Origin of the sequence: Breoghania sp. (assembly GCF_030066895.1) — a bacterium.
Classification (GTDB): Bacteria; Pseudomonadota; Alphaproteobacteria; order Rhizobiales; family Stappiaceae; genus Breoghania.
This window is the reverse complement of the sequence record NZ_JASJAV010000001.1, coordinates 170431-226753: the sequence shown is the minus strand read 5'-3', so window position 1 is coordinate 226753 and position 56323 is coordinate 170431. Positions and strand designations below refer to the sequence as shown.

The 56323-nt window shown below is 62.0% G+C and carries 50 protein-coding genes, 1 tRNA gene and 6 pseudogenes (2 of these 57 running past the window's edge); 34 read left to right on the top strand and 23 right to left on the bottom strand.

Features of this window, described 5'->3' with window-relative positions:
• The 4 genes in view from fabZ to lpxB are tightly spaced (at most 32 nt apart) and all read left to right on the top strand, a layout consistent with a single transcriptional unit that may run on beyond the window.
• Positions 1-128 carry the final stretch of a 3-hydroxyacyl-ACP dehydratase FabZ gene (gene fabZ, locus QNJ43_RS01200; protein WP_300466708.1) on the top strand. 343 nt of this gene lie to the left of the window's left edge, so only the last 128 of its 471 coding nucleotides appear in the window; the start codon falls outside the window, past its left edge; the stop codon is at positions 126-128.
• A 7-nt stretch (positions 129-135) separates the two neighbouring features.
• A complete protein-coding gene (gene lpxA, locus QNJ43_RS01195) occupies positions 136-936 on the top strand; it encodes an acyl-ACP--UDP-N-acetylglucosamine O-acyltransferase (protein WP_300466707.1) in 801 nt (266 codons plus the stop codon).
• Between the two features lie 32 nt (positions 937-968).
• Positions 969-1865 carry a UDP-2,3-diacylglucosamine diphosphatase LpxI gene (lpxI, locus tag QNJ43_RS01190; RefSeq protein WP_300466706.1) on the top strand — a complete coding sequence of 299 codons (897 nt, stop codon included), beginning with the start codon at positions 969-971 and terminating at the stop codon, positions 1863-1865.
• Positions 1858-3036, top strand: coding sequence for a lipid-A-disaccharide synthase (gene lpxB, locus QNJ43_RS01185; protein WP_300466705.1), 1179 nt, complete (start codon positions 1858-1860; stop codon positions 3034-3036). Before lpxI ends, lpxB begins: the two co-directional genes overlap by 8 nt.
• An 83-nt stretch (positions 3037-3119) precedes the next feature.
• Here the strand turns inward: lpxB and gltA are convergent, their stop codons facing one another.
• Both gltA and gltX read right to left on the bottom strand, forming a co-directional pair.
• Positions 3120-4412, bottom strand: coding sequence for a citrate synthase (gltA, locus tag QNJ43_RS01180; protein WP_300466703.1), 1293 nt, complete (start codon positions 4410-4412; stop codon positions 3120-3122).
• A 233-nt stretch (positions 4413-4645) separates the two neighbouring features.
• Positions 4646-6079: a glutamate--tRNA ligase gene (gene gltX / locus QNJ43_RS01175; RefSeq protein WP_300466701.1), complete on the bottom strand. Its 1434-nt coding sequence runs from the start codon at positions 6077-6079 to the stop codon at positions 4646-4648.
• A 435-nt stretch (positions 6080-6514) separates the two neighbouring features.
• Here gltX and QNJ43_RS01170 point away from each other — a divergent pair, with 435 nt between their 5' ends.
• Positions 6515-7789: a ComEC/Rec2 family competence protein gene (locus tag QNJ43_RS01170; protein WP_300466699.1), complete on the top strand. Its 1275-nt coding sequence runs from the start codon at positions 6515-6517 to the stop codon at positions 7787-7789.
• Positions 7783-8235 (top strand): ComEC/Rec2 family competence protein, encoded by a 453-nt coding sequence (locus QNJ43_RS01165; RefSeq protein ID WP_300466697.1) that lies wholly within the window; start codon positions 7783-7785, stop codon positions 8233-8235. Before QNJ43_RS01170 ends, QNJ43_RS01165 begins: the two co-directional genes overlap by 7 nt.
• Before the next feature lie 338 nt (positions 8236-8573).
• On the opposite strand, the gene QNJ43_RS01160 is transcribed toward QNJ43_RS01165, so the two are convergent.
• From QNJ43_RS01160 to QNJ43_RS01120, 9 genes and pseudogenes are all read right to left on the bottom strand, one after another.
• Positions 8574-8813, bottom strand: a complete 240-nt coding sequence (locus QNJ43_RS01160; protein ID WP_300466695.1) for a hypothetical protein — start codon at positions 8811-8813, stop codon at positions 8574-8576.
• A 414-nt stretch (positions 8814-9227) separates the two neighbouring features.
• Entirely contained in the window at positions 9228-9950 is a 723-nt protein-coding gene (gene lexA / locus QNJ43_RS01155) for a transcriptional repressor LexA (RefSeq protein WP_300466693.1), read from the bottom strand.
• 349 nt (positions 9951-10299) lie between these two features.
• A complete protein-coding gene (locus QNJ43_RS01150) occupies positions 10300-11115 on the bottom strand; it encodes a ferredoxin--NADP reductase (RefSeq protein WP_300466691.1) in 816 nt (271 codons plus the stop codon).
• Positions 11116-11514: 399 nt separating this feature from the next.
• Positions 11515-12018, bottom strand: a complete 504-nt coding sequence (locus tag QNJ43_RS01145; protein ID WP_300466689.1) for a molybdopterin-binding protein — start codon at positions 12016-12018, stop codon at positions 11515-11517.
• Positions 12008-12244 carry a hypothetical protein gene (locus tag QNJ43_RS01140; protein ID WP_300466687.1) on the bottom strand — a complete coding sequence of 79 codons (237 nt, stop codon included), beginning with the start codon at positions 12242-12244 and terminating at the stop codon, positions 12008-12010. The genes QNJ43_RS01145 and QNJ43_RS01140 overlap by 11 nt, the downstream gene beginning before the upstream one ends.
• Positions 12245-12456: 212 nt before the next feature.
• Positions 12457-12936: pseudogene (gene moaC / locus QNJ43_RS01135) on the bottom strand (cyclic pyranopterin monophosphate synthase MoaC); the annotation flags it as partial.
• A 5-nt stretch (positions 12937-12941) separates the two neighbouring features.
• Positions 12942-13754: an indole-3-glycerol phosphate synthase TrpC gene (gene trpC / locus QNJ43_RS01130; protein WP_300466685.1), complete on the bottom strand. Its 813-nt coding sequence runs from the start codon at positions 13752-13754 to the stop codon at positions 12942-12944.
• A 30-nt stretch (positions 13755-13784) separates the two neighbouring features.
• Positions 13785-14798, bottom strand: a complete 1014-nt coding sequence (trpD, locus tag QNJ43_RS01125) for an anthranilate phosphoribosyltransferase (RefSeq protein ID WP_300466683.1) — start codon at positions 14796-14798, stop codon at positions 13785-13787.
• A 27-nt stretch (positions 14799-14825) separates the two neighbouring features.
• Positions 14826-16718, bottom strand: coding sequence for a peptidylprolyl isomerase (locus tag QNJ43_RS01120; RefSeq protein ID WP_300466681.1), 1893 nt, complete (start codon positions 16716-16718; stop codon positions 14826-14828).
• A 174-nt stretch (positions 16719-16892) separates the two neighbouring features.
• Between QNJ43_RS01120 and tpiA the strand changes: the two genes are divergently transcribed.
• From tpiA to QNJ43_RS01080, 8 genes are all read left to right on the top strand, one after another.
• Positions 16893-17657, top strand: coding sequence for a triose-phosphate isomerase (gene tpiA, locus QNJ43_RS01115; RefSeq protein WP_300466679.1), 765 nt, complete (start codon positions 16893-16895; stop codon positions 17655-17657).
• A 164-nt stretch (positions 17658-17821) separates the two neighbouring features.
• Positions 17822-18316 carry a preprotein translocase subunit SecG gene (gene secG / locus QNJ43_RS01110; RefSeq protein ID WP_300466678.1) on the top strand — a complete coding sequence of 165 codons (495 nt, stop codon included), beginning with the start codon at positions 17822-17824 and terminating at the stop codon, positions 18314-18316.
• 192 nt (positions 18317-18508) lie between these two features.
• Complete coding sequence (locus QNJ43_RS01105; RefSeq protein ID WP_300466677.1) at positions 18509-20137, top strand: CTP synthase; 1629 nt, start codon at positions 18509-18511, stop codon at positions 20135-20137.
• Between the two features lie 173 nt (positions 20138-20310).
• Positions 20311-20730: a hypothetical protein gene (locus QNJ43_RS01100; protein WP_300466676.1), complete on the top strand. Its 420-nt coding sequence runs from the start codon at positions 20311-20313 to the stop codon at positions 20728-20730.
• 31 nt (positions 20731-20761) lie between these two features.
• A complete protein-coding gene (locus QNJ43_RS01095; protein ID WP_300466675.1) occupies positions 20762-21646 on the top strand; it encodes a VOC family protein in 885 nt (294 codons plus the stop codon).
• A 97-nt stretch (positions 21647-21743) separates the two neighbouring features.
• Positions 21744-21819: transfer RNA gene (locus QNJ43_RS01090), tRNA-Lys, on the top strand.
• 737 nt (positions 21820-22556) lie between these two features.
• A complete protein-coding gene (locus QNJ43_RS01085; RefSeq protein WP_300466674.1) occupies positions 22557-22787 on the top strand; it encodes a hypothetical protein in 231 nt (76 codons plus the stop codon).
• Between the two features lie 218 nt (positions 22788-23005).
• On the top strand, positions 23006-23611 hold the full coding sequence (locus QNJ43_RS01080; protein ID WP_300466673.1) for a 3-keto-5-aminohexanoate cleavage protein: 606 nt from the start codon (positions 23006-23008) through the stop codon (positions 23609-23611).
• Positions 23612-23862: 251 nt separating this feature from the next.
• Here QNJ43_RS01080 and QNJ43_RS01075 read toward each other — a convergent pair whose 3' ends face one another.
• On the bottom strand, positions 23863-24216 hold the full coding sequence (locus QNJ43_RS01075; protein WP_300466672.1) for a metalloregulator ArsR/SmtB family transcription factor: 354 nt from the start codon (positions 24214-24216) through the stop codon (positions 23863-23865).
• Positions 24217-24600: 384 nt separating this feature from the next.
• On the opposite strand from QNJ43_RS01075, the gene QNJ43_RS01070 reads away from it, so the two are divergent.
• Positions 24601-25347 carry a cytochrome c biogenesis protein CcdA gene (locus tag QNJ43_RS01070; RefSeq protein WP_300466671.1) on the top strand — a complete coding sequence of 249 codons (747 nt, stop codon included), beginning with the start codon at positions 24601-24603 and terminating at the stop codon, positions 25345-25347.
• Between the two features lie 18 nt (positions 25348-25365).
• Here the strand turns inward: QNJ43_RS01070 and QNJ43_RS01065 are convergent, their stop codons facing one another.
• Positions 25366-25569 carry a hypothetical protein gene (locus QNJ43_RS01065; protein WP_300466670.1) on the bottom strand — a complete coding sequence of 68 codons (204 nt, stop codon included), beginning with the start codon at positions 25567-25569 and terminating at the stop codon, positions 25366-25368.
• 34 nt (positions 25570-25603) lie between these two features.
• Positions 25604-26203: a hypothetical protein gene (locus QNJ43_RS01060; protein ID WP_300466669.1), complete on the bottom strand. Its 600-nt coding sequence runs from the start codon at positions 26201-26203 to the stop codon at positions 25604-25606.
• A 220-nt stretch (positions 26204-26423) separates the two neighbouring features.
• Between QNJ43_RS01060 and glmU the strand changes: the two genes are divergently transcribed.
• The 3 genes from glmU to QNJ43_RS01045 all read left to right on the top strand — a co-directional run bounded on the left by glmU (position 26424) and on the right by QNJ43_RS01045 (position 30649).
• Positions 26424-27776, top strand: coding sequence for a bifunctional UDP-N-acetylglucosamine diphosphorylase/glucosamine-1-phosphate N-acetyltransferase GlmU (glmU, locus tag QNJ43_RS01055; RefSeq protein ID WP_300466668.1), 1353 nt, complete (start codon positions 26424-26426; stop codon positions 27774-27776).
• A 151-nt stretch (positions 27777-27927) separates the two neighbouring features.
• The gene (gene glmS, locus QNJ43_RS01050; RefSeq protein ID WP_300466667.1) at positions 27928-29754 is read left to right on the top strand and encodes a glutamine--fructose-6-phosphate transaminase (isomerizing); all 1827 of its coding nucleotides are present in this window, start codon (positions 27928-27930) and stop codon (positions 29752-29754) included.
• Positions 29755-29959: 205 nt separating this feature from the next.
• Positions 29960-30649, top strand: a complete 690-nt coding sequence (locus QNJ43_RS01045) for a DUF502 domain-containing protein (protein ID WP_300466666.1) — start codon at positions 29960-29962, stop codon at positions 30647-30649.
• A 260-nt stretch (positions 30650-30909) separates the two neighbouring features.
• On the opposite strand, the gene recG is transcribed toward QNJ43_RS01045, so the two are convergent.
• Complete coding sequence (recG, locus tag QNJ43_RS01040) at positions 30910-33009, bottom strand: ATP-dependent DNA helicase RecG (protein ID WP_300466664.1); 2100 nt, start codon at positions 33007-33009, stop codon at positions 30910-30912.
• A 229-nt stretch (positions 33010-33238) separates the two neighbouring features.
• Here recG and QNJ43_RS01035 point away from each other — a divergent pair, with 229 nt between their 5' ends.
• Positions 33239-33532 (top strand): succinate dehydrogenase assembly factor 2, encoded by a 294-nt coding sequence (locus tag QNJ43_RS01035; RefSeq protein WP_300466662.1) that lies wholly within the window; start codon positions 33239-33241, stop codon positions 33530-33532.
• A 28-nt stretch (positions 33533-33560) separates the two neighbouring features.
• Positions 33561-37064, top strand: a complete 3504-nt coding sequence (mfd, locus tag QNJ43_RS01030) for a transcription-repair coupling factor (protein ID WP_300466660.1) — start codon at positions 33561-33563, stop codon at positions 37062-37064.
• Positions 37065-37178: 114 nt separating this feature from the next.
• On the opposite strand, the pseudogene QNJ43_RS01025 reads toward mfd, so the two are convergent.
• Positions 37179-38208, bottom strand: a pseudogene (locus tag QNJ43_RS01025) (ATP-binding cassette domain-containing protein).
• Positions 38209-38419: 211 nt separating this feature from the next.
• Here QNJ43_RS01025 and QNJ43_RS01020 point away from each other — a divergent pair.
• Positions 38420-38986 (top strand): cyclase family protein, encoded by a 567-nt coding sequence (locus QNJ43_RS01020; protein WP_346432799.1) that lies wholly within the window; start codon positions 38420-38422, stop codon positions 38984-38986.
• A gap of 27 nt (positions 38987-39013) precedes the next feature.
• Positions 39014-39238 carry a hypothetical protein gene (locus QNJ43_RS26550; protein ID WP_346432798.1) on the top strand — a complete coding sequence of 75 codons (225 nt, stop codon included), beginning with the start codon at positions 39014-39016 and terminating at the stop codon, positions 39236-39238.
• A gap of 47 nt (positions 39239-39285) precedes the next feature.
• Here QNJ43_RS26550 and moaA read toward each other — a convergent pair.
• A pseudogene (gene moaA, locus QNJ43_RS01015) lies at positions 39286-40318 on the bottom strand (GTP 3',8-cyclase MoaA).
• A gap of 188 nt (positions 40319-40506) precedes the next feature.
• Between moaA and QNJ43_RS01010 the strand changes: the two are divergent.
• Positions 40507-40920 (top strand): DUF971 domain-containing protein, encoded by a 414-nt coding sequence (locus tag QNJ43_RS01010; protein WP_300466658.1) that lies wholly within the window; start codon positions 40507-40509, stop codon positions 40918-40920.
• Between the two features lie 7 nt (positions 40921-40927).
• Here the strand turns inward: QNJ43_RS01010 and QNJ43_RS01005 are convergent, their stop codons facing one another.
• Positions 40928-41437, bottom strand: a complete 510-nt coding sequence (locus QNJ43_RS01005) for a DinB family protein (protein ID WP_300466656.1) — start codon at positions 41435-41437, stop codon at positions 40928-40930.
• Between the two features lie 81 nt (positions 41438-41518).
• Between QNJ43_RS01005 and QNJ43_RS01000 the strand changes: the two are divergent.
• From QNJ43_RS01000 to QNJ43_RS00975, 6 genes and pseudogenes are all read left to right on the top strand, one after another.
• Positions 41519-42210, top strand: a pseudogene (locus QNJ43_RS01000) (glutathione S-transferase family protein).
• 150 nt (positions 42211-42360) lie between these two features.
• Complete coding sequence (ndk, locus tag QNJ43_RS00995) at positions 42361-42783, top strand: nucleoside-diphosphate kinase (protein WP_300467266.1); 423 nt, start codon at positions 42361-42363, stop codon at positions 42781-42783.
• A 155-nt stretch (positions 42784-42938) separates the two neighbouring features.
• A pseudogene (locus tag QNJ43_RS00990) lies at positions 42939-45031 on the top strand (molybdopterin oxidoreductase family protein).
• A 111-nt stretch (positions 45032-45142) separates the two neighbouring features.
• Positions 45143-45856: a glycosyltransferase gene (locus QNJ43_RS00985; protein ID WP_300466654.1), complete on the top strand. Its 714-nt coding sequence runs from the start codon at positions 45143-45145 to the stop codon at positions 45854-45856.
• Between the two features lie 73 nt (positions 45857-45929).
• Entirely contained in the window at positions 45930-46403 is a 474-nt protein-coding gene (locus QNJ43_RS00980) for a glycosyltransferase (RefSeq protein WP_300466652.1), read from the top strand.
• A 228-nt stretch (positions 46404-46631) separates the two neighbouring features.
• The gene (locus tag QNJ43_RS00975) at positions 46632-47048 is read left to right on the top strand and encodes a GNAT family N-acetyltransferase (RefSeq protein WP_300466650.1); all 417 of its coding nucleotides are present in this window, start codon (positions 46632-46634) and stop codon (positions 47046-47048) included.
• A 143-nt stretch (positions 47049-47191) separates the two neighbouring features.
• Here QNJ43_RS00975 and purN read toward each other — a convergent pair.
• Both purN and purM read right to left on the bottom strand, forming a co-directional pair.
• Positions 47192-47848: pseudogene (gene purN / locus QNJ43_RS00970) on the bottom strand (phosphoribosylglycinamide formyltransferase).
• A complete protein-coding gene (gene purM, locus QNJ43_RS00965; RefSeq protein ID WP_300466648.1) occupies positions 47845-48918 on the bottom strand; it encodes a phosphoribosylformylglycinamidine cyclo-ligase in 1074 nt (357 codons plus the stop codon). Before purM ends, purN begins: the two are co-directional and overlap by 4 nt.
• Positions 48919-49174: 256 nt before the next feature.
• Here purM and QNJ43_RS00960 point away from each other — a divergent pair, with 256 nt between their 5' ends.
• The 3 genes from QNJ43_RS00960 to QNJ43_RS00950 all read left to right on the top strand — a co-directional run bounded on the left by QNJ43_RS00960 (position 49175) and on the right by QNJ43_RS00950 (position 51600).
• Entirely contained in the window at positions 49175-49765 is a 591-nt protein-coding gene (locus QNJ43_RS00960; RefSeq protein ID WP_300466646.1) for a CDP-alcohol phosphatidyltransferase family protein, read from the top strand.
• Positions 49762-50841: an AI-2E family transporter gene (locus QNJ43_RS00955; protein ID WP_300466644.1), complete on the top strand. Its 1080-nt coding sequence runs from the start codon at positions 49762-49764 to the stop codon at positions 50839-50841. The genes QNJ43_RS00960 and QNJ43_RS00955 overlap by 4 nt, the downstream gene beginning before the upstream one ends.
• Positions 50842-50922: 81 nt before the next feature.
• Positions 50923-51600: a DnaA/Hda family protein gene (locus QNJ43_RS00950; protein WP_300466642.1), complete on the top strand. Its 678-nt coding sequence runs from the start codon at positions 50923-50925 to the stop codon at positions 51598-51600.
• 167 nt (positions 51601-51767) lie between these two features.
• Here the strand turns inward: QNJ43_RS00950 and QNJ43_RS00945 are convergent, their stop codons facing one another.
• The 3 genes from QNJ43_RS00945 to erpA form a co-directional block, all read right to left on the bottom strand.
• Positions 51768-52478 (bottom strand): enoyl-CoA hydratase-related protein, encoded by a 711-nt coding sequence (locus QNJ43_RS00945; protein ID WP_300466640.1) that lies wholly within the window; start codon positions 52476-52478, stop codon positions 51768-51770.
• Positions 52479-52669: 191 nt separating this feature from the next.
• The gene (xth, locus tag QNJ43_RS00940) at positions 52670-53455 is read right to left on the bottom strand and encodes an exodeoxyribonuclease III (RefSeq protein WP_300466638.1); all 786 of its coding nucleotides are present in this window, start codon (positions 53453-53455) and stop codon (positions 52670-52672) included.
• 90 nt (positions 53456-53545) lie between these two features.
• A complete protein-coding gene (gene erpA, locus QNJ43_RS00935) occupies positions 53546-53905 on the bottom strand; it encodes an iron-sulfur cluster insertion protein ErpA (protein ID WP_300466636.1) in 360 nt (119 codons plus the stop codon).
• A gap of 262 nt (positions 53906-54167) precedes the next feature.
• On the opposite strand from erpA, the gene QNJ43_RS00930 reads away from it, so the two are divergent.
• Together QNJ43_RS00930 and argS are read left to right on the top strand one after the other, a co-directional pair.
• Positions 54168-55400 (top strand): deoxyguanosinetriphosphate triphosphohydrolase, encoded by a 1233-nt coding sequence (locus QNJ43_RS00930; protein WP_300467265.1) that lies wholly within the window; start codon positions 54168-54170, stop codon positions 55398-55400.
• 86 nt (positions 55401-55486) lie between these two features.
• Positions 55487-56323 carry the beginning of an arginine--tRNA ligase gene (gene argS, locus QNJ43_RS00925; RefSeq protein ID WP_300466634.1) on the top strand. 930 nt of this gene lie beyond the right edge of the window, so only the first 837 of its 1767 coding nucleotides appear in the window; it begins with the start codon at positions 55487-55489; the stop codon falls past the right edge of the window.

The following is a 56323-nucleotide window of genomic DNA, read 5'->3' as shown; positions in this document are numbered from 1 at the left end:
ATCGCGTGGAAATCCATGTCCAGAAGGTCCGCAACCGCGGCAATATCTGGAAGTTCGCCTGTGTTGCGAAAGTCGACGGCGGCAAGGTCGCCGAGGCTGAGGTCAGCGCCATGCTGGTAAACGAGTGAGCCTGAAATGAACAAGATCCACCCTTCCGCGATTGTCGAAGATGGTGCGGAAATCGGGGAGGGCGTCAGTGTTGGGCCGTTTTGCCATGTTGGACCCCAAGTGGTTCTCGGGGACGGCGGTGAACTGAAGTCGCATGTCGTTATTGCGGGAGATACCTGCATCGGCGCGCGAACGGTCATCTTTCCCTTCGCGTCCATCGGGCATCAGGCTCAGGATCTGAAGTATCGCGGCGAAAAGGTGACGCTCGACGTCGGCAGCGATTGCATCATCCGCGAAGGCGTGACGATGAATGCCGGTACTGAGGGCGGTGGCGGCCGCACTGTTGTCGGCGATCGTTGTGCGTTTCTCGCCAACTCCCATGTGGGCCATGACTGCCTGCTGGGGTCCGATATCGTCCTGTCGAACAACGTGATGATCGCCGGCCATGTCTCCATGGGCGACTTCGTGATCATGGGCGGCGGTTCGGCTGTCATCCAGTTTACGCGCGTCGGTGCGCACTCCTTTATCGGCGGGCTGGCCGGGCTCGAGAACGATCTCATTCCCTTCGGCATCGTGATGGGCAACAGGGCGCGCCTGAGCGGGCTCAATCTCGTCGGGCTGAAGAGGCGCGGCTTCCCGCGTGAAGATATTCACGCGCTTCGTGCGGCCTATCGCGACCTGTTCGAAAGCGAGACCGGGACGCTGCAGGATCGCGCACAAAGCGTGAAGGAGGCCCATCCGGATGCGCCGTTGGTGCAACAGGTTGCGGATTTCGTTCTTGCAACTGGCGACCGGCGCATCTGCACGCCGAGTGTCGGGGGCGAATAGAACGCGGTTCGGCCGCTGGGGCGGGGGCGGCAATGTCGGATAAAACCGAAACCCACACGGCGGAACGTCTGGCCGTCATTTGCGGCAACGGGCTGCTGCCCGTGGAGGTTATCGCCGCGGCCGGAGAGGCAGGGCTCTTGCCGCTGGCCGTCGGCATTAAGGGCGAAGCCGATAAGGCCATCGAGGATGGCTCTCCGGCGCTTTGGTTCGACTGGGGCGAAATCGGCAAGCTGGCGAAGGCCCTGAAGCGCAACGGCGTGCGAGATGTCGTGCTGATCGGCGGCATCACCCAGCGTCCCGACTTCAAGTCGATCCTCGGCGACCTCGGTACGATGTGCCGATTGCCCCGTATTCTCGAAGCCTTGCGCAAGGGCGATGACGGATTGCTCAAAGCCGTGATCGCGTTGTTCGAGGAAGAGGGCTTCCGGGTGATCGGTGCCCATGAGATCGCGCCTTCTCTCCTTGCAACTCCCGGTCCTGTCGGTCGCCATGCTCCGGACGAAAATGCACGGCGTGACCTCGAGATTGCCAAGATAGCGGCACGTACCCTTGGAAAACTTGATATCGGACAGGCCGCCGTTGCCGTAAACGGGCACGTTATCGCGGCCGAGGCCGCGGAAGGTACGGACGGCATGTTGCGCCGCTGTCTCGATCTCAAGCATGTGGGGCGCGTTCGCTGGAAGGGGCAGGCGGGCGTTCTGGTAAAATGCGTGAAGCCCGGTCAAGACCTGCGTGTCGACCTTCCCTCGGTCGGTCCGAATACGGTCCAGCATGCGGCTGAACTCGGCCTTGCGGGCATCGTGGTCGATGCCGGTCGGGTGCTGATGGCGAGCCGGGCGGAAACGATCGAGATTGCGGATCGGCATGGCCTGTTCATATACGGTTTCGATGAGCGTGAGACAGACGATGTCGGGGCGCGCGATGAATAAGAAAACCGACGAGAAGCCGTTCCGCGTCTTTATGGTCGTGGGTGAGGAGTCCGGCGATCAGCTCGGTGCGCGGCTGATGCGTGCGCTCAAGGAGCGACACACTCACGTGGAGTTTTCGGGGACCGCAGGGCCCGGCATGCAAGCGGAGGGGATGGAGAGCATCTTCCCCCTGTCAGACATCGCCGTGATGGGCTTGAGCGCTGTCCTGGGGCGCCTGCCGACCATTATCCGGCGCGTGCACCAGGCAGTTGACGCCGCAGTCGCCGCCAACCCCGACGTTCTGGTGATCATCGACAGCCCGGATTTCACCCATGCGGTTGCCAAGCGGGTGCGCAAGGCGGCTCCACATATCCCTATTGTGGACTACGTCTCTCCCTCCGTGTGGGCATGGCGGCCCGGGCGGGCGCGGCGAATGGCGGCCTATGTGGATCATCTCCTCGGGATCCTGCCGTTCGAACCTGAGGTTCACAAGCGCCTCGGCGGTCCTCCGTGCAGCTATGTGGGGCATCCGCGGATCGACGAATTGCGGCCGGCGCGCGAAGAGCGCGAGAAGGAGAGAAAGGAACCGCCGGTTCTGCTGGTCTTGCCCGGAAGCCGATCGAGCGAGGTCGGCCGGTTACTCCTGCCTTTCAGGAAAACCGTCGAGAGGTTGGCGAAGTCGGTTCCCGATCTGGAGATCCTGTTGCCGACCGTGCCGCATCTGGAAGAGCGGGTGCGTGCCGATGTCGCCGATTGGTCCGTGCCGGTAACGGTCGTGACGGGCGAGAGCGAGAAGTTCGCCGCCTTCCGGCGTGCCCGTGCGGCCCTCGCAGCCTTCGGGACGGTGACCCTGGAACTCGCCATCGCGGCGGTGCCGATTGCGGTCTGCTACAAGCTCGATTGGTTCTACCGGCGCCTGAAGCAGATCCACCGGTTCTTTCCCATCGTCAAAACCAGTTCGATGGTGCTGCCCAATATCATTCTGGGGCGCAATGTCATGCCCGAATTCCTGGACGAGGAAGTCTGCCCGGACCGGTTGATTCCCCTGTTGTCCGATCTTCTGGCCGATACCCCGGCGCGCGCTGAGCAGGTGACGGCATTCGAGGAGATCGAGGCGCGGATGTTGCTCGACAACGGTGAGGAACCGAGCGAGCGGGCCGCGCGCATCGTCAGCGATGTGGCGGGACGGTAGAAGGTTCCGATCGATCGGATTGCCGTGAATACAAAAAGGGCGCCTCAGGGGCGCCCTTTCTCGTAGCTTGTTCCGGTTGAGCCTTAGCGACGCTGGCCGATCGGCAGATAGTCGCGCGAGGAAGCTCCGGTGTAGAGCTGACGCGGACGGCCGATCTTCTGGGAGGGATCTTCCACCATTTCCTTCCACTGAGCGATCCAGCCGACGGTACGCGCCAGCGAGAATAGCACGGTGAACATCGTGGTTGGGAAGCCCAGCGCGCGAAGCGTGATGCCGGAATAGAAGTCGATGTTCGGATAGAGTTTCTTGGAGACGAAATAGTCGTCCGACAGAGCGATCTTTTCCAGCTCCAGGGCGACGTCCAGCAGCGGATCGTCCTTGATGCCGAGCTCGGCCAGCACCTCGTGACAGGTCTTCTGCATGATGCGGGCGCGCGGATCGTAGTTCTTGTAGACCCGGTGACCGAAGCCCATCAGACGGAACGGATCGTTCTTGTCCTTGGCGCGGGCGATGTATTCCGGGATTTTGTCGACCGATCCGATCTCCGACAGCATCGTCAGAGCGGCTTCGTTCGCGCCGCCGTGCGCCGGGCCCCACAGGCAGGCGATGCCGGCCGCGATGCAGGCGAACGGGTTGGCACCCGAGGAACCGGCCAGACGCACCGTGGAGGTCGACGCGTTCTGCTCATGGTCGGCATGGAGGATGAAGATGCGATCCATAGCGCGTGCCAGGACCGGGTTCACCTTGTATTCCTCGCAAGGCACCGAGAAGCACATGTGCAGAAAGTTGGCCGCGTAGTCGAGATCGTTGCGCGGATAAACAAACGGCTGGCCGATGTGGTACTTGTAGGCCATGGCCGCGATCGTCGGCATCTTCGCGATCATGCGCAGGGAAGCGACCATGCGCTGATGCGGATCGGAGATGTCGGTGGAGTCGTGATAGAAGGCCGAAAGCGCGCCGACCATGCCGCACATGACGGCCATCGGATGAGCGTCACGACGGAAGCCGGGCAGGAAGCGCAGCATCTGTTCGTGGATCATCGTGTGGTAGGTGACGCGGTTGACGAAATCATCCTTCTGCGCCTGCGTCGGCAGCTCGCCGTAGAGAAGCAGGTAGCAGGTTTCCAGGAAGTCGCCGTTTTCAGCGAGCTGCTCGATCGGATAGCCGCGATAGAGCAGGGTGCCTTCATTGCCGTCGATGAAGGTGATTTTCGACTCACAGGAGGCAGTGGAGGTGAAGCCGGGATCGTATGTGAACATTCCAGTCTGCGCATAAAGCGACGAAATGTTCAACACATCCGGTCCCATCGACCCTGATTGGACGTCGAAGTCCCAGCTGTTATTGCCGTAAGTCAAGGTCGCTTTGTTATCTCTCATGAAGAACGCCCTTCTGGAGGAGACCAACGTCCGGATCTCCCATTCCGAGGCGTCGTGCCAGGGAATGTGACGGACAAGCCGAGAAACGGTGGGAGGAAAATTGTCGCGGTCTGCCTACCCCATTTGATGCGGTGCCACAAGCAGCACGGCAGTTTGTGTCGATTGACCCTGGGGGATCATCCCCCAGGGTCATGGCCGGATCTCTATCCGATATTCAAGAAATGGCGCCAGTCCTACGAAAGGTTAGAGACCTGATCCTTGATGCGATTCAAGGATTCTTTGCGTCCCAGGACGACGAGCACGTCAAAGATGCCGGGGGACGTTGTGCGCCCCGTCAGAGCCGCCCGGAGCGGCTGTGCGACCTTACCGAGCTTGACTTCTGCTTCTTGAGTGTAGGCGCGTACCGCTGAGTCGGTTTCCTCAACGCTCCACTCCGAAATCGCTTCGAGTTTGGCCAGAACGCCCTTCAGAACCGTGCGTCCCGCCTCGTCGAGGATCTTCTCCGCCTTCGCATCGGGCGTGATCGGACGCTCGGCCCAGAGATAGCTGGCGCTGTCGGCGAGCTCGACCAGGGTCTTGGCGCGCTCTTTCAGCCCCGGCAGGGCTGCCAGCAACTTCGCGTCCATCTCAGGATCGGCGTTGAGACGCCCCAGGATCGCCGGGCCGCCTTCCATGTACGGCAGGAACGCCTTGAGCGTGGCAAGGAGCTCTGCGTCGTCCGTGGCGCGCATGTACTGGCCGTTCAGCGCCTCCAGCTTGACGAAATCGAACCGCGCGGCCGACTTGCCGATGTTGGTCACGTCGAACCATTCGAGCATCTGCTGATCGCTGATGATCTCGTCGTCGCCGTGGGCCCAGCCGAGGCGGACGAGATAATTGCGCATGGCCTGCGGCAGATACCCCATGGCGCGATAGGCATCGACGCCCAGTGCTCCGTGGCGCTTGGAGAGCTTGGCTCCGTCCGGGCCGTGGATCAACGGAATATGCGACATCACCGGCACGTCCCAGCCCATCGCTTTGTAGATGAGCGCCTGATGGGCGGCGTTGGTCAGATGGTCGTCGCCGCGGATGATGTGGGTGACGCCCATGTCGTGATCGTCGACGACCACGGCCAGCATGTAGGTCGGGTTCCCGTCGGAACGCAGGATGATGAAATCGTCCAGGTCCTTGTTGGGGAAGGTGACGCGGCCCTGCACCTCGTCGTCGATCACGGTGTCGCCGTCGAGCGGTGCCTTGATGCGCACGACCGGGGAGACGCCTTCGGGGGCTTCCGAGGCGTTGCGGTCGCGCCAGCGTCCGTCATAGCGCGGCGGGCGACCTCCGGCGCGGGCCTTCTCACGCATCTCGGTGAGCTCTTGCTGGGAGGCGTAGCAATAATAGGCCTTTCCGGCGGCGACGAGCTCGCGGGCTACCTCGCGGTGGCGCTCGGCGCGCTCATACTGGGAAATCCAGTCTCCGTCCCAATCGAGCCCCAGCCATTTCAGGCCGTCCAGAATGGCGGCAATGGCAGGTTCCGTGGAACGTTCGCGGTCGGTGTCTTCAATGCGCAGCAGCATCCGGCCGCCGCGTCCGCGCGCATAAAGCCAGTTGAACAGCGCGGTGCGGGCACCGCCGATATGCAGAAACCCGGTGGGAGAGGGAGCAAAACGGGTGGCGATCTCGGACATGAGGTTGTGACGATATCTCTCTGACGCTCTGCAGGCGGTGCTTGTCAGCGGGTAACGAACGGCTGCAGACGATTGATCTTGAGCGTTTATTCGCGCGAAGTCGCGACGGCTAATCCGGATGCGCCTAGCACGGAAACCACGGGGTTCGGCATGCGGGCGCAAGCCTGGCAGCATTGCGCTGGGCGATGGTGTAGCATAGGGGGGCCGCAGGCAGAAGAGCCGCGAGAGGCAGGGGACGTATCCTGTTTTCTCTCCGGCAGGCAGCAATGGCAGGCACGCGCGACAGGTAAGCGTAACAGGGGAAGGGAGGCGCATGCGCGAGGGCGCCCGACGGCTCGGGTCGTCGCGCGTGTGACGAAGCTTCGTCCGAACCCGCTGGTCGGATTAAAACGCCGTCTCGGGCTGCAACGCAGGTCGGCACCCTTGTCCCGCGAATTGAGCGGAATAGCCCGCGGCGGTCTCTATCGCCGGTGTATGGCGCGGTTTCAGCGTGCCCGCCTTTCGCTCATGGCCGGGTTTGCGCACGATCTGGAGTTCGGCCGTGGCTTTGCCTGGCTTGTCGTGTGCTTTGCCGGAGGCATCTGGGCCTATTTCGAACTTCCGCGCGAGCCTCAGCTCTGGGCGACGATGCCTTTGGCGATAGGATTGGCGCTTCTTGCCTTTCGCCAACGAAACCGGGGCAAGGTCGCAGCGGCGATCCTGATCGCGGCCAGTTTCGTTGCCGGGCTCAGTGTTGCGAATTTCCGAACCTGGAGCGTTGCGACGCCGCGCCTGACCGCGGAACGCACCCACGCCGTGACCGGCTGGGTCGAAGAGGTGGAACCTCGGACCAATGGGTATCGCCTCACGATTCGTCCCGTGCGGATCGGGCGGCTGGACGAGGCGGCCATGCCCTTCCGCATCCGCGTAACGGGGCGAGCCGATCCGCAACCGATACCGGGCGAGGCCGTTACTTTCCGCGCACGCCTGTCGCCGCCGCAAGGGCAGGTGCTTCCCGGCGGCTATGCCTTCGATCGCGCGGCCTATTTCGACCGGATCGGCGCCTATGGCTTCATCTACGGTTATGTGGAGCCCGCTAAGATCGCGCAGCCGCCGCCGTTCTTTCTTCAGCTTCAGTCCGCAATCTCGGGTTTTCGCGGGCGGATCGGACAGCGCATCCGCGAAACCCTACCCGGAGATGTCGGAGCGATTGCCGCAGCTCTTATCGTCGGTGATCGGGGCGCTGTGTCGGAGGATGCACAGGAGAACTTGCGCATCGCCGGGCTTGCGCATGTGCTGGCGATTTCGGGGATACACATGGCGTTGGTTGCCGGTGCGATCTTCTTCGCTGTCCGTGCCGGACCGGCCTTGAGCCCGGGGCTGGTCCTGAACCATCCGATCCGGAGTTGGGCCGCAGTCGCCGCGCTTGTCGCGGCGAGCGCCTATCTCGTCATTTCCGGCGCATCGATCGCGACCCAGCGCGCCTACATCATGGCGGCTGCGATCTTCCTTGCGATGATCTTTGCACGGCCCGCCGTCACGATGCGCACGGTGGCGGTTGCCGCAACCGTCGTTTTGGTCATGACGCCGGAGGCGTTGCTTCAGCCCGGCTTTCAGATGTCGTTTGCGGCGGTTATCGCGCTTATGGCGGCCTATCGGGCCTGGTTCGAATGGCGAAAGACCGGCCATCGCATCGAGGCGGCTGAACTGGTCGGTCCCGGCTGGTGGTGACAGGGCATTTCGTTCTCTTCTGGGCCGAAGGACTGATGATGACCTCCGTGATCGCGGGGCTTGCGACCGGTCCAATTGCCCTGACCCATTTCTATCGTGCCAGTCCGCTCGGACTGATCGCAAGCATGGCGGCGATGCCGGTGGTGAGCCTCGTCATCATGCCCTTTGCCGTCGTGAGCGTTCTCGCCATGCCGTTCGGTCTGGACCCGCTGACCCTCGCTCCCATGGGCGCCGGTATCGATACGATGCTCGAAATCGCCAACCGGGTGGCGCAATGGACCCCGGGAGAGGGCGTTGTCGGCGCAATTGGGGATCTGCCGGCAATCCTGGCAGGAGCCGGGCTCCTGTGGCTTGTCCTGTGGACGACCCGCTGGCGAGTTCTCGGCCTTCTGCCGTGTGTTGCCGCATTCATCGCCGTGCCGAGCATGAGCGGCCTGATATTCTGATCAGCGAAGACGGCCGGACCGTTGCGGTGCGCACGGCAAGCGAGCCCTTGGCCGTTTCCACCGGGCCGGGCGGGCGCTTCAGCGCGGGGATCTGGTTGCGTGCCGATGGAGATCCCGCTCCCCTGGCCGAACGCAAGGCGGGAGATGCCGAGATGCGCTGCGATGAGCGCGCCTGCATCTTCAAGGTCTTTCAAAAGGCACCTGAAAACGGTGACGGCACACGTCCGTTACCTCCCACGGTTCAAGGACTTCAAGAGTCCACGCAGACAAAGTCACGCGCATCGCTTTCCCCATCTCGACGACGTCTGTCGGATATTCCTCCGCTAGCCTCTTCATCGTCAGAGGCAGACGACCGGCACCGTGTGGCGGCAGCTCTTGTTCGTCACAAGTCCGCAGACATGGCTCCGCATGGGGCTCAGCCGCGTTCCTCCTTCTCGGCTCTGGAAACCGAAAGATCGCCTGAGCCCCGTCCCCTCATCTTCTCCCGTGTCGACCGTCCGGAAGCCTTCGCTGAGAATTGCGTGCGGGCGGATATCATCGTTACCCATCTCGCCGCACCGCCGGATTGTGCAAACCATGCCCTGGTTTTCGATCGGGCCTATTTGGAAAGTCGCGGACCCGTCGCCCTTTACCTGAAAGGGCAGATGACTTTCGAAAAATGGTTCGGTTCGGATCCCCCGCAGGCCGGGCAATCTTCGTCTGCGCAACTCGAGCGGCGAGCCGACGGGTTTGTCCGTATAACGTCAGCCAGACCAAACACCCGCCGACCCTGGCAACGCGCTCCATGACAAACCCGGAAACGGCGCAACACTCGGATCGTGACGTGTTCGGTTAGATGGTCGCGCCTTTCAAATAACTTTGCATCCTGCCGGATCGCTGCGCGGATATCCAAATTCGTTCTTCCACACCCATCGCAGCGAACCGCGATGGGGCATACAATGATAAAGGCTTGCCCCAATATGCCGAGGGGCAGGCCCAATAGCTTACCGACTCTAATAACGCCGGAACAGCGCCGACAGCTTTCCCTGAATGCGCACCCGGCCCGGCCCGAAAATACGGGTTTCGTAGGCGGGATTGGCCGCTTCCAGAGCGATGGAGGCTCCCTTGCGGCGCAGACGCTTCAGTGTTGCTTCTTCATCGTCGATCAGGGCGACGACGATATCGCCGTTATCCGCGGTGTCGCCGCGCCGGATTAGCACCGTGTCTCCGTCGAGAATGCCGGCCTCGATCATCGAGTCACCGCGAACTTCCAGGGCGAAGTGATTGCCGTTGCCGAGCATGTCGATCGGGACGGAAATGGAATGGCTGCGCGTCTCGATCGCGGAGATCGGGACACCGGTGGCGATTCGGCCCATGACAGGCACCGTCGCAACTTCTCCGACCTCTTCCGCATTGCTTGAAGCGTTGCGTGCGGCGGGTTCGGGACTGCGCCCAAGCGATCCTTCGATGAGGCTCGGCGAAAATCCTCGTCCGCGCTGGGCGGCAAAACCGAGGGTGACGGAATCCGGCAGACGGACCACTTCCAGCGCGCGGGCGCGGTTGGGCAGGTGCCGGATGAACCCTCGTTCCTCAAGAGCGGTGATCAGGCGATGAATGCCCGACTTCGACCTCAGGTCCAGGGCGTCCTTCATCTCGTCGAAGGAGGGGGGAACGCCTGTTTCCTTCAGCCGCTCGTGAATGAACATCAAGAGTTCGTATTGCTTGCGCGTCAGCATGGGTCTTTCGCCTGCATCGCCTGGGTACAAAACGCGAACGGAACGTTACACGTTCTATATGTGTTCTGCAATAGTTAAGGGCGAGTTAACCAAACGGGAGCGCTGCTGGCGAAGGGATGGAGGTCTGTCGAAGACACGTGCACCGGATTTGGAGAGCGCGATGACAGCGGGAAAAAAGACGTGTGAAAATAAGGATTTAAGTCGGAAGGCGAAGGTAGGTGAGGAGGAAGCGATACGAAGGGCTTTGGTCAAATTCCGATGGAGGAAGATCCCTGATCCTGCCGCTCTATACGAAAAAGGCCGAAGCATTTCTGCTCCGGCCCTATCGGAATTTCGCTTACGTGATTCTTCAGCCGGCGAAGGCGCGTTCGATGACGAATTCGGCCGGTCGGTTGTTCGCACCCTCCGTCAGGCCCGTCTTTTCCAGAAGCGCCTTGGTGTCCTTCAGCATCTCCATTGAGCCGCAGATCATGCCGCGGTCGGTGGCGGGATCGAGAGGGGGTACGCCGAGATCGGTGAAGAGCTTGCCGGATTCGATCAGATCGGTGATCCGGCCGCGGAACGGGTAGCCTTCCCGCGTCACCGAGGTGTAGTGGCGTAGCTTGGAGGGATCGAGCACCTCCCGAAGCATCTCGTCGTTGCGGATCTCTTCGACGAGATCCTGACCGTATTTCAATTCCGCCACTTCGCGGCAGGTATGGGTCAGGATCAGTTCGTCGAACTTCTCGTAGGTTTCCGGCTCGCGGATGAGGCTTGCAAACGGCGCGATGCCGGTGCCGGTGGCGAACATGTAGAGCCGCTTGCCGGGAATGAGCGCATCGTTGACCAGCGTTCCCGTGGGCTTCTTCTTCATCAAGACGGCATCGCCCACCTTGATGTTCTGGAGATGCGAGGTCAGCGGACCGTCGGCTACCTTGATGGAGAAGAACTCCAGCTCTTCGCCCCAGGCGGGGCTTGCGATCGAATAGGCGCGGAAGATCGGCTTGCCGTCGATCATTAGGCCGATCATGATGAATTCACCGGATCGGAAGCGGAATTCGGCCGGGCGCGTCATGCGGAAACGGAAGAGCCGGCCGGTGTAATGGGTAACTTCCGTCACCGTCTGCACGTAGGTATTGGCCGGCGCGTGCTCGATGAGGTCCTCGGGGCGCGTCATGACATTCATTGTGAAATCCTGGACGTCTTCAATCAGCTAAAGCTGCAGTATTTCTCAAGGCCCTGGCCGTCAGGCGCCGGGCGGTGAAAGGGAGCGTTCCTGCTCAACTCGACAAACTGGGGCCGGTTTCACCTGGCCCTTCGTATCCCGGGTGCCACAGGCCCATAGCCTCTGTCCCGCTCACAAGTTGCATCTCTTATACAACAATCCGGCCGAGGTGAAACGCGCAGGATTGTCTGATGATATCTTCCGTAAGGAAAGAGCTTTCCGCCAACGCCGCAACGGGCAGAAAGCGATACCTTTACAAAGTGTCGGCCTGGCATGTGGAATGAGGCAAGTCGCGCTTATTGTCTCACCCGGTCGCTGCGCGCGTTCTAGAATCGCAGAACCGTAACCTGTGCTCCGGCCTCAAGGGCAGGGGCATAAGGGGGCGAATAACGAGGCCATCAGCGGTTTTCCCGGACGCATGGCGATGCGCCAGAAGGAAAGCTCCATGCCCTCGTTGCTGAGCGTGGTCTTGACGAGATCGTGATCGTCGACCGAAGCGCCGCCGAGCGTCACCAGAATATCGGCCTGCCAGGCCAGCGCTGCTCGCACATGTCCGGCAAGTTCGATCTCGTCATCGTGCGAAATTCCGAGCCGCTGCACCTCGGCCCCGCAGGCCTCGGCCAGAGCTGCAATGCCGTACTGGTTGGAGGCGACGATCTGGTCCTGTCCCGGTATCTCTACCGGCTCCACCAGTTCATCTCCGGTCGCAAGCACCGCAACGCGCGGGCGGCGGCATAAGGGAACCTCGCCGTGGTTCATGGCGGCGGCCAGCGCTAGAACGCGATAGTCGAGCACGGATCTCGCCTTCAGCAGGACGTCGCCTTCGCTGAAATCGAGCCCGGCCGGACGCACATTAAGTGCCACGCTGCACGCCTTTCAGGATGCGCACCGTATTCTCGGTGCGTTCGGTGTTTTCCTGAATGACGATGGTGTCGGCGCCCTCCGGCAATGGGGCTCCGGTAAAGATGCGAACGGTCTCGCCAGCGCCGACGGTTCCGGAAAAACCATGTCCGGCAGGCGCTTCGCCGATGATTTTCATCTTGCAGGGAACGGTGCCGAGATCCTCGGCGCGCACCGCATAGCCGTCCATTGCGGAGGTGGAAAAGGGGGGCTGGGTGTCCGGGTTGCGGCCAGGTCCACGGCGAGCGTGCGACCGCTCGCATCGGCTAGAGGCACGTTTTCAGCATGCGTGGGAACGGCGTCGCCAAGCAGGCGCGCCAGCGCTTCGTCAACGGGAATGAGGCTCATCATGCGTCTACGCTCAGGCGGCTCCTGTCGGGGCGGTTCTCCCCTCCAGCCCGGAGCCTTCCAATCGCCGGATTGTCCGCCGCTCTTGGCCACCACCTGAATGCCCGACAGCACCATGAAGCGGTCAACGGCCTTGGCCATGTCGTAGATGGTCAGGCAGGTGACGGAGGCGGCCGTCAACGCCTCCATTTCCACGCCGGTCTTGCCGGTGATCTTGGCGGCCGCCTGAACGCCTAGACCCGGCAGGCTTTCGTCCGGCTCTATATCGACGGTGACCTTGGTCAGGACGAGCGGATGGCATAGCGGCACCAGTTCGTGCGTGCGTTTTGCCGCCATGATCCCGGCGATCCGCGTGGTGGCGATCACGTCGCCCTTCTTGGCGTTGCCGGTGAGGATCATTTCCAGCGTTTCCGGCTTCATGGTCACGGAGCCGATCGCGGTTGCAGTGCGGGCGGTATCGTCCTTTGCAGCCACGTCGACCATATGAGCCGCGCCGGTTGCATCGATATGGGGAAGGCGATCGCCTTCGGCCATTTTTCCTATTCCGCCGCTTGTGATGTGTCGCGTGCCAGCAGGGTGCGTGTCGCGGCCTCGACGTTGTTCTGACGCATCAGGCTTTCGCCGATAAGGAAGATCCGGATGCCGACGGCGGAAAGCCGTTTGCAGTCGGCCGGAGTAAAGATGCCCGATTCTCCGACCATCAACCTGTCGTCCGGAACCATGGGCGCGAGCCGTTCGCAGGTCTCGAGATTTGTCTCGAAGGTCTTCAGGTTGCGGTTGTTGATGCCCAGAAGCGGGGAGCGCAGTTTCAGCGCGCGCTCAAGCTCCGCCTCGTTGTGGACTTCCAGCAGCACCGACATGCCGAGCCCGAGCGCAGCATCCTCAAGGGCCTTTGCCTCCGCATCGCTTACGGCGGCCAGGATGATCAGGATGCAATCGGCTCCCCAGGCGCGAGCCTCGTAGACCTGATAGGGCTCGAAGAGGAAATCCTTGCGCAAGGCGGGCAGGGCGCAGGCTTCGCGCGCCGCCCTCAGGAATTCCGGCTTGCCCTGGAAAGCTGGAGTGTCGGTGAGAACAGAGAGACAGGTCGCTCCGCCGGCCTCATAGGCGCGGGCGAGGACGGGGGGATCGAAATCCGGGCGGATGAGCCCCTTAGACGGGCTTGCCTTCTTGATTTCGGCGATCAGCCTGTAGCGTCCGGCCGCAACGGCCGCGCGCAAGGCACCTTCGAAATCACGCACGGGCGGAGCTACCTCGGCCATTGCGCGAAGTTCCGCTTCTCCCACGCTGACCTTTGCCGCGGCGATCTCGTCGCGCTTGTAGGCCTCGATCTTTTTCAGCACATCGGTCATGAAAAATCCCGCATGCGTGGGGTCGCCACTTCAGGAATTGGAGATAGAGACAAGTTTTTCCAGTCGTGCCAGGGCCGCGCCGCCGTCAATCGACTCGCGCGCCATTTCCACGCCACGGGCGAGATCCGGTGCCGCTCCGGCCACGATCAGCGCCGCCGCCGCGTTCATCAGGACCGCGTCGCGATAGGCGTTCTTGTCGCCGTTGAGCACACCGCGAAGGGCCTTGGCGTTTTCAGCGGGTTCGCCGCCCTTCAGCCCTTCCGGCGATGCGGTCTCAAGACCGACGTCTCCCGGTGCGATCGTGAAGGTCGAGACCTTGCCGTCCTTCAGTTCGGCCACGCTGGTCTGTCCGCAGACGGTGATTTCGTCAAGCCCGTCGGAGCCATGGACGATCCAGGCGTGCTCGCAGCCCAGATTGTTGAGAACGTGTGCCAGCGGCTCCACCCATTCTTCGGAGAAGACGCCGACCATCTGCCGCGTGACGCCTGCCGGGTTGGACAAGGGGCCGAGCAGGTTGAAGATTGTGCGCGTGCCAAGTTCGGAGCGCGTCGGGCAGACATGCTTCATCGCGCCGTGGTGGGCGGGTGCGAACATGAAGCCGAGACCGGCCTTAGTGATGCACTGGGAGATTTTTTCCGGCGTCAGGTCGATATTGACGCCCAGCGCCATCAAGGCATCGGCCGCACCGGATTTCGAAGATATCGAGCGGTTGCCGTGCTTGGCGACGGGCACATTGCACCCGGTCACCACGAAGGCGGTGCAGGTGGAGATATTGTAGCTGCCCGACGAATCTCCGCCTGTTCCCACGACGTCGACGGCCCTTTCGGGAGCCGTGACAGGTACCATGCGCGAGCGCATGGAAGTGACGGCGCCGGTGATCTCGTCCACCGTTTCGCCACGCACCCGTAACGCCATCAAAATGCCGCCGATCTGGGAGGGTCTGGCATTGCCGCTCATCAGAATGTCGAAAGCGGTGGTGGCTTCTTCGCGTGTCAGCGGCGTGCCGTTGGCAGCCTTCGCGATCAGAGCCTTCAGTTCAGACATGCATCCCCCAGACGCAACGCGGACTTGTTACTGATTACTGCTGCCGATGGCATTCGACAGCGCAGTTTGGTTGATTTTGACACCGATCGAATCCTGGACGCCGGTGACAAACTGCGAAATGAGCGAGGTCTGAAGCATGTCGGACAGCTCATTGTCGAGCTTCTTCATCACGTCGGACTCCGCGAAAAAGGCGGGGGTGGTAACCGAGACGACCTGCAGCACGACGCGCCCGCCATCCACTCCGTCGGCGGTCGCGACGGTGTCTTTCGCTCCGGAAAAGGCTTCCGTCACCGCCTGCGCGGACAACTTGTTGTTGTTGCGATCGCGCGAGAACGGCTCTGATGTCTGTAACTCCATCTCCGAAGCTTCGGCAAGGTCCGTGAAATCGGTGCCTGCGCGCAGCTTCTTCGCCATTTCATCTGCACGGGCCGCAAGACGCTGCTGAACCTGTGCATCCTTCCAGTCGCTCGCGATCTTTTCGCGCACTTCTTCGAGTTTGCGCTCATGCGAGGGCATGATGTCGGCCACGTCGTACCAGAGGTAACCGCGTCCGCCGACCTGAACCGGCGGGGCCTCGTCGTCGATCTCGCTGCTGAAGGCTTCGCTCAGCAGGTTGTTCGGCGCGTCGGGCAGGGTGACCTTGTCGCCGTTCGGGGCGGTGCCGTCACGCGCGATCGCATCGATCGTCTCAAGCTTCAGGCTGAAGCGCTTGGCGATTTCGGCAAGCGTCGCACCGCCGGCGCGCGCATCCTCGATCTCGTCGTGCATCGACAAGACCTCGTCTTCCGCCTTCCGGGTGGCGATTTCCTTCTTGAGGACGTCCTTGACCTCCTCAAGCGGCTTGTTCGCCGCCGGCTTGATCTCGGTCACCTTGACGATGCGCAGCCCGAACTGTCCGTCGATCACGTCGCTGACCGCGTTCTCTCCGAGGGAGAAGGCGGCATCGGCGACCTTCGGGTCCACGAGCTTGTCCTTGGTTATCAGCCTGAGGTCCACGTCGCTCTCCGAAAGGCCCTTCTCCTTGATCAGATCTTCGAAGCTCGTTCCCGATTTCAGCTTGGCCTCATCGGCTGCCGCCTTGGCGGGGTCGGTGTAGGTGATCTGCAGGATGTGACGCTGTTCAGTGGTGCCGAAGCGATTGGGCGCGGCGTCGTATTCCGCGCGCGCATCCTCATCGTTGACGTCTTCCGGCCGGGCGATGTTGGCGGGAATGACGGGGAGAATCTCCAGCTTGCGATATTCGGGGGCGCGGTAGTCGGTCGTGTGATCCTTGAAATAGGCTTCGATCTCCTTGTCCGAAGGATCGGCAACGGGAGGAATCGAATCTTTCGTCAGCGTCACATAGTTCACGGTGCGCTCTTCGAAGCGGAACCGGTGGGCGGCTTCCAGCAGTGTCTCCGGCGGATGCATCTCACCGGTTATGGCTTCTGCGACCTGGCGCCGTTTGGCGAGCTTGCGCGCCTGCTTCACATACTGATCTTCGCTGAGTTGGTTGCTGTAGAGCACCTGCGCCAGCTGACGGCGATCGAAGCGTCCGTCTGGGTCCTGGAAGGCCGGATTGTTGTGGATCTGCTTGACCAGCGCGTCGTCTGAGATGCCGACCTTGAGACTCATTGCGACATGGTCGAAAGCGGCTTCGGCGACGAGGCTTCCGAGAACCTGCCCGGGCAATCCCATGTTGATGGCCTGCTGGCGCGACAGAGACTGGCCGATACGCTGGCTGAAGTTTTGAACTTCGCGGGAATAGGCGGTCTGGAAGGCACGCGTGGAGATTTCCGCATCGTCGACCTTGGCGAGCGTGTCCTGCCGGAAACCACGGAAAATATCGGCGATCCCCCAAATGCCGAAGCTCAGCACGAGCAGCGCGATGAAGACCTTCGCGACGAAGTCGCCAGCGTGCTTGTGCAGGGCAGTGAGCATGGAAAATTCCTGTTGTCTGGGCGGTTTCCCGCCGTTCGGTCTGCGATTTGGCCGAGATAATAGTGAGGCGAAACGCGCCGGGCAAGCGAAGCGGATTTGTAATGCTTGTGATATCTGCTAGCCAATACGCCGAGTGTTATCCGCAATTCCGTTTATGGAAAGGACGTGACCGGTATGAGTGCGTCGATCAAACCGTTGGTTGCCGGCAACTGGAAGATGAACGGCTTGCGCGAGTCATTGGGCGAGATCGCGGCGGTGGGGGCCGGAGTCGATCCGGCACTTGCTGCAAGGGTCGACGTGATGATCTGTCCGCCCGCTCCGCTTCTTTACACCGCTGCTGTCGCATCGGTGGGAACATCCGTGGCCATCGGCGCGCAGAATTGCCATGTCGCCGTCTCCGGCGCGCATACCGGTGACATTTCTCCCGAGATGCTGCGCGATGCGGGTGCATCGGCCGTCATCGTCGGCCATTCCGAGCGCCGTGCCGACCACGGTGAGAGCAATGAGGATGTCCGTGCAAAGGCCGAGGCGGCCTGGCGGGCCGGGCTCGTCGCCATCATCTGCCTTGGCGAGAGCGAGGAAGAGCGCAAAGCCGGACGCGCGCTCAGTGTGATCGCCGATCAACTGGCCGAATCCGTGCCGGAGGGCACAACCGCTGCAAACACCGTCATCGCCTACGAGCCGATCTCGGCGATCGGCACCGGCCTGACGCCGACGCCGGACGATGTGGCGGAAGTGCATGCGGCGTTGCGCAAGGACCTGATCAGCCGGTTTGCGGGTGAGGGGGAGGCGATGCGTCTTCTTTACGGCGGCTCGGTCAAGCCCGCCAATGCACGTGAGCTGATGGCGGCCGCCAATGTCGACGGTGCCCTGGTGGGCGGGGCGAGCCTCAAGGCCTCGGATTTCCTCGGCATTATCGTCGCTTATCAGTCCGACTGAGCGCGTCCAGGTTCGATCCCGCACATTTTCGCAAGCTCCTGCCATCGCGCTTTGTGAAGCAGGAGCTTTGCGGAAGGCTTGAAACTCCCTATCTGGCGAGGGTGGAAAGCTGCTGCATGATCGTGTAGAAGGCGCGCAACGCGAAATCAGGTATCCGATCCAAGATGCAAACCGTCATCATCGTTATTCACCTCATGGTTGTGCTCGCTCTCGTGCTCGTCGTGCTTCTGCAGCGCTCGGAAGGCGGTGCGTTGGGCATTGGCGGCGGTGGCGGCTTCATGAGCAGCCGGGGCACGGCGAACGTGCTGACCCGCGCCACGGCCATTCTGGCAGCGATCTTCTTTGTCACGTCGATCGTGCTGACGATCCTCGCCCAGAACGGTGAGCGGCCTTCCTCGATCCTCGATCAGGTCAATACGCAGGCCCCCGCACCGGCTCCTTTGTCGGCGCCCGGAGAGGACGGCAATCCCTCGCTTCTCGATTCGCTGAAGCAGGCGAGCCCGCCGCAGTCCTCCGAGACGCCCGCGGCCAATGCGCCCGCCGCCAATGCTCCGGTGACGACGGATGCCCCGGCAACGACGGATGCGCCTGCTTCCTGTGCGCAGGCTCCGGCCGAGCCGGCAGCCCCGAGCGGACCACAGGTTCCCGCCTCTCAGTAAAGTCGGGCTTTCAAGTCTCTATCAGGGCCGCGAACTGGTAGTCGTTCGCGGCCTTCGTTCGTGTGAGCAGGGGGTGTCGCCGCCTGTGGCGATCCGCTATGGTCCGGCCGCATCTTCGGCGACGTCTTTCCTGTTCGAAACGCAGTAATACGGATGGCCGAATCGTCGCCCGCAGGGATATGGTTTATATCCATGGCGCGGTACATATTCATCACTGGCGGCGTGGTGTCGTCTCTCGGCAAAGGGCTTGCGTCTGCGGCCCTTGGGGCGAGCCTTCAGGCTCGGGGTTACAAGGTCCGTCTTCGCAAGCTGGACCCTTATCTCAACGTCGATCCGGGCACGATGAGCCCGACTCAGCACGGCGAGTGTTTCGTCACCGACGACGGCGCTGAAACCGATCTCGATCTCGGTCACTACGAGCGCTTCACCGGGCGCCCTGCCAATCAGCAGGACAACGTCACTTCCGGTCGGATCTATCGCGATATCATCGCCAACGAGCGGCGGGGCGACTATCTGGGTGGCACCGTCCAGGTCATTCCGCATGTCACTGATGCCATCAAGGCCTTCGTGTTCGACGGCAACGAGGATTTCGACTTCGTGCTGTGCGAGATTGGCGGTACGGTGGGTGATATCGAGGGACTGCCGTTCTTCGAGGCGATCCGCCAGCTCGGCAACGAACTGCCGCGCGGCGAAGCGATCTACATCCACCTCACGTTGATGCCCTATATCCCGAGCGCGGGTGAGCTGAAGACCAAACCGACCCAGCACTCGGTCAAGGAGCTGCGCTCCATTGGCATTCAGCCGGACATCCTGATGGTTCGCTGCGACCGGCCGATTCCCGAGGCCGAACGGCGCAAGCTGTCGCTCTTCTGTAACGTGCGTGAAAGCGCGGTCATTCCCGCGCTCGATGTTGCTTCCATCTACGATGTGCCGATCGCCTATCACGAAAGCGGGCTGGACGACGAAGTGCTGGCCGCCTTCGGTCTTACCGGGGCACCTCAGCCGGACCTGTCGCGCTGGGAGGCCATCTCCAAGGCGATCGCCAATCCGGAAGGCGAAGTTACAATTGCCATCGTCGGCAAGTACACGGGGCTGAAGGACGCTTACAAGTCGTTAATCGAGGCGTTGATGCACGGTGGTATCGCCAACAACGTCAAGGCCAACCTGGAATGGATCGAGTCGGAGGTCTTCGAGCGCGAGGATCCCTCGCCCTGGCTTGAGGACGTCAACGGCATCCTGGTGCCCGGCGGGTTCGGCGAGCGCGGTTCGGAAGGCAAGATCGCGGCGGTGACGTTCGCGCGCGAGCACAAGGTTCCCTATTTCGGCATCTGCTTCGGTATGCAGATGGCGGTGGTGGAAGCTGCCCGTAACCTGGCCGGTATCGCGGAGGCGAATTCGACCGAATTTGGCCCGACGCGGGAGCCCGTCGTTGGTCTGATGACGGAATGGCTGCGCGGCAATGCCCTAGAACAGCGCGTTGCCAACGGCGACATGGGCGGCACGATGCGGCTCGGCGCCTATCTGGCGACCTTTGCGCCCGAAAGCCATATCGCCAAGATCTACGGTGCGACGGAGATTTCCGAACGCCACCGTCACCGCTATGAGGTCAACATGGACTATCGCGGTCGGCTGGAGGCCTGCGGTCTGCGGTTCGCCGGAACCTCGCCCGATGGCATTCTGCCGGAAACGGTGGAGCTGGAGGGCCATCCGTGGTTCATCGGCGTGCAGTATCATCCGGAGCTTAAATCCCGCCCTTTCGAGCCGCATCCGCTGTTCGCCTCCTTCATGGCGGCGTCCATCGAGCAGAGCCGGTTGGTCTGATAACCCTGTTGCGTCATCGCAACGATGGGCGACAGTCGAACGGATTGGTCCCGCCCGGTCGTCGCATCTGTGTTCAAGATGCTGATCTTTGCGCGGTTTCGCGGCGCAGGCGGGGGACGTTGACCCTTGGGCCGCGTTCGCGAAATTGTCTGTGAACATGCCGGGGGCAGTCGATGAGCGACGAAACGACCGATCTCACCTTCACGGACGGGGCGTCCGCTTTCAAATATTCCTGTCAGTGCCTGGATTGTTCGGTGGAGCCGAAGAAGCCGCTGCCCGCGCTCGTTCTGGATGCGCGTGAGCATTTCGGTCAGGCGACGCCCACCAAGATGAACGATGACGGCACGCAGACGGTGGTTCTGCGCGTCCCGAGCCCCGATGGCGGGTTCGTCGTTCTGGCGCGCACCGCGGGCAAGGACGAGCCTGAGCTGGCGGGCGGCGAACTGGTGGCGTGGATGCCGCTTCTTTACAACGAGGACTTGGCGAAGGAAACGGATGAGGCCGGGTTCGGTTGGGTCGGCGTGATCATGGGGACGCTGAAGCCGGTCCTGCGTAAAGGCGGCTGGCTCGGGGACGTCCGCTATGGAAAATGAGGCCCGTCACGGTGGGCAGGGGGAGGCTGCGATGGCTCGGTGTGGGATCGATCATATCGTTCATGCGGTGAAGGGTCTTGAAGCCGCACGCGAGGCTTACGTCCGGCTCGGTTTCACGCTGATGCCGTTTGCCGAACATCCGTGGGGGACCCGAAATTTCCTGGTCCAACTCGACGGCGCCTTCATCGAGGTGCTGGACGTTTTCGATCCCGACCGGATGGAAGAGGCGGATTTCGACAGCTTTTCCTTCGGTGCCTACAATCGCGATTTTCTGGTCGGCGGCGAAGGCATGTCGATGCTGGTTCTCGACAGCGTCGATCCCGAGGCCGACCGTGCGGCCTTCGTCAAGGCGGGCCTGAGAACCTATGCGCCCTTTTCCTTCGAGCGCGTTGCCCGTCAGCCGGATGGAAGCGATGCCAGGGTCGCCTTCGATCTGACCTTCACCACCCATCTCGATCTGCCCGACGTCGCTTTCTTCACCTGCCGCAACCGTTATCCCGAGAACTTCTGGAAAGAGGCCTATCAGCGCCATGCAAACGGCGCGCTGGGCATCGCGGGCACGGTTCTGGTGATGCCGCGCCCGGCGGACCTGCACGAATTCATCGAAGGGTTCACGGGAGTGCGCGAGTTGAAGGTCACGGGCTTCGGCATCGAATGTCGGACCGCGCGGGGCTCGTTCGACGTTTTGACGCCTGAAGGGTTCGAGGCGCTCTACGGGGCAGCCTATCCGCTCGGCGAGATGAAGTCCCCACGGTTTGTAGCCACGAAGCTGAAGGTCCGTGATCCGGCCCTTTTCGCCGACAAGGCGCGAACGGGTGGAGCGGATGTGACCATGCGCGATGACGGTAAGCGGGCGGTTATTGCGGCCAGTTCGCTCAATGGCATGGCGCTGATCGTTGAAGGGGATGGCCAGTAAGGTCGGCTCGAAAAAGGAATTCCTTGGGCAAGTTTGACGTGTCATGCGTATAAGGCTTGCGCCGGTGCCTAAATCTGCTATGAAACCGGCACTTCGGGAGCCCGTAGCTCAGCTGGTAGAGCAACTGACTTTTAATCAGTAGGTCCAGGGTTCGAACCCCTGCGGGCTCACCAAACTTCCCTGAGAGTCTTGGTGGAACGTCAACGGCGCGCAGAGCGTGCTGACAGTCCCGATCCGTCCTCCGCACATTATCCGCGATTCCTGCTTTGCTGATCCCTGCATCCGAGGGTTGGCACCGTTATGCGTGCATGTGCCCGATTGTGCGGTCTTCCCGGAAGAGCCTTACGCTAGTTCCTGAAAAACGACTCCCAATGCTTTCTTTGGAGCAGGTGAGGTCCTTCGGCGGGATTCCGTTCAGTAAATTTATCAAAGGCGACAAGGTGGCACAGCGGTGTGGCGCGCGAGCAAAACGATATCGCGGCTGGCCCTGAAACCGTCACAAAGAAAAATAACGCTACGTCGTATTCGTCGATATAGATGGAAAAATACGAAAATAATAAGAATGATTCCTATTTGGAATATTTAACTAATTCGTATGGCGTAGAATCCAAGTGGAAAAATGTCTGTGTATTGGGCATGCAATAAATGTTATCAGTTGTGCGCATAGAGAACATACTGCTAACTATAAGAAAAAACCCGATTAACTCTTTTTGCCGACAGGGGGAATGCGGATTTTGCGCGCGGAACAATCCTTAGGTGACGGGAGGCTTGGCAAGTCTACGAGTTGCAATTTGTGATCTTATGTGTCGCAATTCACTTCTAAGAGGGACCGTTAAGACATTAAATAGATCGGGACTCCGTACCCAATGTTCGTAAAAAGTGATATTGGAAACGTAGCGGAGTGAGCCCATTGGGGCGCACCTGGATGATGGATACAGAGGAACAGAACCATGGCGAAGTCGTGCAGTACGAATTCGTCAAAGGCCATATCGCAGTCACCATGGCGTTGGTGAATGGCCTGGTACTCCAGAATGCAATCGATCGCTATGCATTGGACGACTATTTTACCAGTTTTCTGAACCAGTTGCCGCACACGCGCGATACGTTGGCACTGCGTCTGATTATCGATCAATGGCGCTAGGGGCTTTAAACGGCGCAACCGGAGGCGAACCGTCTGAACGTTCATCTCTTTGAGGTGATCAAAGGACGGCGCGGCGTCGCGGAATAGAACCGCGGCGGGCGGGACATCGGCTTGCCTCGCCATATCCGAATCCGACTAAGTATTCGGGCCGGTCCTTGTGGGTCGGTGCAAGTTGATCGATGTGTCGCTTGTCTTCCTCAGAATTTGCCGAGGTTGCCGTGTCTGAGCCTTTGACGATCATGGTCGCGCCCAACGGCGCGCGTCGCACGAAATCCGACCATCCCGAAATTCCCGTCACCATCGAGGAGGCGGCGAGAGTTCTCGCGGCCTGCGCGGAAGCCGGGGCCAGTGCGGCCCATGTCCATGTTCGCGATGCCGACGGACGCCATCTTCTCGATGCGGACGCCTATTCAGCCTTGCTCGGGCTGGTGGCGCGCGAGGTCTCTTCCGATTTCGTGTGTCAGGTCACGACCGAGGCCATCGGGCGCTACGGCCCCGACGTGCAGATGGACGTGGTGCGCAAGGTCCGCCCTCAGGCCGTTTCCATCGCGATCAAGGAACTGGTGCCGGACGATGCGGAACAGGAAGCGGCGCGGTTCTATGATTGGTGCCGGCGCGAGGAAATGGCCGTGCAGCACATCGTCTACGATGCGGCGGAATTCGAGCGGTTGCTTGAGCTCTCTCGGCGCGGAGTGGTCCCCCTAGCGACCGTCTGTCGGTCCTGTTCGTACTCGGCCGCTACAGCACCAATCAGCAAAGCGATGCGCATATGCTGTTGCCGTTCCTGCGCGTTCTCGATGAGGCGGAAAGCACCCCGGACATGACCTGGATGATGTGCGCCTTCGGATCGGGCGAGATCTCGTCGGCGGCTGCGGCCATGGCCCTGGACGGTTACGCGCGCGTCGGTTTCGAGAACTCGCTTTGGGGGCGCCTGACGGCACCGTCACGCCAGACAATGCTGCAACCGTGGCGCGTACCCGGCGCCTTGCGGCCGACCTTGGACGACGGCCGACGCGTGGCGACGAAACGCTCGCGGTTCTGGGTAAGGGGTGAGGGGAGCGCGCGTGGCGCTCGCTCAAGCTTCGGAGGGCGTCGAATCCGATCCGCAGAACATGTCGTAGATCGTGGAGAGGATCCGGCGGACGTTTTCGTCTCCGAGGCTGTAATAGATGGTCTTGCCGTCTCGGCGTGTGGAAACGAGGTTTTCCGCGCGCAAACGGGCAAGCTGCTGCGAGACGGCCGGCTGGCGAAGCGAGAGCATGCTTTCCAGTTCCGTGACCGATTTTTCCCCCTCGCTCAAAATGCACAGGATCAGCAGACGGTTTTCGTGGGCAAGGGCCTTGAGATAGTCGCTGGCCTGTTTTGCCTTGTCTTGCATCTGGTTCATGTCAAGGGAACCGACCGGTTCCTGAATGGCTGTTGCCGGCACTCTTTTTCGTCCTCTATTCGCAATATCCGCAAGCGCGGGTTGCGCCCCTCGATGATTCATCTAAACCGCTGTTTCCAAAAAATCGACCCCGAAGGGGGCATTTCGCTGGTTTCGGGGTGTTTAACTGATTAAAAATAGAAAGTGGGTGGCGCAAACGCTGCAGGTTTGCCTCCTGTTGCGGGCGCTATCTGCGGCGTTCCGGTCCATCCGCCGTTACGGCACGGGCAGAACCGACCTCCGCGAAATATGAAGGGGCGTGTTCGTCTTGTGGCCTTGATCCGGGGTGCCAAATGCGCGTCCGGTCGTCTACAAGGCTTGACGGTTCAAGACAGCGCGCGGCGCGACCGTGGGCATGGGGACGATGCGCTTTTCGAAGGGGATACGATGCACGATGTAACCATTCTGGGCGCCTTTTTCGCGGGGCTCTTGTCGTTCGTCTCACCGTGCGTACTGCCCCTGGTGCCGCCCTATCTGGCGTTTCTCGCCGGAGTGTCGCTCGATCAGCTGACGGGGGAGGGACAGGACGCCTCAGTCCATGCCGCCGACGGTCGCAAGGTGATGGTGACCGCGCTCGCCTTCGTGCTCGGTTTCTCGACCATCTTCGTGCTTCTGGGCGCCAGCGCCTCGTTCGTCGGTCAGTTTGTCGCCAGCAATATCCGTATCCTGGGATATGTCGGCGGTGTGCTGATTATCATCATGGGGCTGCATTTTCTCGGCGTTTTCCGGATTGTGCTTCTGTATCGCGAGGCGCGCGTGCATGTGGAGCGCAAGCCTGCCGGGCCGCTTGGGGCCTATGTGTTCGGCCTCGCCTTCGCCTTTGGCTGGACGCCTTGTGTCGGGCCAATCCTGGCGGCGATCCTGTTCGTCGCAGGCGCGGAGGATACGGTGTCGTGCGGCGCGTTGTTGCTATCGGCCTATGCGTTGGGGATCGGCGTGCCCTTCCTGATCGCTGCGGCCTTTGCCGGGCCGTTCATGCGGTTCATGGCCGGGTTCCGGCGGCATCTTGGCACGGTGGAGAAGGTCATGGGCGTCTTCCTTGTGGTGACGGGCCTCGCCTTTCTGACCGGTCAGATGGCGACCTTCTCTTTCTGGCTTCTGGAAACTTTCCCGGTGCTGCAACAGGTCGGCTGACCTGATCCGGATTCCGTCTCAGTGCGCGGGGAGCGGCTGGCCGGCGAAGATCGTCGGCTTGCAGGTGATGAGCCGCTTTTCAGGCCGCGCGCAGGCCGCTGCCGCATCCGCGGCGTTGTCGAAGGGCCCTGCGATGAGATGGGGAACCATCTTGTTGCCGCGTTCGGTGATGGTTGCCAGCGGCGACAGGGAGCCGATGACACGGGACTCGGTCTCGCGCATGGCATGCCAGGCACCTGCAACCTCGTGTAGCGAGCTATAGGCGCCGAGATCGATGGCGAATTTCGAGCGCGGCGCGCTTGCCGCCGCCGTTCCGGTCGTTGCCCTCTTGCCGATACTGATCGGATCGGAGGCTTGCCACGATGCCGCCCGCGACGCGGTGCGTTGCGTCTGGCGGCCATAGTCCCCGGCATATCGCCACGGGCGCCTCGCGGGCAGGTGACGTCTTGGCGGCGGGCTTGTCGCCGCTCTCGATCATCGCCAACCGGTCCGACATGATGTCGTTTTGCCGCCGCAGCGCTTCCGCGGAACGGCGCAACGCTACGATTGCATGACGCAGCGTATCGATCTCCGCCTCAAAGCGTCCCGGCTTGATCCTGTCGACGGGGCTCGGATTGGAGAAGACGCCGAATTCCGTCGTCGGGCGTCGGTTGCCGGTGCCGATCGACGCGGTCGTCTCCACGTCGCCCGCATCGGGCAGGACGAGTGCTGCATATTGATCGCTGAAGGGATCGGGAGCACGGTTCTGATAGGCGCTGACGGCGACGAGAAGAGACATGGTTGCCGCAAAACCCCAGCCCACAAGCATGACGCCCGAACGCAAACGGGCGCCACCCTTCAGAAGCTCCTGGATCATGGGCGGTTTCTTCAGCACAAATCTATTCCGCTCGTGATTACCGAATCTCCGGCACGCACTAGTTTCTATCTAAGAACGTTTCATTAACCTTAACAAGCTGGGAAGATATTGTAGTCGGGGATGGTTTCCTCTGCGGGTCACCTATTTCCCTTTTACGGGCAATCTGCTACGTCCACGCGCAATGGGCGCATGAAGCGTGCCAGAACTTATCGAGAGTCCGATGAACGACCGATCCTGCCTAGCCGTTATTCTTGCCGCGGGGCTCGGCACACGTATGAAATCCGCCATGCCAAAGGTCATGCACTCCGTCGGCGGGCGACCGATGCTGGGTCATGTCCTCGATACCGCGACACGTGCAGGATCGGACCGCATCGCGGTCGTTGTTGGGCCGGGCATGAAATCAGTGGAAGACCTTGTCAAAGCCGGTCATTCCGCCTCCCAATGCTTCGTTCAGCAGGAGCGTGCCGGCACCGCCCATGCCGTTCTGGCCGCCCTTGGCGCCCTGGAGATCCCGGCTGACGACGTGATCGTCCTTTATGGCGACACCCCGCTCGTCACCCCGGAGGCCATCGAAACGGTGCGCCGGGCGCTGGCGGAAGGCGCTGATGTGGCGGTCCTTGGGTTCGAGGCGGGGGATCCGACCGGGTACGGTCGACTGCTGGTTGAAGACGGTCGCCTCATGGCGATCCGCGAGGAGAAGGATGCCGACGAGCAGGAGCGGCGGGTTACCTTCTGCAATTCCGGCATCATGGGCTTTCGCGGCGCGTTGTTGCCGGAACTGCTCGATGTCATCGGCAACGACAACGCCAAGGGCGAGTTCTATCTGACCGATGCGGTGGAGATCGCGGGCGCGCGCGGGCTGTCGGTTGTCGCGAAGACCGGCCCGGCCGTGGATGTTCTCGGTGTCAACGACCGCGTTCAACTTGCTGAATGCGAAGCTGTTTTTCAGGCTCGCATGCGCCGCAAGGCGATGCTGTTCGGCGTGACGCTGGTGGCGCCGGAGACGGTCTTCTTCTCCCATGACACCAAGCTTGGGGCGGATGTCGTCGTTGAGCCGAATGTGGTATTCGGGCCGGGCGTGACCGTTTCCGACGGCGCGATCATCCATGCGTTCTCGCATCTGGAAGGGGCTTTCGTGGATGCGGGGGCGAATATCGGTTCCTATGCCCGGCTGCGGCCCGGTGCGGAGATCGGCGAGGGCGCGAAGGTCGGCAACTTCGTCGAGATCAAGAAGGCGACGGTGGAGCCGGGCGCCAAGGTCAATCACCTCAGCTATATCGGCGATGCGCGGGTCGGCGCGAAAGCGAATATCGGCGCGGGCACGATCACCTGCAATTACGATGGATACGACAAGTTCTTCACCGATATCGGCGAAGGGGCTTTCATCGGCTCCAACTCGGCGCTCGTTGCTCCGGTCTCCGTTGGCAAGGGCGCGCTCGTGGCGGCGGGAAGCGTGATTGTGAAGGATGTTCCCGACGATGCGCTTGCTCTGGCGCGCGGCCAGCAGGCGATCAAGGAAGGGCGGGCGGCCTCCATTCGCGCCATCAAGGAAAAGACCCGCTCGAAAGGTTGAGCGGGGTTGAGAGCGTGACGCCAGGGCCTCGTCGGTCTGCGTACTGGGCGAGCCATAAACTGTAATTCTCTGCAATAGCATTTGATTTCCCGTATGGCGGGCTCATCCGATACAGGAGTGCCCGGGGAGCATTTATGCGTGAGGACTGTCCATGTGCGGCATAATCGGAATTCTGGGTCGGGAGCCGGTGGCTCCGCAGCTTGTCGATGCGCTGAAGCGGCTGGAATACCGCGGCTATGATTCTGCCGGTGTCGCCACGCTGGAAGACGGGGTCCTGACCCGTCGCCGGGCGGAGGGAAAGCTGCGCAATCTGGAAGGTCGGCTGGAGAACGAGTCGTTGTCGGGTCATTCCGGCATCGGCCACACGCGCTGGGCAACCCACGGCGCACCGACGGGAACCAATGCGCACCCGCATGTCGGACCTGGCGTTGCCGTCGTTCACAATGGAATCATCGAGAATTTCCGGGAGTTGCGGGCGGAACTGACCGCGGACGGCGCTGTCTTTGCGACCGAAACGGATACCGAGGTCGTCTCCCAGCTCATCGGCGCTCTTCTCAAGAAGGGCGCATCTCCCGCCGAGGCGGTTGTGCAGACCCTGAGCCGTCTGGAAGGGGCGTTCGCGCTGGCAATCCTGTTCGAGGGCGAGGAGGATCTGCTGATCGGTGCGCGGCGCGGCAGTCCGCTTGCCGTTGGCTATGGCGACGGCGAGATGTATCTGGGCTCCGATGCGATCGCGCTTGCCCCGTTCACCAACCGCATCGCCTATCTGGACGATGGCGACTGGGTCTTGATGTCGCGCGAGGGCGCTACGATCCGCGACGAGACCGGGATGGTGGTCGAGCGGACGATCCAGACATCGGCGGCTTCCGCCGCGATGGTGGACAAGGGCAACTACCGCCACTTCATGGCCAAGGAGATCCACGAGCAGCCGGACGTCGTGGCCCGCACGCTTGCGCATTATCTCGATCTCAATGCCATGGCTGCAAAGACGCCGAAGGACTTGCCTTTCGATTTCAGCGGGCTGCAGCGGGTCGTGATCACCGCCTGCGGCACGGCCTACTATGCCGGGCTCGTTGCGAAATACTGGTTCGAGCGGTTGGCGCGTCTGCCGGTCGATATCGATGTGGCCTCGGAATTCCGCTATCGCGAAGCCCCGCTCGATGCGGGCGGGCTGGCGCTGTTCATCTCGCAGTCGGGTGAAACGGCCGACACGCTCGCCTCTCTTCGCTATTGCCGGGGCGAGAAGCAGCATATCGGCGCCGTGGTCAACGTGCAGGAATCGACCATCGCACGCGAGTCGGACGTGATCTTCCCGGCGATCGCCGGTCCGGAAATCGGCGTTGCCTCGACGAAGGCGTTCACCTGTCAGCTTTCGGTCTTGGCGAGCCTTGCGGTCGCCGCAGGGCGGCAGCGGGGTGTTCTGTCGGGCGATGATGAGGAACGGCTGGTGCGCGCTCTTACCGAGGCGCCGCGCTTCATGGTCGAGGCGCTGAAGCTTGAGCCTCAGATCGAACGTCTGGCCCGCAATCTCTCCAAGGCGTCCGACATCCTTTATCTCGGTCGCGGCTCTTCCTATCCGCTGGCGATGGAAGGCGCTTTGAAGTTGAAGGAGATTTCCTACATTCACGCAGAAGGCTATGCGGCGGGCGAACTGAAACACGGGCCCATCGCCTTGATCGACGAGACTATGCCGGTCATCGTCATCGTGCCCTACGACAAGGTCTTCGAGAAGACTGCGTCCAACATGCAGGAAGTGGCGGCGCGCGGCGGTCGGATCATCCTGATCACGGATCAGAAGGGGGCGGCGACTGCCTGCGTGGATACGCTGGAGACGCTAGTCATGCCCGACATGCCTGCCACCATCGCACCGATGGTCTATTCGATACCCATCCAGCTTCTGGCCTATCACACGGCAGTCTTCATGGGCACGGATGTGGATCAGCCGCGCAACCTGGCGAAGTCGGTGACGGTGGAATAAGCTGCGCACGAGCGTGAGGCGGCGTCATTTCGGTGCCGCCCGTTCGTATGGTTTTAAAAAATCGTTGGTTATGACGTCAGGGGAGAGAGTTATTCTTCTGTATCGGCGCGCCGAAGCAGATATTATTCACCGGCATCGGCATCCTATCGCACCACGGTCGGATCCCGGCTCGGGGGGCTGGGATCAACGAGAGGTAGACGCGCCCATGAAACGGCTGCGCACGTATTTTCTCACCGGTCTCGTCATTGCGGGCCCGATCGGTATCACGCTTTATCTGAGCTGGTCGCTGATCCAATGGATCGACGGCTGGGTGAAGCCGCTTCTGCCGGTCCACTACAATCCGGATACCTATCTGCCGTTCCCCGTTCCCGGCGTCGGACTGTTCGTCTCCATCGCCATGCTGATCCTGGTCGGGTTTCTCACCGCCAATATCGCTGGACGCACGCTTCTGGGCTACGGAGAGCGGATCCTCGGCCGCATGCCGCTGGTGCGCAATCTCTACAGCGGCCTGAAGCAGATCTTCGAGACCGCGCTGTCGGAAAGCGGCACCAGTTTCAAGCATGCCGGTATCATCGAGTATCCGCGCCAGGGCCTGTGGGCGATCGTCTTCCTCGCCACCGATACCGAGGGCGAGGTTGCGGCGAAGCTCGAGGAGCATGACGACGACATGCTCTCCGTCTTCCTGCCGACGACGCCGAACCCGACCTCGGGCTTTCTGCTGTTCGTTCCGCGCAATGAAGTGGTCCTGCTGGACATGACGGTGGAAGAGGCGGCCAAGCTCGTCATTTCCGCCGGTCTCGTCACTCCGCCTTACAAGCCGGGGGCAAAGGCTCTGCCGGAACCGATCAAGGTGGAAAAGCCACCGCTGAAGGAACCTGCCGAAATCGACGGCTAGGCGGTTCGGGGCGGAGCACGGCCGTGGTCGTTGGAGATTTGGCCAGCGCGATTTCCTGTCTTGATTGGTAAGGGGAACGTTTTGCCCGTTGCTGTCATCCCCGCGAAGGCGGGGAACCAGTACTCCGTGACGCCCGCATTTGTATTCGGTCGGCGAAATCCAGTGATTACTGGATCCCCGCCTTCGCGGGGATGACAATGGTGCGTGTGGAGCGATCCTTTCGCCCCCCACACGCTTCCCTCTGCCGAACCTGCGAGACCTCACCCGGCTCTGAGCAACCGGATCGCCTCGTCGCGACCGAAAATGTAGAGCAGCACCCGCAGGGCCTGACCGCGCGGGCCGATGAGATCCGGATCGTTGGCGAGGATGAGGCGTGCATCGGCGCGGGCCGTTTCCATCAGTCCGCCATGCGTCTCGATCTGCGCGATACGGAAGCCCGGCAGGCCGCTTTGGCGGGTGCCGAGGATTTCTCCTTCGCCGCGAAGCCTCAGATCCTCTTCCGCGATCAGAAAGCCGTCATTGATCTCGCGCATGATGGTGAGCCGGGCCTTGGCGGTTTCGCCGAGCGGTCCCTTGTAAAGCAGCAGGCAGGTCGATTGCTTGTCGCCGCGTCCCACGCGCCCGCGCAACTGGTGGAGCTGCGCCAGCCCGAAACGTTCCGCATGCTCGATGACGATGATGTTGGCATCGGAGACGTCGACGCCCACTTCGATCACCGTGGTGGCAACCAGAATGCGGGTGCGTCCGTCCTTGAAATCCTGCATGGCGGCGTCCTTTTCCGCCGCGCTCATGCGCCCGTGCACGAGGTTCACCTGATCGCCGAAAACCTGTTTCAGCGTGGCGTATCGCTCCTCGGCAGCGGTGAGTTCGATGACATCGGATTCTTCCACCAAGGGGCAGACCCAATAGACCTTCTGCTTGCTCGTGAGAGCTCGTTTCAACCCGTCCACCACATCGCTCAACCGGTCGAGTGAGATCGATCGCGTCTCGATCGGCAGACGACCGGCGGGTTTGTCGGGGAGCTGGGAGACCTCCATGTCGCCGAAATAGGTGAGGACCAGCGTGCGCGGGATCGGGGTTGCGGTCATCACCAGCACGTCGACCCCGTGTCCCTTGCTCTGCAACGCAAGTCGCTGGTGAACGCCGAACCGGTGCTGTTCGTCGACAACCGCGAGCGCGAGGTCCTTGAACTCGATGCCTGCCTGAAAGAGTGCGTGGGTGCCGACGAGAATGTCGATCTCGCCGGATTCGAGTCCTTCCAGAATGGCGCGCCGCTCCGCGGGCTTCGCCTTGCCTGTGAGGAGGGCGGCCTTGATGCCTGCCGCCTCGCACAGGGGGTCGATGGCGCGCAGGTGCTGGCGGGCGAGCAATTCAGTCGGCGCCATCATTGCCGCCTGGCCGCCCGCTTCCACGACGCCCGCCATAGCGATGAGCGCCACGACCGTCTTGCCCGCGCCCACATCGCCCTGAACGAGGCGCAGCATCCGCGTGGGGGCTGCGAGGTCGCCTTCGATATCGGCGATCGCCTGCGTCTGGCCGGGGGTGAGTTCGAAGGGCAGGGCAGCGAGGATTTTCGCTTTCAGCGCGCCGCTGGCCTGTCTCGCGACACCGGCGGTCTTGCGCATGTGCGAGCGAACCATGGTGAGCGCGAGCTGGCTTGCCAGATATTCGTCATAGGCCAGTCGGGCGACGTTGGGGCTCGCCGGATCGATGTCCTTGGGATCCTCCGGTCGGTGAACGGTCCTGAGCGCCTCGTCGAAATCCGACCAGTGTTCGCGCGCCAGATGGGCTTCATCCAGCCATTCCGGCAGGACGGGCAGCAGGTCGAGCGCCGCGGTGATCGCCTTTTGCAGCGTCTTCGGCGAGAGCCCGGCCGTCATCGGATAGACGGGCTCGATCAGCGGCATTTCGGCAAAGGCTTCCTCGTCGACCATATGGTCGGGATGAATCATCTGCGGACGGCCGTTGAACCATTCCACCTTGCCGCTGACATAGCGCGTCTCGCCGACGGGTAGCGTCTTTTCCAGCCAGTCGCGCCGCGCATGGAAGAACACGAGCTGGATTTCTCCAGTGTCGTCGTTAGCATAGACCTTGTAGGGCGCACGCGAGGAGGTGGGGGCGGCCTGATGGTGGTCGATCAGCACCTTCAGCGTGACGATGGCGCCTTCCGGCGCTCCGGCGATTCCCGGTTGCCGTCGCCGGTCGATAATCGAATGCGGCAGGTGAAACAGCAGATCTCCGACCCGGACCTCGCGCTCGTTGACGCCCAACAGCCCTTTCAGGAGCTTTTCCACCTTCGGACCTATTCCGGTGAGGGTGGTTGCTTCGGCAAACAGGGGATCGAGCAGGGGCGGGCGCATGGTTTTCCGGTCGCATGACGATGGATGCGTGCATTTGGCATGTCCGGACGGGGTTCGGCAATGCCGCCCGACGCCGGCTTTGCATCGGGGCCAGTGATGGAGGCTTTGACGGGGGCGCTGACACGGCGCGTTCTGCCCGTTATACAGGCGCAGCAAACCGCAGACCGTGTCCGGGATCGTCTCCCGTCCTGTACTGCGGTGTCTGTCTCGCGAGAAAAGAGGTAGTCCCATGTCCGGATTGAACCGGTCGAGCGACGGATTGGATTCGCGTCGCAAACGCATCCTGTTTCGCAGTTGGCACCGTGGCACCAAGGAGATGGACTTGTTGCTGGGCGGATATGTCGAGGCGCATATCGCGGATCTGCAGGATGACGAACTGGATCGGCTCGAGCATCTGATGGACGCTGAGGACGCGGACCTGCTGGACTGGCTGACTGGCCGCAAACCGGCGCCCGCCGAATACGATACGGACATTTTCCGCGCCGTATACGAATTCCACGGCGGCGACATTACGCCGAACTGAATAGACGTTTCGAGGAATAGAGGCCTTCATGTTCAAGGCGCTGAAGCGGCTCTTCGCCGCCCATGATGCGGTGACGCTGTCGGCGGTGCCGAATGGCGCCGAGGCGCTGGTGCTGGCGGATCTCGCCAGGGAGCACAAGGGCGTCCCGGCGCTGGTCTATGTCGCGCGCGACGGTCAGCGCATGCAGATGGTGGCCGATGGGCTCAGTTTTTTCTGCCGGGACGTGGAGGTGCTGCAGCTTCCCGCATGGGATTGCCTGCCCTATGACCGCGTCTCCCCCAATAGCGGCGTCGTCGCGCGTCGCCTGAACGTGCTCGCAGCGCTTGCGCGCGCCAAGGCGCATGATCGTCCGCTCGTGCTGATGACGACTGTGAACGCCGCCGTGCAGCGCATGCCGACGCGCGAATGGATGATATCGCATGCCTGGTCGGCGGCGCCCGGCAATCGCATCGACATGGGCGAACTCGTCAAGTCTCTGGAACTCAACGGCTTCCTGCGCACACCGACCGTGTGTGAGATCGGCGAATATGCCGTGCGCGGCGGTATCCTCGATCTCTTCGCACCGGGGACGGAACTCCCCGTGCGGCTCGATTTCTTCGGCGATACGCTGGAATCGATCCGCACCTTCGATCCCGAGACACAGCGCACCGTCGCCCAGATGAAGCATCTCGACATAGTGCCAATGAGCGAGGTGGTGATGTCGGACGAGGCCATCTCCCGTTTCCGACGCAACTACGTGGCCGAATTCGGGACTGCGACCCGCGATGACATGCTCTACCAATCGATCAGTGAAGGTCGGCGCTATGCGGGTATGGAACACTGGATGCCGCTCTTCCACGAAGAGACGGAAACGCTGTTCGACTATATCGGCGGTGCTCCCATCGTGTTCGATCCGCTGGTGGAGGACGCCGTATCCGAGCGTCTCGACCAGATCCGTGATCATTTCGAGGCCCGCCGCGAGGCGACGGATCGCGAGGCCGGATCGGGCGTCGTGCCCTACAAGCCGATCGCACCGTGCAATCTCTATCTGACGCAGAACGGCTGGAAGGAGGCGGTCACCGCCTGCACCACGGCGCGCTTCAGCCCGTTCTCCATGCCCGAGGGCCAGGGCGAGGCGGTCGATCTCGGCGGACGGCAGGAGCGCAACTTTGCGGGCGAACGCGCCGCCGGTGACGTCAACGTCTTCGATGCGCTTATCCAACATATCTCGGCGCTTCGCAAGGACAGCAAGCGCGTCGTCATCGCGTGCTGGAGCGAGGGCTCGCGTGATCGTCTGGGGCAGGTGTTGTCCGATCACGGGCTGGAGCGGCTGGCGCCCGTCGAATCGTTAGGCGGCGTTTCGGCTTTGCCGCAGGGCATGGTCGCGCTCGTCGTGCTCGGTCTTGAGACCGGTTTCGAGATCGAGAAGCTCGCCGTCATCGGTGAACAGGACATCCTTGGCGACCGGCTGGTGCGCCAGCGCAAGCGCTCCAAGAAGGCCTCCGATTTCCTCACCGAGATTTCGAGCCTTTTCGAAGGCGATCTCGTCGTCCACGTGGATCACGGTATCGGTCGGTTCGTCGGGCTGGAGACGATCGATGCGGCGGGCGCGCCGCATGATTGTCTGGAACTGCAATATTGCGACGGCGACAAGCTCTATCTGCCAGTTGAAAACCTGGAGCTTCTGACCCGCTACGGGTCGGACGAGATGGACGCCCGGCTTGACCGGCTGGGCGGCGGGGCTTGGCAGGCGCGCAAGGCGCGCATGAAGCAGCGCATCCGCGAGATCGCCGACGGTCTGATCAAGACGGCGGCCGCGCGTGCGCTGCGCACCGCGCCAGTGATCGACATTCCCGACGGGGTCTACGACGAATTCGCCGCCCGTTTCCCGTATGAGGAGACGGAGGATCAGCTCATTTCCATCGAGGCCGTGTTCGACGATCTCGCCTCTGGGCGACCGATGGATCGTCTGGTGTGCGGCGATGTGGGCTTCGGCAAGACGGAAGTGGCGCTGCGCGCGGCCTTCCTCGTTGCCATGTCGGGTCGACAGGTGGCCGTCGTGGTTCCCACCACGCTACTTGCCCGCCAACACTACAAGACCTTCTGCGAGCGCTTCCAGGGCTTGCCGGTGCGCATTGCCCAGGCCTCGCGCATGGTCGGGCCGAAGGCGCTGGCGCAAACCAAGAAGGAAGCAGCCGACGGATCTGCCGATATCGTCATCGGCACCCATGCGCTTCTCGGCAAGTCCATCGCTTTCAAGCATCTGGGGCTGCTGATCATCGACGAGGAGCAGCATTTCGGCGTCAAGCATAAGGAGCGGCTGAAGGAGCTTCGCGCCGATGTGCACGTGCTGACGCTCTCGGCAACGCCCATTCCGCGCACCATGCAGATGGCGCTGACGGGCGTGCGCGGCCTGTCGCTGATCGCCACGCCGCCGGTCGACCGGCTTGCCGTGCGCACCTTCGTCTCGCCCTTCGATCCGGTGATCGTGCGCGAGATGCTGCTGCGCGAGCACTATCGCGGCGGCCAGTCCTTCTATGTCGTGCCGCGCATTTCGGATCTTGTCGAACAACGCGAGTTCCTGGCCGATACGGTGCTGGAAGTGAAGGTGGCGGTCGCCCACGGCCAGATGCCGCCGGGCGAACTCGACGACATCATGAACGCCTTCTATGACGGCAAGTACGACGTGCTTTTGTCGACGACGATCGTGGAATCGGGCCTCGATATCCCGACGGCCAACACGCTCATCGTCCATCGTGCGGACATGTTCGGTCTGGCCCAGCTCTATCAGATCCGCGGCCGCGTCGGTCGATCCAAGACGCGCGCCTATGCGCTCTTCAACGTGCCCGCCAACAAGAAGCTGACGGCTCAGGCGGAACGCCGGTTGAAGGTGCTGCAGTCGCTGGAGCCGCTGGGGGCGGGCTTCCAGCTTGCCAGCCACGATCTCGACATTCGAGGGGCGGGCAATCTGCTCGGCGAGGAGCAGTCCGGCCAAATCAAAGAAGTCGGCTTCGAGCTCTATCAGCAGATGCTGGAAGAGGCGGTTGCGCAGCTGCGTGAGGGCGACGATGCGGTCGGCGAGGATCACTGGTCGCCGCAGATCAATGTCGGCACGCCCGTGATGATCCCGGACGGCTATGTGGCCGACCTGCAGCTTCGCCTCGATCTCTACCGGCGTCTGGCCGATATCAGCGATCCGCAGGAAATCGATTCCTTCGGCGCGGAGATGATCGACCGTTTCGGTCCGCTGCCTGAGGAGGTCGAGCACCTTCTGAAGATCGTCTTCATCAAGGGGCTCTGCCGTCAGGCGAACGTGGAAAAGATCGACGCCGGTCCGAAGGGCGTGGTCATCGGCTTCCGCAACAACGAGTTCTTCAACCCGGCGGGGCTCGTCGGCTACATCACCGAGCAGGGTGTTCTGGCGAAAATCCGCCCCGACCAGAAAGTCGTGCTGGTGCGCGACTGGAACAGCGCCGAGGAGCGCCTAAAGGGCGTGGCCGTGGTGCTGACGAAGCTGGTGCGGTTGGCGGAAAAGGGGCAGGCTGCGGCTTGAGGGGGGCGTTTCGATGGGGGGCTTTGGGCGTTTTTAGCCGATCCTTCGAGACGGTCGCTTGCGCGACCTCCTCGAAGGATCGGCTCAACGTCATATACCCGGCTTAGAGCCCCCTTACTCCGACGCCGCCTCGTATTCCCCGGAAAGTTCCAGCCAGCTCTCTTCCATCTCCGCCAGCGCCTTTTCGGTATCCAAGCGCTTCTTGGCGAGCTGCGTCGCCTTGGTCGGATCCTTCACATAGAGATCCGGATCGGCGAGCTTCTCGTCGAGGCGCTTCAGCTTGCTCTGGTGCTTTTCCATCAGCTTTTCGGCCGTCTGGATCTTCTTGCGCAACGGAGCAAGCTGAGCGCTGTGGTTGGCGGTCTCGCGGCGGCGTTCCTGGGCTGAGGCCTGCTTTTCCGTCTCCTTCGGCGCGGATTTCTCTTCCTTGCCCGTCTGAAGGATCAGACGCCGGTAATCCTCCATGTCCGTCATAGGGGGAGACGGTGCCGTCGGCGACGAGCCACAGGCGATCGGCACACGCTTCCACCAGATGCCGGTCGTGTGAGATCAGTACCACCGCCCGGGAGAAATCGTTGAGCGCATGAACGAGCGCTTCGCGGCTGTCGATATCCAAACGGTTCGTCGGCTCATCGAGGAGCAGCAGGTCGGGCTCGGAGAACAGCACCGCGGCGAGCGCCACGCGCATGCGCCAGCCGCCCGAAAAGGCTGAGCACGGCTGGCGTTGCGCTTCCGCGTTGAAGCCGAGGCCGTAGAGAATCGCGCCTGCGCGCGCTTCGGCCGAATGGGCGTCGATATCGGCAAGGCGGGTGTGGATTTCCGCGATGCGGTTCGGATCGCGCGCCGTCTCCACCTCCTCCAGAAGCGAGGCGCGCTCGGTGTCGGCGGCAAGAACCACGTCGATAAGGCTTGTTTCCGAGCCCGGCGCTTCCTGCGCGACCTGGCCGATGCGGGCCTGTCGACGGATCGTGATGGAGCCGGATTCGGCCGCGATATCGCCGTTGATCAGCTTGAACAGCGAGGTCTTGCCCTATCCGTTACGCCCCACGAGCCCCACCTTCGCGCCGTCGGGGATGACGGCGGTGGCGTTGTCGAGAAGCGTGCGTCCGGCAATGCGGTAGGTGAGGTCGTTGACATGCAGCATGGTGGGGAACGTTTGGCGAAGGTCGGCGCCGGATGCAAGGGCAAAGGTTGAGGAAAAGGATGAAAGGCAAAAGCTGACGAAATGGGCGCAACATGCTCACCATTTCTGCACCGCCCACACTGTTCGGCTATTTGCCGTTACGGAACTATCTCATGCTTTGAACCGGCAAAAGCGTCCGCAAAACGGGTGCGCCACCAGAGGGGTACTTCACATGTGCGTTCCCGGATGTATGGAGACGGTTCACAAGAGCTTGTCGCGGCGTGGCTTTTTCAAGGGGACGGCGGCCGTCGGCATGGCGAGCTTTCAGGCTTTCGCGCCGCCGCGCCCGGCGCAAGCGGCTCCGGCGAGCTTTTCGAAGGTCGTTGATCTGACCCACCCGCTCGTTGAGGGCTTCCCGACCTTCTTCGGTCCCCCGCAACTCGAACTGGAAAAGATGTTCGGCTTCGAAAAGAACGGCTTCAACGTCAACAAGTGGCATCTGGTCGAGTATACCGGGACCCACATGGATTCGCCGTTGCACTTTTCCGCCGACGGCAATTCCGCGGCCGATGTGCCGACCTACCAGCTTGTCGTTCCTCTCGCGGTCATCGACGTGAAGGCGAAGACTGCGGAAAACGTCGATTATCAGGTTACGCCTGAGGATCTGGAGGAGTGGGAGGCGGCCAACGGCACGCTGCCGGAAGGCGGGTGTATCGCCATGAATTCCGGTTGGGGCCAATACGCGACCTCCGACAAGTTCCGCAACGCCGATGCGGACGGCAAGATGCATTTTCCGTGATTCGGCATCGAGGCGGCGAAGCTGGCAATGGAGCGCGGGCTCGTCGGGCTTGGCGTGGATACGTTGTCGCTCGACCACGGCCTCTCGCCGGATTTTGCGACCCACTACGCCTGGTTGCCTTCCGGGCGCTGGGGCATGGAGGCGATGGCCAATCTCGATGAGGTGCCCGCCGCCGGTGCGACGCTCGTCGTCGCTGCGCCGAAGATCGTCGGTGCATCGGGCGGTCCGAGCCGTCTGTTCGCGCTGGTTTAGGAAACCCAAGAGGTGAGGGCGGGGGCTTTCCCCGCTCTCTCGCTCTCTTACCCGCCCGTTACGCTCATATGGCGGGAGACGGCGGGGGCCTTGCGGTCGCGGTCGATGATGAAATCGTGGCCCTTGGGCTTGCGGCCGATGGCTTCATCAATGGCGCGGCTGACCAGTTCGTCGCCCTCCGAGGCCTGCAGCGGGGCTCTAAGGTCGGCGAAATCGTCCTGGCCCAGGCACACGTATAGCATTCCCGTGCACGTGATGCGCACGCGGTTGCAGCTTTCGCAGAAATTGTGCGTCATCGGCGTGATGAAGCCGAGCCGTCCGCCGGTCTCCTCCACTTTCACGTAGTGGGCCGGGCCGCCTGTCTTGTAGGGGATGTCAGTCAGCGTGTAGTGCTCGGCGAGCGTGGCGCGCACCTGGGACAACGGCAGATACTGGTCGGTCCGATCGCCCTCGATATCGCCGAGCAGCATGGGGTCTCGATCAGCGTCATGTCGTGGCCCTCGCGGTGGGCCCATTCGATCATCTTGGGGATTTCCTGCTCGTTGATGCCCTTCAGCGCCACGGCGTTGAGCTTGACCTGAAGTCCGGCGCGCTTGGCGGCGTCGAGCTCGGCCATCACCTTGTCGAAATCGCTCCAGCGGGTGATGCGCTTGAACTTGTCGGGATCGAGCGTGTCAATGGAGATGTTGATGCGGCGCACGCCCGCGTCATAGAGCTCGTCGGCGAAGCGGTAGAGCTGCGAGCCGTTGGTGGTGACGGTGATTTCGTCCAGCGCGCCGGAATCAAGATGGCGCGAGAGCGAGCGAAACAGGCTCATGATGTTCTTGCGAACGAGAGGTTCGCCGCCCGTCAGCCGGAGCTTGCGCACTCCCTTGGCGATGAAGGCGGAACAGAGCCGGTCGAGTTCCTCCAAACTGGAACTTCCTTTTTCGGCAGGAAGGTCATGTTCTCGGCCATGCAGTAGACGCAGCGAAAGTCGCAGCGGTCGGTAATCGACACGCGCAGATATGTGACACTCCTGCCGAACGGATCGGTCAGCAGGGGCTGATGCAGCCCTGTGAGGCCCCTCGCATCATCCACGGGTTTATTCGTCCTTAAGGGGATCGTCCATGATCTGTCGCGCCTCCGGTTCACTCTTGCCGGCCGGTCCCTTAGCGGTCCCCGACGCGAACCTGTCGTCAATCTCAAAGGTAGATGAACGAAACTGCACGTCAATGCGATCCTCGTCACTTGGTAGCCGGGATCTTGCCAAGACGTACCACGGGCCTATGGTCCCGCGGCAACGACGTGTCACGAATGCTGATATCGGAGACGGGATTTTGAACGCGAAAGCCTGGCCCAGCGAATTGCGGGTTTCCAAGGACAAGAAGACACTGACGGTACGCTTTACGGAGGGCGGGGAATTCCGGCTCCCGGCGGAATTTCTGCGCGTTCTGTCACCATCGGCCGAAGTGCAGGGGCACTCGCCCGATCAGAAGCAGACCGTCCACGGCAAGCGCAAGGTGGAGATCATGCAGGTCGAGCCGGTCGGCAATTACGCCGTCAAGATTGTTTTCGACGACATGCACTATACTGGCATCTATTCCTGGGACTACCTGATGAAGCTCGGCCGGGAACAGGATGACCTGTGGAACGGCTATCTGGCCGAGCTTGAGGAAAAGGGACTGACGCGCGACCGCTGAGCGCGCGTTACGTCATGCCTGCGCCGCTGGCACGCTGGTAGACGACGAGATCCAGGCTCGGCGCCTCTCCGGTTATTTCCGTCAGCAGACAATGCGCCTGGCCCCGGTGATGGATCTGGTGGTTGAAGAAATGTATGAGCACGGGCGTCAGCGGTTGCGTGACCTCGTCCGGGATTATCATCCTGTGATAGGTGAACGGAGCGGCAAGGGCTTCCTCGTTGAGCCCGTTGATATAGGCGATGATCCAGTCGTCCTCCGCAGCTCGGGCGCGAGCAAGATCGGCGATGTCGTCCAGCAGGATCTCGTCAAGTGCTTTCGGCTGTGGGCCTTCCCCGGTGAACCGCCGCATCCAGATGCGATCGCCGACGAGCAGATGGTTCAGCGTGCCGTTGAGAGAGCCTAAGAACGCGCCTCGGTGTTCGTGGTATTGCTCCCGTGTCAACGCGCCGGCCGCCTTGTAGAGACGTTCGTTGGCCCATCGATTGTAGCCCGCAAGCATTGCAAATATTGCTTTCATGGCTGATCCTCCCGCCAGATAGAGGAACCAACTCTAGGATTGCGTCAGTGCGATGCAAAGAGACGATGCCAGGGAGGGGAAATGCCGGTTATCCTTTACAATCTCTGCGGGGCTGACGAACACCAGCATTTTTCGCCCTATTGCTGGCGGATCAAGATGGCGCTCGCCCACAAGGAGCTGAGCTGGGAGGAACGGCCGACGCCCTTTACCAAGGTGCGCGAAGTCGCAGGCGGCGTGTCCGCCATGGTGCCGGTCGTTGAGGATGACGGCTACACGATCTCCGACAGCTGGGATATCGCCAATTACCTGGAAGAGACCTACCCGACCCGATCGTCCCTGTTCGGAGGGGAGGCGGGGCGTGCGCTGTCCCGGTTTGTGGAAAGCTGGGTTATACATCCGTGAACACCAAGCTGGCCCATCTGGTGATCAAGGACATCCACGATATCCTGTCGCCCGTCGATCAGGCCTATTTCCGCGAAACTCGCGAAAAGCGGCTCGGGCAGACGCTGGAGGAACTGCACGAAACCCGCTACGAGCGGCTGGAAGCCTTCCGGCTTTCACTTCAGCCGATGCGACAGATGCTCCGGTTCCAGCCTTTCATCGGCCGGGAAGGCCCACTCTTTGCCGATTACGTGCTGTTTGGCACGCTGCAATGGCCGCGCGTTGCGAGCGATTTCCAACTTCTTGAGACGGGAGATCCGGTGACAGACTGGTTCGAGCGTTGTCTCGATCTGCACAATCACCTGGGGCGCAACCAGCCGGCGGCGGCGTGAGGACGAGAGTCTTCGTCACCAAACCGTCGTATCGCTTCCTCTTGCGGCCCCGACGGAGCCTCTGTACCTGTATAGGAACCGCGACAGTTTCGGCGCCCTTAAGCGGGCGCCGCTTTCGCATCCGAACACAGAAATTACGGGGAAATGAAAATGGCCATCGAACGCACTTTCTCGATGATCAAGCCGGACGCCACCAAGCGCAACATGACGGGCAAGATCATCGACCGCCTGGAAAGCGCCGGTCTCCGCGTCGTTGCGCAGAAGCGCGTGTGGATGTCTCTGCGCGAGGCGGAAGGCTTCTATGCCGAGCACAAGGAACGTCCCTTCTTCGGTGAGCTGACCGAATTCATGTCCTCCAGCCCGACCATCGTGCAGGTTCTGGAAGGCGAGAACGCCATCGCCAAGAACCGCCAGATCATGGGTGCCACCAACCCGGCCGAAGCCGCCGAGGGCACCATCCGCAAGGATTTCGCCAATTCCATCGGCGAGAACTCCGTGCACGGCTCCGACGCTCCCGAGAACGCCAAGCGCGAGATCTCCTACTGGTTCTCCGAGACCGAGATCGTCGGCTGAAGCTGACAGATCTTCTTAACGGAAATCGCGAAAGGGCCGCCCTTCAAGGCGGTTCTTTTGTTTTTGGGAGTGCCTTCGGCTGCTTCGCAGAAGTTGCCGTCCCTTGACTTCGCGTCCTTGTCCGCGAACATGTGCCCGCAAGGAGAAAGCCGACCATGAACAAGCCCGTCGATACGCTCATCCGTCCCTCCGCCTGCCCGCATGATTGTCCGTCCACCTGTGCACTGGAAGTCGAAGTGCTGGGGCCGGATCGCATCGGCCGCATTCGCGGGGCGGCGGACAATGCCTATACGGACGGGGTGATCTGCGCCAAGGTCGCGCGCTATGCCGAGCGGGCTCACCATCCCGGCCGTTTGCTGAAGCCAATGTGCCGGATCGGCGCCAAGGGGGAGGCGCGGTTTGAGGAAATCTCCTGGGACGATGCGCTCGACGAGGTCGCGGAAGCCTTCCTCAAGGCGGAACAGCGTTTCGGGGCGCAGTCCGTGTGGCCCTATCACTATGCGGGCACGATAGGGCAGGTGCAGCGCGATAGCATCCATCGCTTGCGCCACGTGAAGAGCTATTCGCGCCAGTTCGACACGATCTGCACCAATGCGTCGTGGACGGGCTATGCGGCGGGCACCGGTCGGATCTCCGGGGCGGACCCGCGCGAGATGGCCAAGTCCGACTGCATCGTCATGTGGGGGACGAATGCGGTTACGACCCAGGTCAACGTGATGACGCACGCCGTCAAGGCGCGCAAGGAACACGGCACGAAGATCGTCGCCATCAACGTCTCTATCGCAACGAGACGGTCCGGCAGGCGGATATCGGGCTGGTGTTGAGGCCCGGCACGGATGCGGCCCTGGCATGCGCCGTCATGCACGTGGCATTCCGCGACGGTTATGCGGACTGGGCGTACATGGAAAAGTACGCCGATTGCCCGGCTGAACTGGAAGCGCATCTGGCAACCCGCACGCCGGAGTGGGCGGCCGCGATCACCGGATTGAGTGTGGAGGAGATCGAGGCGTTTGCAAAGCTCGTCGGAGAGACGAAGCGGATCTAATTTCCGCCTCGGCTACGGCTTTTCGCGCAGCCGCAACGGCACGGGTTCCATGCATGCGGTTGCTTCAATTCCTGTCGTGACCGGAGCCTGGCAGTACGAGAGCGGCAGCGCGCTGCATTCCAACGGCGGCATCTTCATCTTCGACAAGACCATGATCGAGGGCAACGATGTGGTCGATTCGGCCACGCGCCGTCTCGACCAGTCGCGCATCGGTGCGATCCTGATGGGCGAGGAGGAGACGTTGTTCGGCGGGCCGCAGGTCGCTGCGATGCTCATCCAGAACACTAATCCGCTCTCCATCTGTCCTGAGCAGGACAAGGTGCGGGCAGGGTTTGCGCGCGAGGATCTGTTCACCTGCGTCCACGAGCAGTTTATGAGCGAGATGGCGGCGATGGCCGACATATCGTGCTTCCGGAAACGACCTTTCTGGAGCATGACGACGTCTACAAGGGCGACGGCCACCAGTACATCGTGTTCGGCCCGAAGCTGATCGAGGGGCCGGGCGAGACGCGGGAAAACATCTTCGTCGTCAACGAGCTGATGAAGCGGTTGGGTGTTGATCACCCAGGCAACACCATGAGCGCGCGCGATCATATCGACTGGATGCTGAAGGCGTCGGGCTTCGGAGATCTGGAAATGCTGGAACGCGAGCGCTGGATCGATGTCCAGCCGGATTTCGAGACCTTGCACTTCCTCAACGGTTTCGGCCATGCCGACGGCAAGTACCATTTCAGGCCCGACTGGACGGCAACGCCTGCCGACAATAACGGCGCCATGGGCCCGTGGACGACCTTGCCCTCCCTGCCGGATTATTGGGAGGCAATCGAGACGGCGGACGAGGCCCATCCCTTCCGGCTGGTGACGGCGCCTGCGCGCTCCTTCCTCAATTCCACCTTCAACGCCACGCCGGGGTCGGTGAAGAAGGAGGGGCGGCCTGAGGTGATGGTGCATCCGGACGACGCGGCGGGGCTCGGGATCGCTGCTGGCGATCTCGTCGCGATGGGGAACAAGCGCGGCGAGGTGCGGCTCCATGTGCGCACTTTCGATGGCGTGAAGCGCGGCGTCGTGATTTCGGAAGGGATCTGGGCGAATGTGACCTTCGTCGATGGCAAGGGCATCAATACGCTGACCGGAGCCGATCCGGTGGTCCCTTACGGCGGTGCCGCCTTCCACGACAACCGTGTCTGGTTGCGCAAGGCGTAAGGCCTGTCGGCGAACCGGTCGGGCTGGCATTCCCACGGCCGGTGTGCTTGATTGACGTGGGGAGGGGGCGTCGGTTTGGCACGGAGTTGTTCGCCCTTGCGCATTCTTTTGATGAGCCTTGGCACACACGGCGACGTTCAGCCGTTCGTGGCGCTCGGAACGGCGCTGGCGCGGCGCGGTGCGCAGGTAACCGTGGCCACAGGCGCGGGGTTCGATACCATGATCGAGGCGGCGGGCCTCACGTCCGCGCCCTTTTCGATCAACTATCAGGACCTGTTGAAACAGCCGGATATCCAGGCGGCGATGCACACGCTGTCCGGCAAGATCCGCATCTGGCGACAATCGAAGGAATGGTTGCGTCAGGAGTTGCAGGAACAATGGGACCGGGCTCGCGCGATCATCATCATCGGGCTGGATCTCATCGTCTACAATCTCAAGACCGCGCTTGCGCCCCATATCGCGCATGATCTCAGAGCGGTCGCGGGGCCCGCGCTCATGCAACCGGTCTTTGTGCCGACCGGGGCCTTTCCCTTCATGATGCTGAGTTCGCGCAGCCTCGGGCCTTTTGTGAATCGGTTGTCGCATCGCCTTTCCACAGGGCTTGCGCATGCCCTCAATCGGCGGATTTTCAGGGCCCTTGCGGCGAGCCGTGCGGATTTCCGTCTTGCATCTGGGCTCGATGAACTGGCCGGCTACGCGCCGAATGGTCGCCCCGTGCCGCGGCTTCATGCCTATAGCCGACATCTGGTGCCGAAACCCGATGACTGGCCGGATACCGAGACGATCACCGGCTACTGGTTCCGCAACAACGGCGAACCGGACTGATCGCCTCCGGCGGATCTGGCGCGGTTCCTTCAGGCCGGGCCCCGCCCCGCCGGTCTATGTCGGCTTCGGGTCCATGCCCTCGATCGATGCGAGGCGAACGGCGCAGGCTGCGATGGAGAGCTTGCGTCGTGCCGGGCAACGCGGGGTGCTGGCAACCGGCTGGGGCGGTCTGGAAAGGCTCGACGGCGGGCCCGACATGCACGTGATCTCAAGCGCCCCGCATGCGTGGCTCTTTCCGCGCTGCGCGGCGGTCGTCCATCATGGGGGAACGGGGACGACCCATCAGGCCCTCAGATGCGGACGCCCGGCGGTCGTTTGTCCGATTTTCGGGGATCAGCCCTTTGGGGCACACCGCATCGCGAAAAGCGGTGCGGGATCTGATCCGTTGCCGATGAAGCGGTTCAATGCGGAAAGGCTTGCATCCCGTCTGGCGCAGGCCCTCTCGCCTCAGATCCGCGAAAAGGCGGAGAGCATGGGGCGGCTGGTGCGAGCCGAATCCGGATCGGAACGCGCCGTGGACGTGCTGGAACGGATTATGACCGGATAAAGCTCTAAGGCCAGGACACACGACCAAAAGATGGCCGTTGCGGCGATGCGGATTGCCGACAAGAAAAGTTCACCGTATCGGTCGTAACGGGCGCGCGATGCGACACCAGTTCTTCTCGGACATTGTGGCAGTTGGGTGTTCAGGCTTCCTTTGAGGAAGGTGTAGTCGGGTGGATCTGCGCAGATGAATATGCAAACCAGAAAGGCACGGCCTGACGAGGCCCGCGTCTTGACCGAACTTGTGATGCGCTCAAAGCAGTCTAACGGCTATGACGATGACTTTATGGAGGCCTGTCGGGAGGAACTTGCCATCCGCGAAGATCACTTCTTTGCGAGAGAATACTGGGTTGCAGAAGTGGAAGAAATTTGCGGGATCATCGGGCTTGAGGTTGATGCAAGCGGATTGTCTGGTGAGGCTTGCGTGCTTTTCGTTGATCCTGCGTGGAAACGAAAGGGAGTTGGCCTTCAGCTATGGCAGACACTTGTGAAGAACGCGAAAGACAAAGGCTTGAATTCAATCAGGCTCGATGCTGATCCAGCCGCGGCTCCATTCTACCAAGCTCTTGACCTTCGGACGATAGGCTCAGTCCTGTCTAATTCCATTCCGGGACGAAAATTGCTACACATGGCGTATGATTTGGAATAATCCGACAAGCGACAATTTAGTTCGCAGGCAACGGTAATGTCCGAACCGGATATGGTCCGAATGTTGCCGAAAGTCCGATGTTAGTGAAAACTGCCATCGAGGTCGCGCCTGTTTAAAGGTCCTGTCCCAGGCGAGGGACGTTCTTACACCGGCCAGATCAGCAGTGTGGGCACGGCGGTGACGGAATTCATCACCACGCGCCCGTTTTCCAGCCGTGCTCGGCCGGAGGCGATCAGGTTCAGGGCTGTGCGGGTAAAGCGCATGCTCCACGGCCAGAACGCGTGCCGCCAGCTTCTCCGCATCGTCGCTCTCCAGGACGGGAACAGCCCCTTGCGCGATGATCGGGCCGGAATCCATGTCGTTGGTGACGAAGTGGGCGGTGGCGCCGTGCAGCTTCACACCGGTTTCCAGAGCGCGGGCATGGGTGTTGAGGCCCTTGAAGGCGGGCAGGAGTGCCGGATGAATGTTGATCATCCGGGCCCTGCCCATGCATCCACGAACCACGACGTCAGCAAGCGCATGAAGCCCGCAAGACAGGCGATCTCGATGTCGTGCTCGCGCAAGGCGGCGTCGAGCGCACGTTCGAAAGCCTCGCGGTCATCTCCGAAGGGCTTGTGGTCGACCACCTTGGTGCGAACGCCTGCGGCGCTTGCGTGCGGTAGTCCCTCAGCTTCCGGTCTGTTGGACAGAACAAGATCGATTTCAGGAGGATAGACTTTGTTCTTGGACGCTTCGATGAGCGCCGACATGTTGGAACCACGTCCTGAAATCAGGACGCCGATACGTTTGCGTGTTGTCATGCCGAAAGCGTACCGTCAAAGACGACGTAATCCGCCACCCGGTGCTCGATGAAGCCGAGACGCGCCATGTTCTCGCCCTGACGGGTGAGGATCTCGGTGACCTCGTTGGCGTCTTCCGCCGCAACCACCATCACCATGCCGACGCCGCAGTTGAAGGTGCGCAGCATCTCCGACTGTTCCACGCCGCCGGTCTTGGCCAGCCAGTCGAAGACGGGCGGGCAGGCGATGGCGGACAGGTCTATATGGGCGGCGCAGGTATCGGGCAGCACGCGCGGCAGGTTTTCCGGCAGTCCGCCGCCGGTGATGTGCGCCAGCGCCTTGATGCCCGAGCTTTCCTTCAATGTCGCCAGCAGCGGCTTGACGTAGATCCGTGTCGGGGCGAGCAGCGCACGGCCGAGGCTCACACGCTCGTCGAAGGGCGCCGGAGCATCCCAGTCGAGACCGGAGCGCTCGACAATGCGGCGCACCAGCGAAAAGCCGTTGGAATGAACGCCCGCAGACGCGAGGCCCAGCACCACGTCGCCCGGCATGACGTCGGCCCGCGGCAGGAGCGTGCCGCGCTCCACCGCTCCCACGGTAAAGCCCGCCATATCGTAGTCGCCCTTGGCGTACATGCCCGGCATTTCGGCCGTCTCGCCGCCGATCAGCGCGGCGCCGGCAATGCGGCAGCCTTCCGCGATGCCGACGACGACGGTCGCCGCCGCCTCCACGTCGAGCGCGCTGGTCGCGAAATAGTCGAGGAAGAACAGCGGTTCTGCGCCCTGGACGACCAGATCGTTGACGCACATGGCAACGAGATCGATGCCGACGGTGTCGTGAATGCCGGTGTCGATGGCGACTTTCAGCTTGGTGCCGACGCCGTCATTGGCCGCCACCAGCACCGGATCGGTGAAGCCTGCGGCCTTCAGGTCGAACAGTCCGCCGAAGCCGCCGATGTCGCTGTTGGCGCCGGCGCGCGCGGTTGCCTTGACCATCGGCTTGATGCGTTTCACCAGCGCGTTGCCCGCATCGATATCGACGCCCGCGCCCACGTAAGTCAGCCCGCCGCTGGCGGACGAAGTATCGCTCATGGAGTGCGCTTTCCGAATTCAGAAAAATTCTGCCGCCTTCAAATCAGTTGGGGGCAGGTAAGTCAAACGCGAAGAGGACTGCGTGCCGCGGATTAGGGAAAAAAGGCGGGTGGAGAGGACTCTCCGAGCGCCCGTTCGCATCATCGGGCACGAAAGCTCCTTGTCTTTTCGTAAGGGCAGAATTACCACCAATTTCATTCGGAACTGTATTGCGGTTCTTCGGCGATCGGGTGCCAAGCGTTGGGAGTGAGACGTCATGACCCTGCCGAACCTGATTTCGGTTCTGCGCCTTCTCCTGGTGCCGGTCATCGTCACGATGATCGTTTCCGGCGAGGACGCCGTCGCGTTCTGGCTTTTCGTCGTCGCCGGACTGAGCGATGCGGCCGATGGGATCATCGCCCGCCGTTTCGCCCTTTATTCGGAACTCGGCGCCTATCTCGATCCGATTGCCGACAAGGCTCTGCTTGTTTCCATCTATCTCAGCCTGGGGCTGATCGGCGCGCTGCCGGTCTGGCTGGTCATCGTGGTGATCAGCCGTGATATTCTCATCGTCGGCGGCGTGATCCTGTCGTGGGGCATGGGGCGGCCGGTCCCGATGCATCCATTGATGGTCTCCAAGGCCAATACAATGGTACAGATCATGCTGGCGGCAATCGTTCTGGCGGAAGCCGGATTGGAACTTTCCACCGGGGGATTGCGTCTTCTATTGGTCTACGCCGTCGCGTTGACGACCATCGTATCCGCTGCAAGCTATGTGGTGGACTGGTTCGCTCACATGGCGGTGACCGAGAAGAACCGAGCTCGTGAAACGGGCAAGGACGGCATACGCGAAGGGACGAATGAATGACGCTGCAGCGCCGGATCACGTTCTGGATGATTGCCCTTTGCGCGATGATCCTGTCTCTGTGGGTGTTTTCGCCGATCCTGCTGCCATTCGTCGCCGGCATGGCGCTTGCCTATGTGCTCGATCCGGTGGCCGATCGGCTGGAAGCCATCGGCATGAACCGGCTGTGGGCGACGATCACCATCCTGCTGCTGTTTCTGCTGGTTCTGGTGCTGCTGTTGCCGGTTCTCGGCAATCAGCTCGCCAGCTTGATCGCGGCGCTGCCGGATTATGTCTCCCAGCTTCAGACCCTTATCGTTGAGCATGTCGGCGATCAGTTGCGGCGCGTGACCGGGTTCGGGACGGATGAGTTGAAAACGTCGCTCGGCAACCTGATGACCCAGGGGGCGGGCTGGCTCGGCAATCTGCTTAAATCGATCTGGAGCGGCGGACAGGCGCTGATGTCGATCATGGCGCTATTCCTGGTCACCCCGGTCGTCGCCTTCTACCTGCTGCTCGATTGGGACCGGATGATCGCCAAGGCCGGCAGCTGGCTATCTCTGGAACACTGCGACCTCATTCACAAGCTTGTCGGACAGATCGATACCGCGGTGGCTGGGTTTGTCCGCGGTCAGGTCAGCGTGTGTCTCATCCTCGGCACGTTCTATGCTGTGGGGTTGGCGGTCGTCGGGTTGAAGTTCGGGTTGCTGATCGGCATCGGCGCGGGGCTCATCAGCTTCATTCCCTATATCGGGGCGACTACCGGGTTCCTCATGTCGCTTGGCGTGGCGCTGGTGCAGTTCTGGCCCGATTGGTACATAATTTTCATCGTTCTGGCGGTCTTTGCCGCCGGTCAGTTCCTGGAAGGCAACATCCCGATTCTCATCGGCGATCGGGTGGGGCTCCACCCGGTCTGGCTGATGTTCGCGCTCTTCGCCTTCGGTTATCTGTTCGGCTTCGTCGGCATGATGGTCGCGGTGCCGGTGTCGGCGGCAATCGGTGTGCTTGCCCGTTTCGGGCTCGAGCAGTATCTCACCAGTTCGTTCTACTACGGTGTCAATCCGCGAAGTCCGGCAGGGGATAGCGAGCACGATGGGTGACGGTGCCTTGCTTTTGCAAGATTTGTCCGCCATGCCGCTCAAGGCGAAACGGCAGCACAAGACAAGTATAGAGGATGTGGAATGAGCGAGGGTGGGACGCCGCGCCAGTTGCCGCTGGAGCTGCCGTATGAGGCCGCGCTTGGGCGTGACGATTTTCTGGTCGGTGACTGCAATCGCGCGGCGTTCGATCTGATCACGTCGTGGCCCGATTGGCCGTCCGATTTCGTGTTGTTGGCGGGGCCCGTGGGAGCGGGCAAGACGCATCTCGTCTCCATCTGGCGCCAGTCCTCCGGCGCGCAGATTATCCCGGCCTCCAGCCTCGGCTCGCAGGATATGCTGGCCGTCGTGCGCGACGGGCCCGTGGCGGTGGAAGACGCCCATGGCGGGCTCGACGAGGAAGCGTTGTTCCATCTGCTCAACGCCGCGCGCGATGCCTCGCGTCAGGTGCTGATCACCTCGCGCACATGGCCTGCGGCGTGGAACCTCACCTTGCCCGATCTCGCCTCGCGCCTGCGCCTTGCAACGCCTGTGGAGGTGGCGGAGCCGGACGACGATCTCTTGCGTCGCCTGCTGGTGAAGCTTTTCGCCGATCGCCAGCTATCGGTGGATCTGCCGGTAATCGAATATCTGGTGGTCCGGATGGAGCGTTCGCTTGAGGCGGCAAACCGCATCGTGGCGACGCTCGACCGTGAGGCGCTGGCCGCCCGCCGCCGGATTACCCGCCCGATGGCCGCGACCGTGCTGGGGCACGAAGGGTAAGGTATCCGCAAGCCGAAGGGCTAATGTGAGCTTTGTCGTCCTCACTCCGCCCTCCGGCCGTGCTCACCCCCTAGATCGTCTTGAAATTGCTGCTTCGCTCTGCGCTCTCGATAAATCGGGTCGCACCGGCGATGCTTTCGCGTTCAAGAATCTGACGGCTCTTCCATTCAATCTGCAATGCGGAATGGATCGGCTGGCCCCATCCGAGCTGGGTGGCGCGAAGGTCTGCGCGCACGCATTCGGGCGGGAAAAGTGCAATTTCGGCGGCAAGCGCCTGAGCAGTGGAAAGGGCGGCGCCATCCGTAACGATGCGCTCGGCCAGATCGATCTCGCCGCATTCCTTCGCCCCCGCCTTGCGCCCGGTCAGGATCAGGTCCATCGCCCGGCCCATGCCGACGAGGCGGGGCAGGCGGGCCGTGCCGCCGTCGATCAGCGGAACGCCTCAGCGGCGGCAGAAAACGCCCATGTAGGAGCTTTCCTCCATCACCCGCATCCGCCATCAGGGCGAGTTCCATGCCGCCGGCAACGGCCGGTCCGGCAATGGCGGCGATCATCGGTTTTTCGAGGAAAAGATGGGTCGGGCTCATCGGTCCGCGTGGGGCTGTCTCGCGCTTGCCGTTCCAGCCCGGCGGAATATCGAATTCGCCGAGCGGTCGGCGTTCACCCGCAAGCTCGCTGGCCGTCTTGAGGTCGAATCCGGCGCAGAAAATACCTTCGGATCCGGTGAGCACCGCCACGCGCGCGTCGTTGTCGTTCTCGAAAGCCAGGAAGGCATCGTAGAGCGCATCGGCCGTGGTCGGATCGATCGCATTGCGCGCCTCCGGCCTGTCGATGGTGATGGTGGTGACCGCGTCGGTCTTGTCGATACGAACCGTCATGTATTCCCCCCGGAACAATTTGGTTACGTTGAAAAATCTAACGCGTGAATTGATAAATAGAACAGGGGTAAATATCTGTATTGTCGAATGGTTGCTCTCCCGTCAACTTGCCGTTGCGAAATGTAAACGAGACCGGATAACCGGTCCTGACGGCAGCAAAAAGCCTCGTGGGGACCTGTCGCCGGGGGCGATCAGGCTTCCATGTCGAGATCGATCCAGATGGGAACGTGATCGGACGGCTTTTCCCAGCCGCGCACATGCGCATCGATCTCGCATCCGCGCAGTCGGCCGGCCGCCTGGGGCGAGAGCAGCAGGTGGTCGATGCGGATGCCGATATTCTTCTGCCAGGCGCCTGCCTGATAGTCCCAGAAGGTGAACCGCTCGTCCGCGTGACAGGCGCGCAGCGCATCGGTCAGGCCGAGATTCTTCAGCGACCGGAACGCGCGGCGCGTTTCCGGCCGGTAGAGCGCATCGCCCTCCCAGATTTCGGGATGACGGGCGTCCTCGGGCTCGGGGATCACGTTGTAATCGCCGGCGAGCACGAAGGGCTCTTCCTCCTGCAGGAGCTTGCGGGCATGGCGTTCCAGCCGCTCCATCCAGCCGAGCTTGTAGGGAAATTTCGGGCTGTCCACTGGGTTGCCGTTGGGCAGGTAGAGGCTGGCGACGCGGATGACGCCGGAGGGGACGGAAATCACGCCCTCCAGATAGCGGGTCTGTTCGTCCTCTTCGTCGTTGGGCAGGCGGGCGGTCACTTCATCGAAGGGATGGCGCGACAGGAGGGCGACGCCGTTGAACCCCTTCTGGCCGTGCGTCTCGATGTTGTAGCCGAGCTTCTCGAAGGCCTCTCTGGGGAAGTTCTCGTCGACCGACTTGATTTCCTGCAGGCAGGCCACGTCCGGCTCGGCTTCCTTGAGCCAGGCCAGAGCCGTGTCGATGCGTGCCTTGACGCCGTTGATGTTCCAGGTGGCGATCTTCATGGGGTCCATCCGCTGTTCGCGACGGACTTAGCACGGACCGGCGGATTCGGGGAGGGCACCGTTCCCGCCGGATTGAAAAAAAACGGATCGCTAGACGGAAAAACTCGTGCCGCAGCCGCAGGTGGCAACCGCGTTCGGGTTGTCGATCTTGAACGCCTGACCCATCAGATCGTCGACGAAATCGATGACGGAGCCTTCCATGTAGGGCAGCGAGACCGAATCGATCAGCACGGTCGCACCGGCCTTCTTCAAAACGAGATCGTCGTCGGCCGTGGTCGTCACCAGTTCGTAGACGTACTGGAAGCCCGAACATCCGCCACCTTCGACGGAGATGCGCAGCATCGTGCCGTCTGCTTCCTTGGAGAGGATCGCGGCGACGCGCTTTGCGGCGCGGTCGCTCAGGGTTACGGAAGCGGTCTCAGCGTGGTCGATATCGGCGGCAACAGTCATGTCATCGTTTCCGTGCGATTGTCGGGCCCCCGGCTGCCGCTGGCCCTTACGCTTGCGCGGGCGGGCATGCTAGGAAATCCGCGACGTTGCAGACTCGGCCTCCCCACGGGGCGGTGCCTTTGCCGGATATTCGGACAGGCATCGCAACACAGCATCGCCGAAGGGGCGCCGTTTGCCGACAATATTAGGGCAGGCGGGCGTGTTCAAAAAGGGCGGTGCCATCGTGCCACGGGGTTGACCCGGGATTGATGGAGTGAATGAGATGACGGTGCGTTTGGCACGTGCGGAACTCGGGTTCGGTTCGCAGGAGCGTGCACCTTATGCCATCAACCCCGGACACAGCCGCGGACGGCTGAAGCCCGAGCCAGACAGTCCAACCCGCACGCCCTATCAGCGCGACCGTGACCGGATCATCCATTCCACCGCCTTTCGCCGCCTTAAGCACAAGACGCAGGTCTTCGTCTATCACGAGGGCGATCATTTCCGCACGCGGCTGACCCATTCCATCGAGGTGTCGCAGATTGCGCGCTCCATCGCCCGCGCGCTGCGGCTCGATGAGGATCTGGCCGAAGCCCTGGCGCTGGCTCACGATCTCGGCCACACGCCCTTCGGCCACGAGGGCGAGGATGTGCTGGATGCCTGCATGGCGGATTTCGGCGGGTTTGACCACAATTCCCAGAGCCTGAGGATCGTCACCAAGCTGGAACGCCGCTACGCCGAATTCGACGGTCTCAATCTCGCCTGGGAGACGCTGGAAGGCCTCGTCAAGCACAACGGTCCGCTGACGGACCGGGCGGGCAACGGCATCGGTAAGTATGCCGAGCACGGTCTGCCGCAGGTCATCCTCGACTATCCCGCCCATGACGGGCTGATGCTGTGGTCCTGGCCGTCCGCAGAGGCGCAGGCGGCCGCGATCGCCGACGATATCGCCTATGACTCGCACGATCTCGACGACGGGCTGCGCGCCGGTCTCTTCCGGCTCGAGCACTTGAAGGACGTGCCTTTGTGGGATGAGATCCTGGCCGAGGTCGACAATCGCTATCCGGGACTTGAGACGCCGCGGCGCATTCACGAGCTGGTGCGTCGGGCTATCACCCGCATGGTGGAGGACGTGATCGGCGAGGCGCAGGCGCGGATTCAGGAGCTGAGACTGTTGTCGGCGGAAGATATCCGCGCGGCCAAGGGGGCGGTCATCGGTTTTTCGCCCGCCATGGCGGCGGCGGAGGTCGGGATCAAGACGTTCCTGTTCGAGCACATGTACCGGCACGAGGACGTGCTCGCCGTTCGCAAACTGGTGGCCAAGGTCGTTCGCGACCTTTATGATGGCTTCCTCACCTATCCGCACGAGATGCCGGATGAGTGGGCCGACGACCTGGACGATGCCACGTCAACAACGGTTCACCGCCGTGTTTGCGACTACATCGCCGGCATGACGGATCGCTACGCCATCGATGAACATAGCCGATTGTTTGACGATACCCCGGAATTGCGATAGGCGAGCGCGGCCGGAACGCGGCAACGCGTCACCGGCTTTTGTGCACGGGTCCCATGCCCGCCGCCGCCACATGAACAGTTGGTCCGATGAACGTCTTTGCCGAATTCGCCGAACGGGTCCGCGCCATCGTGCGTGGTCTGGATTTTGCCGCCGATCTGAGCGACGCCGATCTGGCGCGTCTCGTGGTGGAGCCGCCACGCGATCCGGCTCATGGTGATCTGGCCACCAACGCCGCACTCGTGCTCGCCAAGCCCGCGCGCCGCAAGCCGCGCGATCTGGCTGAACTGATCGCGGAAGGGCTGAAGGCCGACGCGGATGTGGAGACGGTCGAGATCGCCGGTCCGGGTTTTGTCAATCTGCGTCTGAAATCAAGCTATTGGACGGGACTTCTCGCGAAAGTTCTTGACGAGGGGCAGGGCTACGGCCGCAGCTCGCGTGGGGCGGGCGTCAAGGTCAACGTGGAATACGTGTCCGCCAATCCGACTGGGCCGATGCATGTGGGGCATTGCCGCGGCGCGGTGGTGGGCGATGCGCTGGCGAGCCTGCTGGCCTTTGTCGGGTACGACGTGACCCGCGAATATTACATCAATGATGCGGGCGTTCAGATCGACGTGCTCGCCCGGTCCACCTTCCTGCGCTATCGCGAGACGCTGGGCGAGGAAATCGGCGAGATCCCGAGCGGGCTTTATCCCGGCGACTATCTGGTGCTGGTCGGCAAGGCGCTGGCCGAGGCGCATGGCGACAAGCTCCTGAAGATGGATGAAGACGATTGGATGCCGGTCGTCCGCAACTTCTCCATCGACGCGATGATGGATATGATCCGCGACGACCTGCAGACGCTTAACGTGCGTCACGACGTTTTCTATTCCGAGCGCACGCTGCATCAGCGCAAGGACGGTGCGCCGTCGGAAATCGACGCCATG

What these genes read in the sequence shown, in the direction of transcription:
- QNJ43_RS00945 (WP_300466640.1), bottom strand. Translation starts at nt 52,478, where the DNA reads ATGACGGTTCGTATCGACAAGACCGACGCGGTCACCACCATCACCATC.
- gltX (WP_300466701.1), bottom strand. Translation starts at nt 6,079, where the DNA reads ATGTCCGAGATCGCCACCCGTTTTGCTCCCTCTCCCACCGGGTTTCTG.
- QNJ43_RS01120 (WP_300466681.1), bottom strand. Translation starts at nt 16,718, where the DNA reads ATGCTCACTGCCCTGCACAAGCACGCTGGCGACTTCGTCGCGAAGGTC.
- QNJ43_RS01035 (WP_300466662.1), top strand. Translation starts at nt 33,239, where the DNA reads ATGTCCGGATTGAACCGGTCGAGCGACGGATTGGATTCGCGTCGCAAA.
- QNJ43_RS01100 (WP_300466676.1), top strand. Translation starts at nt 20,311, where the DNA reads ATGAGCGACGAAACGACCGATCTCACCTTCACGGACGGGGCGTCCGCT.
- QNJ43_RS00950 (WP_300466642.1), top strand. Translation starts at nt 50,923, where the DNA reads ATGAGCGAGGGTGGGACGCCGCGCCAGTTGCCGCTGGAGCTGCCGTAT.
- trpC (WP_300466685.1), bottom strand. Translation starts at nt 13,754, where the DNA reads ATGACCGATGTGCTGAAAAAGATCGAGGCCTACAAGCGCGACGAGATC.
- lpxB (WP_300466705.1), top strand. Translation starts at nt 1,858, where the DNA reads ATGAATAAGAAAACCGACGAGAAGCCGTTCCGCGTCTTTATGGTCGTG.
- QNJ43_RS26550 (WP_346432798.1), top strand. Translation starts at nt 39,014, where the DNA reads ATGGAGCGCGGGCTCGTCGGGCTTGGCGTGGATACGTTGTCGCTCGAC.
- gltA (WP_300466703.1), bottom strand. Translation starts at nt 4,412, where the DNA reads ATGAGAGATAACAAAGCGACCTTGACTTACGGCAATAACAGCTGGGAC.
- QNJ43_RS01005 (WP_300466656.1), bottom strand. Translation starts at nt 41,437, where the DNA reads ATGAAAGCAATATTTGCAATGCTTGCGGGCTACAATCGATGGGCCAAC.
- erpA (WP_300466636.1), bottom strand. Translation starts at nt 53,905, where the DNA reads ATGACTGTTGCCGCCGATATCGACCACGCTGAGACCGCTTCCGTAACC.
- trpD (WP_300466683.1), bottom strand. Translation starts at nt 14,798, where the DNA reads ATGTCTGAACTGAAGGCTCTGATCGCGAAGGCTGCCAACGGCACGCCG.
- QNJ43_RS01065 (WP_300466670.1), bottom strand. Translation starts at nt 25,569, where the DNA reads ATGCGCGAGACCGAGTCCCGTGTCATCGGCTCCCTGTCGCCGCTGGCA.
- lpxA (WP_300466707.1), top strand. Translation starts at nt 136, where the DNA reads ATGAACAAGATCCACCCTTCCGCGATTGTCGAAGATGGTGCGGAAATC.
- recG (WP_300466664.1), bottom strand. Translation starts at nt 33,009, where the DNA reads ATGCGCCCGCCCCTGCTCGATCCCCTGTTTGCCGAAGCAACCACCCTC.
- lpxI (WP_300466706.1), top strand. Translation starts at nt 969, where the DNA reads ATGTCGGATAAAACCGAAACCCACACGGCGGAACGTCTGGCCGTCATT.
- purM (WP_300466648.1), bottom strand. Translation starts at nt 48,918, where the DNA reads ATGAGCGATACTTCGTCCGCCAGCGGCGGGCTGACTTACGTGGGCGCG.
- xth (WP_300466638.1), bottom strand. Translation starts at nt 53,455, where the DNA reads ATGAAGATCGCCACCTGGAACATCAACGGCGTCAAGGCACGCATCGAC.
- mfd (WP_300466660.1), top strand. Translation starts at nt 33,561, where the DNA reads ATGTTCAAGGCGCTGAAGCGGCTCTTCGCCGCCCATGATGCGGTGACG.
- QNJ43_RS01045 (WP_300466666.1), top strand. Translation starts at nt 29,960, where the DNA reads ATGAAACGGCTGCGCACGTATTTTCTCACCGGTCTCGTCATTGCGGGC.
- QNJ43_RS01010 (WP_300466658.1), top strand. Translation starts at nt 40,507, where the DNA reads ATGGTCCCGCGGCAACGACGTGTCACGAATGCTGATATCGGAGACGGG.
- glmS (WP_300466667.1), top strand. Translation starts at nt 27,928, where the DNA reads ATGTGCGGCATAATCGGAATTCTGGGTCGGGAGCCGGTGGCTCCGCAG.
- QNJ43_RS01160 (WP_300466695.1), bottom strand. Translation starts at nt 8,813, where the DNA reads ATGGTTTGCACAATCCGGCGGTGCGGCGAGATGGGTAACGATGATATC.
- QNJ43_RS01140 (WP_300466687.1), bottom strand. Translation starts at nt 12,244, where the DNA reads ATGGACGGCTATGCGGTGCGCGCCGAGGATCTCGGCACCGTTCCCTGC.
- QNJ43_RS01070 (WP_300466671.1), top strand. Translation starts at nt 24,601, where the DNA reads ATGCACGATGTAACCATTCTGGGCGCCTTTTTCGCGGGGCTCTTGTCG.
- QNJ43_RS01105 (WP_300466677.1), top strand. Translation starts at nt 18,509, where the DNA reads ATGGCGCGGTACATATTCATCACTGGCGGCGTGGTGTCGTCTCTCGGC.
- lexA (WP_300466693.1), bottom strand. Translation starts at nt 9,950, where the DNA reads ATGCTGACGCGCAAGCAATACGAACTCTTGATGTTCATTCACGAGCGG.
- QNJ43_RS00955 (WP_300466644.1), top strand. Translation starts at nt 49,762, where the DNA reads ATGACGCTGCAGCGCCGGATCACGTTCTGGATGATTGCCCTTTGCGCG.
- QNJ43_RS01020 (WP_346432799.1), top strand. Translation starts at nt 38,420, where the DNA reads ATGTGCGTTCCCGGATGTATGGAGACGGTTCACAAGAGCTTGTCGCGG.
- QNJ43_RS00960 (WP_300466646.1), top strand. Translation starts at nt 49,175, where the DNA reads ATGACCCTGCCGAACCTGATTTCGGTTCTGCGCCTTCTCCTGGTGCCG.
- ndk (WP_300467266.1), top strand. Translation starts at nt 42,361, where the DNA reads ATGGCCATCGAACGCACTTTCTCGATGATCAAGCCGGACGCCACCAAG.
- QNJ43_RS01150 (WP_300466691.1), bottom strand. Translation starts at nt 11,115, where the DNA reads ATGAATGTCATGACGCGCCCCGAGGACCTCATCGAGCACGCGCCGGCC.
- QNJ43_RS00980 (WP_300466652.1), top strand. Translation starts at nt 45,930, where the DNA reads ATGCCCTCGATCGATGCGAGGCGAACGGCGCAGGCTGCGATGGAGAGC.
- QNJ43_RS00930 (WP_300467265.1), top strand. Translation starts at nt 54,168, where the DNA reads ATGACGGTGCGTTTGGCACGTGCGGAACTCGGGTTCGGTTCGCAGGAG.
- QNJ43_RS01060 (WP_300466669.1), bottom strand. Translation starts at nt 26,203, where the DNA reads ATGATCCAGGAGCTTCTGAAGGGTGGCGCCCGTTTGCGTTCGGGCGTC.
- secG (WP_300466678.1), top strand. Translation starts at nt 17,822, where the DNA reads ATGCAAACCGTCATCATCGTTATTCACCTCATGGTTGTGCTCGCTCTC.
- tpiA (WP_300466679.1), top strand. Translation starts at nt 16,893, where the DNA reads ATGAGTGCGTCGATCAAACCGTTGGTTGCCGGCAACTGGAAGATGAAC.
- glmU (WP_300466668.1), top strand. Translation starts at nt 26,424, where the DNA reads ATGAACGACCGATCCTGCCTAGCCGTTATTCTTGCCGCGGGGCTCGGC.
- QNJ43_RS00985 (WP_300466654.1), top strand. Translation starts at nt 45,143, where the DNA reads ATGAGCCTTGGCACACACGGCGACGTTCAGCCGTTCGTGGCGCTCGGA.
- QNJ43_RS01095 (WP_300466675.1), top strand. Translation starts at nt 20,762, where the DNA reads ATGGCTCGGTGTGGGATCGATCATATCGTTCATGCGGTGAAGGGTCTT.